The organism is Legionella qingyii (assembly GCF_003184185.1).
On sequence record NZ_QHJG01000025.1, the window covers coordinates 2,198 to 59,868 of the forward strand.

The window sequence follows — 57,671 nt, forward strand, 5'->3', positions numbered from 1 at the left end:
AAGCGTCTCATGATTAAGATGACTAAGCGTCTCATGATTAAGATGACCAAGCGTTTCATTGTTGAGATGGCTAAGACTGCGTTGTAGTTGACGAGGATCTTCTGCCGGTCGGTTAGGTTCTCTGTTAGAGCGATATTCGCGTCGGACGTTTAATAATAACCTGGTTTACAAAATACTACAGGCGCTCTTTCGACCGTCGAAACGTCAACGTCATTTAGACGAGCTTGGTTACAAGGCGAGGTTTCGTTTAGGAACCAATCTTGCAGAATAACGACGAATACAAAAACGATTTTTTCTTTCTCTTCAATGTGGCCTTTACATACGTTGTTATAGAACATTTAGTTTTATATATGATTAACGAAATGACTATTAACATCGGTTATATAAGTAAATGCTCTTCGAATTTCTCAACCTTTTTAACAAAAGACTTCAGTTGCTCGAGGTCTTCGCAATACTAGTTCGGGAAAATGTTGTACCTCCTCTACAACGTCGACAATTAGTTTATAATTGTTTTAATCTTCGGTAACGCTTTGTTTTTCTTATAATGCTCTTTCGCGACGTGCTCTAATCGTGTCACCAAGCACTTGAGCTACTTCCTCTTTTTTCAATACAAGTTTTTAATAATTGATTAATATAAGTATCATTGTAGTGATTACTTCGCGTGTCCTTAAAACTCCAATTTCTCGTAAACTTTTTATGGTCGCTGTCGTAGCTCAGCGGACCTATAGCCCTTTACCGGTTTTATCCATCGCAACTACCACGTTATAAAGTAACACTTCTGGTCCAGTTTTTTGATTCGTCACTATATTTACCCTAATTACTTTCCGAAGTCCTTCATGTTCTTTCTTGTTACTTTTTCTTCCGTGAACAGCTCCTTCAACCATGTTTGGACCTATTTTGCGTCCGGTTCAATTTTCTTTTTTGTTTTATGGACCCCCATAAAAAATTCGTCGGTAGCCTCGGTTTTCTTTGGCTTGTCATGTTATGGGTATAGGGGAGAGAACTCATTTCTTTTTGTTAGGAAAACGTTTGACGTGATTCACGTCAAACAAAGAAAAGTCCATGTGTTATTAGATATTTTCTTTAAGTAGGACATAACTTTTCCTTACGCGGATAGAGATATTTAATTGTTGACATCTTTTTAGATGAGGTATATAGAAACTTGACGGTCTTTTTACCCTTATCAGTATTTACTTACTGTTGAAAACTGTTTATAATAAAATTACATGTACAGTTCCTGACTCAGAGCGCTCTAAGTCGTAGTTAACGTCGTTATTTTAATAATGGTCATAGAAAATCAACAAATTATAAAAGACCTCAACCCAGAAAATATTGGAATAGTTCTATCAGACGTATCCATAAGTCCACAAAAAGAGGGAGCATTAAAGATGGAACTCTTACCACAAAAAAACAAAATTTTTTAACATCGTAAAGGAGAGGACAAAACTAAACGAGTTTTAAAGTAAATATAATAGTTTTTAACTTATTTTTTACTCCGTTGTAACGGCCGGATTCATGTTTAATATGATTAAAGGATAAATAAACCCATGTATTTAAGACTAATGTCGAGGGTTAGTCTATTGATTAAAATAAAACGTCACCTAGCTCTTTTATTTGCTGAATAATAGAGTTGATTACTTAACAACCTTCCTCAAGCAGAAATTAATCTCGCTTCCGTACTAAAACTAATTAGTACGGATTCTTATTATAAAGATTCTTCGCCTTATTGAGTGAATAAAATAAGAAACTCTAAAGTGTCTATTTAAATTTACAAGAATCTTCTTGTAATACGTTTAAATATTATTCGTGGTTTTTCTTGTCTTAATTGAACATGTGGAAAATTTAATCCGTGGCGCAATTACAACTATTGCAATAATCGACCTCTTAGTTGCAATTTTAGTTTAACACCTAAGCACTATGGTTTTCGTACCCATATTCGATGACTATGAGGGGTTGCGACGTATAGTATTTGGCGCGGATGGAAGTGAAGTCCATTTTATATCGAAACTAAATTTAACGGCCATTTAGGTGACAAATATTGTTGTAAACTTGGCGAATAACTATTACATGAATGAAATGATAATCGCTTAAACATGGCACGTAAAAGTTTTTTGCAAGGCGGAAACTCTTTGTGTGGTTTTACCCATCCAAATATATTTTGGGGGTTATTTTCCAGACGCGGTAGATTTCTTTCTCTGGGCCACGAACTTGGTAACAAAAATCTGAGTAAGAAGAATGGATTTATTCTGGTTGGCCAAAGACGACATTTTGATTTTAATAAGTTCATCCTTATTTAATTTGGTGGTCGGTGTGCTGGTGGGGTTCGTAGAAATAAACTTCTTTACCGTCATTGCCATCTTACATTTTTTAGGTTTAGTTTACGTCAGGTTCTTCGAAGTCGTGACTGTTTCCCATATTGGCGTACTAAATGAACGTGTCCTGGGTAACAAGGACGAACTCGTCATCGTGGATAATTTCGCCAGTAATAGGGGTTTGGTGTTGAATGAAAATTTTTAACTAAGTATATAAATAGGGATTTGAAACTCTTTTTTTTAATAAAAGGACATATCTTTTAGTGCTCCACATTAAAAATTTATAGAATATTAACTATACCAGACATTCGTTCTTGTAATCAACACATTCCGTAATTACTAGAGTATTCACGCCAATCTAACAAGAAGTACCCAGACCTGCAATAACTATGAATAACCACAGATTTTAGAACGACAAGCTGTAAAACAAGATTAAAGTAAACAAGACCCCAATTCTTGTGTGGAAATATATGTACGGTAAACAGTAGTTTAAAACTCAATTGTTGATAGACCAATAAAAGGCGTAGCTTTATTTGTAGGTATAGTGGAGCCACTAGTTGGCTGAATTTGAGTAATTAAACTTCCCAAAAAACTAGCCGAGATTCACATTTTACTAAACCCTTGTAATAGACTATAGGTTGTTACGTTTGAACTTCCAAAAGACCTAATGGTTCTACAAGGTATTAGAAACTAGATTTGAGTAAGTAACAAAAAGGTAGTGTCGACAGAGATCTCATTTGTACCCTTTGTTTGTCGTCTAGTAGCCAATATTGTTAATTTCGTTGTGTTAACCATTATGCGAGGTTCGTTATGTGGTGTACCAATCGCGAGAGATTTGCTCACTCAAGTAGAACACATCTAGGATTCCCATGTTAAAAAAAAGGAAAGTTAAGTAGTCCGTAAACAAAACATATGGTCCTAACGTTTAACCCTAATCACTCTATATTCGTTAGTCTTAATAAGTTTTCTAGTTACATAACTCATTTCAAAAAATGAAGACAACAAGAAAATTCAGACAGACTATTCCTAAGCAAATACCTGTTTTATTCCAGTATTCCGTCAACAGGTGCTCCTTAAGGTTCCTTATGAACCCGTTTGAAGTCAAACGCCTCATTTTAGTTAACAAGAAGTCTTAGAGCTAGAGAATTGTCTCTAAATAAATACTCGACAGACCACGAATAAAAGAAAAGACATGAATATCATAAGCTACTCTGAACTAGTTGGTCGAGAAGATATCTGCCTAATCCCAACGTATTTTGGTCCTTGAATCGGCTTACGCTATATTTTGATACTTTGTTCCCACTATTAAAACAACTAAATTCTATTAACAAAACGGTCACATGACTATTGTATTACTCCAAAACAAGCTCTCTTAAATTATCGAGCACTAAATCTAATAGAAGTGGTCAAAGCAAGTAGGCGAGATTTGTCAAAAAATTTCTATTCGTCTCAAGACTGTTAGAGAACAGAAATTTATAAAAAAGGACTAAACGAACTAAATAAAACCTATTTAGTCTTTCGTTAGATAAATATAAGAGAAAATTTTGGTACTATAAAAGAAAACGGGAGGTATAACCTTCATATCTACACTCATAACTTAGTTAGGTAAAAAGGTATTACGTAATACCTCACTGCGTCTAATGTTTCTTAAGTTATAAGTTTTTCCAAACTAAGTTACGCTAGGCGAACAGATTACTCACCCCAATGTGAGCTTTTTTATGAGAAGAAAGCGGGTGTTAAACCAAGATACGTTCTACTTCTTTATACCAGCACATGTTTGTGTGGGATTATTAAGCATTCTTTTTTTTGACCTCCATATTTTGTGAATTATCAATTAATTATTAGTAACACATAATACGTATACAGCAACCGCACCGTTAATAGATAACGGAATTGGAACATCAGAAGATACGAATTAGTACTTGTAAATCAACGATAATTACCTAATAAATACTTGGGGTTTTTTCCCTTTTCATTTCCTCATACAATACCAGAGAGTACATTTATAAATCTACGCAATAAAACATTGCTATCTCGATGAGAGATATCGGCCAAGCTTGATTAACTTGCTATGGTTCTTTTGGGTCTACTCAATAATGTTTTATAAGTTTACCGTATACTATTTTAATTTGTTAGTTAGTTTCTATTAGGTCAAGATTGGGTACTTCTTAAACGTACGGAACTTTAAGCAGGAAAAAAACTTTCGTAATAGAATGTCGAAGTGGGACTAAAAATAGGACTTTAAATACTAGTTGTACATTACGTTTTGATGCGACGTTTGGTATTTCAAAGCCGGGGGTTTGTTAATCTCTTACGTCGGGGGTTTGAAAACGTAGCGAGAATAGTACGATTTTTATTTCTACTTGAATGATAAATAAAACTTCTTAATTTTAGCGATGAGGTTAGTACACTTGTTCACCAACCGAAATAAGATCTTAGACTACTTGTACGCTAACGAAATTCGATGTTAGTTCTTGTACTGCATACCCTTAATAATTTACGCCTATTAAACTAATCCAGACTTTAATGACCTAAAATAGTGGTTCTTGATTTATCATAACTCAATCGACTCCGCAACATAGTTCGTAAATTGGGAGTCTAGCTTTAACTACTCCTTCTCTTTCGCCTCATGTTCGGGAGACTTAAGTGACAAAAATCATACTCGACAAAACCAAATCTCAAACTGGGTTGCGACTGTATGGCTGAATTGAGATGAACGGGAGAGGGATAACTATTTTTCTAGAATGTATCTCGTTTACTTCTAGTACATAGCTAAAAAAAAGAACGACGGGTTAGACCACTATAACTTCGTTACTTCCATGACGAAGGTTTTTATTTGCTATAACTACTCCTCGCTATACTACCACTTTGAGGTAATAGCTAGCGCCATGTCCTTCCGGTATAACTTCGCCATTTTAAAAATTAATCATTGCCGCGTCTATATTTAGTAACATTACTCTCCCCACTTAGGTATGAGGTAACACGTCGTCACTACCCGGTAAGACTCGAATATCTTATAAATTAAAGTAATCTAAATCTAGAACTTCTTCTTCTGAAATTAAAATTATGGGGTAATTATTCGCGCTAAAAGTTGTTATTTCTTTTCAGACAAAATTCAAATAATTTTTTACCTCGACTACAATTACAAGAACTATTCCTAGTTAAGAGTGGGGATAAGTAACGACGTAAATAGCCGTTGGGACTCTATCATCAACGTAATTAATTATGACCACGTTTACATTTGATAGTTTATCTGCTACCATGGTGGCGTAACCTATATCGTAATAGATCCTTATTGCATCTCCGACGTCTTCAGTATGCGAACAAATTTAGATGATTACACGTTGTGCTATGCGTCTTAAGATAAAGTGTTTTTCGCATGTTCCTATCCAACAATTTGCAACAACGACTATTAAGAATGAATCAACTACCCGTTCTATTTGGTCATCGAAAAAAACTATTTTACGGAGTCTTTGTTAATAGACTCTAGAGATTAGTCAGATTACACCCCTTCGTTTTAAAATAAGGGTTCACAATTTTTTTATGATATAAAAAGTTTAACTAAGCCCGAATTTATAGGATTCTCGCGTTAAACACCGTCAATATTTCCGTAGCGCTACACTTAGTTTTAGAGGACAACTCGGAGGAATGTGAAGATGAATACCCCGGTATAAATGCCCCAGTCCCGGACTGGGGTGACTACGAGTTTAATAAATAAACTAATTAAGAATTAATAGCATGTACCTGGAACCGGCAATCCCCTGGTAAAACGTCGCTGTCCTATATTAAATAGTGTTAATAATAAACATGTTTACTCCAAGCGTCCGGATTACTACGTTCGTGGTAAAAATGGCAATATTAATTAAGGTTACCGAACGTTTAACAAAAACCCCAATCGATAAACTTGACATATTAAGCATGACCAACCTAGCAAATGACAGAATCGACTACAGGTTAATAATGGAAATAGAACTCATAAATTACTTTATAGGACATTCCCTTCAAAATTTAGTAGATGTAATTTAACGTTACAGTAAAGGGGGCTTCCAAAACTTCCACTTCCGCCTTCGACTAATCCTAGATTAACTTTAACTAGGTAGGGACCTTTAACGCGGCCTAGTGTTCACTAAAAAAAAATGACGCTAACGTAGCCGTAGATTTGAGTTGACCCCTCAAGGTAATTTAAGGCGCTAATTTAATCTATTTGGAGGTAACCAACACCCACAAACATTACAAACTAGGCATATATTCGGTTTTAATGGGAGTAATCCAGCGACTTAATTTGCTTTTTGGTATGGCGGTGAGTGGTGGAAGCGAGGCAATAATTTGTAGGTTAGATGAACTCGTTTGTTTGCTCCGCTCAGATAAGACGGTTTAAGACAGTTTTACTGCCCATGCAATTATGGTCGTTTGGGTAACGAAACTGATAGCGGTAACGGGGGTCCATTCTGCCCAAATATAGGCTATATTCAAAAATTATTTCTCCCCATCCTTGGGCCCAGTCTCGGACGAGGGGTTGCTATCTGTAACATCGGTTATTTTAGACGACTACATAGAACACGAAGGAGACCATTTACCGTCCGCATTATCATGCGATTTCCTTACCACTGTAGACCCCATAGAGATTCGTGTTATGGATGACCTTCGAATATAAATTCTAATCTTGAGCGAAATTATATTCGGAAGTATAGAGACTAATTACGGAAGTAGCATCCACTCCCAGAATTTATTAAAAGTAGATGAAATGAGCCAACATTGGTATGAAGTAACGGTTGTCTTTTGGGATTGTGTAATCCTATAACCGATTTAAGTAGCTAAATTCGACACATCGTAAATATATTACAACTACCTATTAGTGGACATAGAGATAAGTGTCATGTGCAACAAGTGAAAAATATTAGTCGATTAGGATGATTTTGTCTTTATAATAATCGTGAATTATTTAAGTATTGAAATGCCACCCTTCGCGTTCACGGTGGACCCGTATGAACTATCTGTGCTTACGATAATTGTGGCTATCAAAAATCGCAACCTTAATTTCATAAAACATGTATTGAATTAACTAGTAGCGACTCACCTAGTTGTAAAAGAACGCCGACTTTCCGATGTGGAAACTCGTAATTCGCAAGAACCGGTCGACATGTTCTGATTTGTGGTTCAACAAATGGTGTTTAATTGTATGGACGAACTCGACTTAACCGATTGTTATACGATTCGTAATCTCTACTCGTGAAATGAAAGTAAATATTTTCAGGTCAACTAATACTTAATGAAAATAATATCATTTATTAGTGTTTTTGTAATGAATTCAATTTGATTTACACGTGATTAGAAAGTAAAAATAAAACAATGCCGAACAAAACAAACTCAATTATATAAAACACTGATCGAAAATTTTTCGTGGTGATAAGTCTACTCATTGTCTTCCGAAAGCGCTTTTCTTAATCTTAATAATTCTACGTTTCGCCAGCTTCGCCATAATTGTGAATAGTGATTTCTCCCGTACCGGACGGGGTGACGAAATGAAGAATTAAAGTTAGCTATTCAAGTACTTGTAAAAACTTAGTAAATATAATATTAAATTTATTACCCCAACGTTAAATACTCCTCTAAGATTACACATCAGAGTCTCTATATCACTAGAGAAAACGTCCTCGTCTCAAGAAAGTATGGTAATCGGTATAAAATAACGGTATGAAATATTGTAACGGATAGCTATACTTTAAGTACGTTAATTGACGTTGAAAATTAATAACCTGTTATCGTTAATTACGTCAATAATGGTATCGTAATAATACCACCCGAGTATTTGACTTCTTTTTGCGGTGTATCATTTTTATCCTTTTATTAATTAAGTTGAACTTGCCATGGATAAAATTAATCTCCAACAACTGTAATTAAATTAAGGCGGATCAAAGGCGCACCAGAAATATGTCTCGTGTGTATTTACATGGAAAAAAATTACGCGGAAATGACCTAAAGCGCGTATTCCTTACCTTGCATCCGATTTTTTCGTTAACAGTTGTCTGGGATTAAATATAGCTTAAATAAATTACTTAAAAAAATTTTAGTAAAGTTCACCCGTTTTAACTCATTTAGGTGAAACGTTGTTTAAACGTGGCTGTTTTCGCCATTTGGTATTTTTGAATCTTGACTACATCTGACCCGATCGTCCTTGAGGTTCTGAATCGCTTTAGTTTTACTTTTTTGGACGTTGTTAAGCTTATTACGCAAGTTATGAGTATAAAAAGAGGATCAGTAACAGAGCAGAATACGTAAGAAAAGGTGGTTGAATTTATTTAATTTCCTTAATTCTTATTCCATTCTTGTCAACTCCGTTTTCTTGGTTTGTAATTCCTATACCGTTCGGGTGGTTTATGACCTAGGCTATTGTACTGCCGCCTCGGATTTTATTAACGATTTCGTCAGTTTTATTATCCGTTCTCTGCGAGTTGAGGACTAAGTTAGTGACTGACAAGTTAGCTTATAGGAGCTACAACTACGAGGTTTTATTTTAGTTAGTTATTATCCCTTAATGCTTGATGTTAGGGACGATTTCGTTAATGCGGTTAGTACCTGCAACGACATTTGCCAACCACGTACTCGGTTACCGGACCCTTATGTGGTTATTAGCAGTCTCCTTACCGGGGGTATTATTATTCTCCTTATTTTTTTCTAACTATTTTTCGTCAGTCATTTTACATTTAATTATGTTATCGGTGTTATTTCCGGCTCGGCTCTAGTGCTTTATGTAGTTCCCAATTTGCGTAAAGAGGTTCGGTATTATTAACTAAGAACCAGTTCAAAACACCAACGAGAAGTACTTTCGGATTTAATGGATAGAGCTCGCTCTTACCACCCAAAAATTCGTAAACACAGCGTCTTCACTGACGTATGCGTCCTGACCTTGGATTTTGAAGTGGACAGTGTATTTGTTATCCTCAAACTAGAAATCATTCTTATCCAAAAACGAGAAATGGTTCTACATTGGACCGTTAAACACGGTCGCCTTAATCAACAACGACCACCAAAAATTCTATCTCTACTAAATTCTGTACTCGTAGAAGGGCCCGAAGTGCACCGTTAGAGTTCTATTATACAAGACCGAGAGACCGCAAACTGAGTACGGGTAATGGATGTATTTGAGGAAACTTTTTTCTACGTTGAAGAACGCGATGACAAACACCGCCATCAGGTCGCTCGTAACGACGCAACACTAACTAAAGTTATGCCATAACCAAACGTAGACTGTACTGCCTTAATAGTTATAATTAGTACGGCATCTAAGCTCCTATATGGTTAACTCACTAAAATAATCGTTAATAAGAATTCAGTAATATTAATCCTGGTATTTCTGGTCGAAGGTAAACACTCGCTTGTCCTCCCGGACCTCCTGAAAGTTTTTCAAATTATCATGAAAGTCCCATAACGAAAAATTAGCCGTATTCCGAAACTATATGGCGAAGCCGATAAAGTACTCTCGGATGCGATGCCAGTACAAATAATTCGTTTAATTATGCTTAGACTGACATGACTAAAGGAGCATTGTCTGATAGAGGTGCGTGGTACCGCCGTTTTAGGAGTCCACGACAAAGGGGATTTATGTCGAGTATCAGTGTCTGTATTCCTAAAACAAATTAATAAACCGAGTAGCGAAAATGATGTCGCCAACAAAAAAGATTTCACCGTAATCCGGGTCGTAGTTGCCTTTAATTTTTACATAACTGCAATAGTAGCCCATCGTAAAATTAAAGTTGCGGCTCTCCTGAATTACCCGGTAAGCGCGGGCGTCCTGCTTATTTAACGGTATTTCCGACGTTATTGTGCTGTGGGTTTTCTTAGTGCTATGAATCTATTTTATTTACAGCGAAAAATCTACTCTGCTCATTAGGGAACTTATTTATTTCTATTTACGCGACGTTATCGCAACATACGCGTACTACAAGAACTAATTAAACCGATACACGAAAAAAAGACTCGGTCGCTATACGGTCTATCCCGCGCTGTGACATCCGTTATTTTTCGCTCTGATAGTAGCGATTTCCGCGTAATTTGCCTTATCCCCGGTATTTTCCCGGGTAGTAAGGTGGTTGTTTTCGGTATCCATCGTTTCGGTTGTAGTGGCATTTCCACCGTTATTAACAACCAAACGGTTAAAGTAACCGCCGTATTTAATGATTTGCCCATTTTAAGGCAACATGAGGAAAGTAATACACCGCTACTTACAAAAGTTAGTGGTGTTATGACAGTAGTTGATTATTCGGGTTCCTATCTTAGTCCCGTTTGTTCCATTATGCTAATTAGCAAACAGGGCTGTTGGTCGGTTAGGGTTCTTGATTTGTATTTTACTCACCCTACCTTTTTTAATGCTACCTACGAAGAGCGGTTGGATTTTTATCGTACTCATTTTGTTGTTGTGACCGTTAGCGTTATGGATTTACGAGCTGGTCCCATAACTGACGTAGTAAACGAAGTAGTGGTATCAATGCCCACTAACTCTGGGGTTACCAGAGACCTTAGTTAAATAGTACAACGTAGTCAAGTTCAAAAAAATCCTAACGAACTCGGTGTAGATGGGGTAATGAAGGAAAAACTGCACGATTGCGTTACCAATGTCGTCCAAGATTTAGTCCCAACAAAACGAAGTGTACACTAGGTATTCTTTTTATTCTTCGTTACCTAAGAACAAGTCCTGGAAGGAGTTATCGCCGTTAAAGGAAATTGTCTTACCCAAAACGTGGTAGTCACGGTTACTACTACAACCGATTTAGGAACAACCTTTAGTTACTCGGGAGTTACGCATTTCCCCAAAGTGACTTAGCTACGAGGTCTCATGGGCGTAGTTCCGACTACAACAATTACCTATTGCGAACAACCTATAACCGTTAACTTTACGGTACGAGACGGTAAAAAACCCCTAATTCGGTATGCGCTTACCGAAACCCGCTACGCGGGTAATGGGTTGAAAAAGGATGGACTCCATGACGTGCATTAACGAGATTGTGAAATAAACGCTCACACGCTTCGAACTCACCTAAAAGTGGAAACCGTACGTTCCATTGACAATGGTTACCTTGTAGTATGTTTGATTGACTTGCCTAATTCCCGTAGTTGCACGGGCCTCCGTAAAACAGGTACAATGACAATTAGACCAATATTTGGAATTGGTCTGATGAGAGAAGTAAAAGTAAATGAAATTTCGCATGGCAATGGTTTCGCGACAGTAGATATCGGTAAGGCATCCATACAAGGTGAGGCCCCTATCTTCGGTAGTCGGGAAGATTCCCCGCTTGCTAAACTAATTCATAAAGGACCCACAGTGACGGTCCGGACGAGTGGCTTTACCAATGGTGACCCTGTTATTAAAGTCCCAATATCCAAGAACCACACGCGAGATTTCGGTCCCGTGGTTTATTGTTTTATGATTACTAATTGTCTTCTCATTCGAAACTGACTTATTTGCAAGAACGGTCAACGGGACGAAATAAATTAAATAGGAAACTTATTCCTTATATTAAGTGTTATGCAGAGGGAATCTCCATAGTCAATTAGTCCGAAAGCACCAACGGAACCCTTAATTAACTAAGCAATCGTAGTTTTATACACGAACTCACTCAGAATTAACTACATTCCGAACTTCAAGAACGCGAAACGAAACTCAGTTAAAGTAAACCGAAAGATTATTACGTGAATTACCATAATTCGGAGCCGGTTTAGCAAACGAATTAAAAAACTACCGGAGAAGAAGAAAAACTCGGTAAACTGCCGAATTAACGTTAAGTATCAATTTAACGTAGAGTAATGCACAATTAACAGATTCTTCATCAAACTCAACTAATGCAACAAGTAGGTTAAGTTTAACACGGAAAAAGCGGAACCGACATCGGCTAACTTGTCGAGGACGTGCAAGAGGACGTGATTTCTCACAGGTTAATCGTGGATTTCGCTAACATAGACTCCCATTAGGACTTGGCTCCCACATCGGTAAGGTTAGTACAGAATCAACTTCTAAATGAACACCAAATATATTTCTAACGCTTCGTTCTTATAAACGGAAAAGCCGAAAATATACTCTTGCTTCGCGAAATTCGCTCCGTAAAAGAAGGTCGCGGAAACTATAATCTCTCAAATTAGGTGACAAAGAAAAGGAGTTGCCTCATACGACTGAGCCTTATTCTCTTGATAATCCTAACGGGTATTCGCAAGACTTCAATAGGTCGAGTAAAAGACGAACATTAGCCCGCGAACTATTGGGTTCTCTCCTCGATAAATTTATTCGAAGTCGGTAGTTATGTAGCGATAGATTTCAATAACTAACGAAAGAATTGCGAAACCACCAACGATTTTTAAGAACACGCGCTCATTGAACAACAACCCGTTGTACCTAATTAACTAACCGACAATTTTTTGGAAGTATTCTGTATATTTCGACTATCCGATTAACCAAAACACGAACAACTAAGGGTACGACTCGCCTATAGTCATTACGCGCTCATAAAAGAACAACACGAAAATAAAAAGGTGGACTTATTTACCCATCTCAGTTAAATTTGCGCCATAGATTTAACGACATTATTGGTCCTACTAAATTGCGTAATCCAGAGCATTTATTCCATGAACCGGGACATATAACTAGCCGTGGTTTTAGTCGTTTACTACGTAAGGGAACTGAATTAAATATGGGTTTATGTCTGTCTCCTAATAACGAGGCGCGAGGTAACTTAAGATTGGGTTCGACTCCGGTTGCGTACGATAAACGAACAAAGTTTCGTGGTATTCGACGAAGTTAACTTCAGAATCTCGAGACATACCTACCTAATACTAAATTCCGGGCGGAATGGCGTAATCCCATCCTTTATCCAACAAGACATACACGGGTCTCACACCAGCTTTCTCTCGTACGCTATTGTTACTTATACTACGTAAAAAAATAATATACTGTTGACTCGTTGTAATTTATAGGAACCAGTAATATAATCTAAAATGATTATATAACCAATTTTAAATTAGAAACGTTATTTAATTTATGTTTCAACTATTTTAGCGAAGGTGAAGTCCGAACAACTACACCATTACTTGTATGAAGGGAACGAAACATTGCCTATTTTTCGGTAGAAAAAAGTAAAAACGGTCTACAACTCTATCACGTCTGACCCTATTAGGATAGTTAAGGACTTCAAGTGATTGTCATGCGAGTAAAAAGTTATTTACCGTATTTTATTCTTCGGAGAACCTCAAACGGTTCTCAAATTCGTAAAAACGACGGAATCTTCGTAATAAAAAGTACTGAAGTTCCGCTAATAATCAATTACAATAGTAAGGATGTAATATAATCTTATTTGATTATAAAGTTATCAGGTTTTATGAACGAATTAAATGAGTATTTTATACTACCGAAATTAAACGATTCTAGGAGATAGAGCGCAGTAATTTAAGCTTATAATTATTTGACGGTTCCCAGCGAAACCAGGCATAGAAATAATAAACTTAACGAGGCCAGGACATCCCCTAAGGTTAAACATATTATTGGGGGCTGAAATGGTTCTATTCCCTCCCGCTCTGAGTTTTATATGAGTACCAGGTATAGAAGTCCGAGATATTAAGGTGCGAGACCCAAAAATTATCGGGTTTAGTTTGGGCTATTTTGAGGTCGACGTTGAACATTCGAACATCGTAATAATACTAATTGATTAAAAGACCGAAGTACATATCTATCTATTCTCGGTATGGTTATTCGAGGTAAAAATAAAGGGTAATTATTGTGAGGCTCAAGTAGTCACGGTAGTTGTTAGAGAAAATTTTATTAAGCAAAAAGAAAAACACCAGACATAAAAGAAACGTGCTCAAGAAAATTTCTATTTTATCGTAGTCCCGTCCCTACTATTCGTATTACTTGACACCCAGACATTATATGAAATAATAGAAAAAAGTTTCAATTTATAAGACGTTATCTATTTCTGAGTCGCACTCATTAATTTTTTGGTAATTATCCCGGTCTCAAACCCCAGGTCCATGCCTGATCTCAGAGCCGAGGACCGACTGATTCTATATACGGCGTTAAACTCGGTTTCAGCACTACTAAACGTAGTACGCCGGTTACTGCAAGTACCGAAGGGGTCGGGTCAAGCCGTCCAGCTTCGCGAAGTCTTTAATTCCGTAGCTGCCTGGTACATAAATATTTAAGTAGACAAAAAAATCAAACTCTCCTTTAAACTCATAGTACAAGTCTTTATACCTAGCAAAAATATAGTTCTAGTACCCGATTAACTCGGGTAAGGTGTCCAAAAACACCATCTAATGGGACGGTGAACAATAGCAATCGCTGTAAGGTATTGCGAACAAATTCTTTCACTCTCTGGTCGGGTCCTAATCGAGGTACCCAATTTTGACGCCATCCCGGGACGAAAAATACAACATTACAGCGTAGAGCGTCTCGTATTAATCTTTCATCAACTAAGCTTAGCGATATGGAAAAGAGGGTTCTAAGTCGCCGTCGTAGGTTTATGTTATAAAATAAATTGACCGTTATAAAATAATTTAGTTATCAGCTATGGGGATGCCTATTTAAATTGTTTTTTAGTGGTCCAAATTCTTATCTCCTGTTTTCAAGAACCATTAAGACAAGAAGTTGTCGTTAAAAAACCTTACTTTGCAATATTAAAAAACGATGTAGACGCGGTTCTAATACAAAACTCTCCTACATTTAAACGCTACCTAGATTAAATTCTGTAACTTTATTCTCACCGTTATAACGAACCGGTTATGAAGGCTTAGGTTCTTAGTCTTAAAATAAAAATTTACGATAAACTCAGAGTTTAAATAGGTATTAAGGGGGTTTATCTTTGTAGATATTAATACTTTTTTCTCCAAAGGTCTCACAAATTGGTTTAGTTAAATGAATTGGTAGTATAAAATTCAAATCGAGTGTTTCTATTAGATTAAGATTTTAAAATTGATAAACTACGCCGTATCACTTTACTATACGACTAATCCAGGTGATTAACCACTTACATCCAAAAAGACTAAGCCGCCACTAAAAAGGAGTGTTCCTTTTTAATTAAAATATTAGGCTTGCCTAGATGTCTAAATGTCAAATTTAAAGCGGCTCAACTGAAAGGAACATCTGACATTTGATAAGACGCTGTCTTGGTTTGAGTTCACCATTTCCTTGAATAGCGCGAGTTATTTTTCCCTGAGTTATTTACTTTTTAATACTTTACATATAACTACCTTTTAAATGAAATCGGTATTCGCCCTTGTGAGCGCTGTAATAACTAGGGCCATTACCGGTTAACGAACGTTTTCAAGGTCTTTCACGGTTTCTTCTACAAAACGAGCGGTAGTTCCGACGTGCATTCCGAAAGCTACTTCCACCAACCTCTTTTTGTAGTCGCGAACTAGCTTCATTTGATAACAAGTTCCAACGACTAAACTAAGCACGATTACGTTTTTACAATCGCCTCGAACTTTGTGCTTTAACACCTTTTGGAAACAATCTCCGTCTTATACTACACTAGCTACGTCGGTTAACGAAACTTAAAATACGACCCGAGTGATGATTTTAAGTACCGCTTTGGTACAGCCAAGGTCGTTTGAGAAAATCAATACAATATGCCCTCGGATATCCCCATACGCCTGTTTAATAAGGGACCTTAAAGGGTGAGCAATACCGACGGACCTTCTAACGAGGTCGTGAACGTCGTCCTTTATGGTATTATAATTTTGGAAGTCTTAACTGTGGCTATTGACGTGAACTCAATAAGTTTGAATAACTAGTTACGCCTAAAGGTCGACCACATCACTTAGAACAATGACCGGGGCCGCACCTTCACCCACTTCTTAATCGTTACTTAGGTTACCACCTATTTCAACGTAAGTGTCCACCCTGTCAATGACCGTTTTTTTATTACGTCCGGCGATGTCCTTTAAACTTCTTTTATAGGAACCTCGACCCACCTTTTTTAGGTTTATAACATAAACGTCTGACACTAGAACTCTACCGTTAACTACCACGAGAAAAGCCGCGAAAACGGTTAGTTCCACTTCAAACAAGGAGACCTAGAGCAAATTAGCAACTCGCAAGATAAGTGTTCTTTTACCACCTTCCCTACAACTTTTTTTAAGGTTTATAGTTCGAACCGGTACCAAATCTAACACCACAGTTTTACCCGAGTGACCAAAGTCCACGAGTGGCACTTTTTCATCTTGTCATGTAGTTCTATCCCTAACTACTTCCACGTTTTAACTAAACACCGCCCTTCGCAGGATGTCCACTGCAAAAACTTTTTCCTTTAAAAAAACTCGGTTGATAAAAACTACTCCACTTCGGATGTTACGCATAGCGAGCTCTTCTTTAAAAACCAGGCCATGAGCGTCAGTAGGGAAAACTATGCCTTCTTCTTCGTTAAGTTTAACGTTTGCTATGGCTAATACCAAACCGTCGTCGACACACCTGATTCCTAGAATGAGCACGAGTAGCGCACTGGAGAGTTTAAGCACGGCCTTAAGAAACCCATTTGGTGATGGTAGGTTGAGTATTACTTTACGGAACCCCGCCTATGTTTGTTTCACCTAGTCCTGCACTCAATCCAAACATACCTTAGCTTTCGATAGAACTTTAGTTCGTCCACTTATAATTAGATCTACTACTTGGTTAACCCACCATAATTACTTAGTTTAATTATAATTTTGTGTTTATGGCCCTGGTTTTAGTGTTTTTAATTACCTCGTCGCAATATTTGTACAACGCGCTCCAGGTAAAGTGCGATGAGGGTAGAAACACCTTGCTCGTTTTCCAAGTAAACATCTCCTACATCTACCTTTACATAAGAACCTAAAGAGTAGACCTTAACCACACCACTTATGTCCCGTGACAGGGCTATGCGACCAGTTACGTCAGTTCCGTGTCCAACTATTTAAGTACGTGTGCTCAAAATTATAAGAAGGAATACTTCCGATATAGTTCCACACACTTTTTAATTTAATAGTGTGAGGGCCAACAAAGCTTTTTTTTAGTTAGGATAACTTAAGCCCTCGACTCCGACATCTTTTACGCTAATTTCAACGAGCACGGATATGACCTTTCGTTCGGCACTAAACAAAACTAGTACGAATGGTACCAGCATGAATGTACCGATACCGTGAATGGCGTTTCTTATTTGGGATATTCGTACCTAAACCAGGTAAAGAAAGTCTCCAAATAGCACGAGGGTAAGGTATACTCATAGCAACCGTCCCTTTTTTAACACAGCTTCTTACAAAGTTGCTAAAAAGACTTGAGCAATTAAACGCACACCCACAACTTTTATGGCGACGTCACTAAAATCTTGGGCACAATCCCCTTCCCCCTAAGTATGTTAAGGGTCAAGGTAAAAATGTTTTCGAAGCGCTCAAAACAAGACGTTTGTTTTAACAAAAGTAGCGGCTACTTTAAGTTAGTCCAAAACCAGCATGTCCTTTAGATAAACGTTACTTTTGTTACCCGCACCTCGGACTAGAATGCGACTGTCGTTTCCCCAACCCACCACCTTGTCACTAACGACCACATTGTCCTTTTCGACTTTACTACCTACGACGTTACCACCCACCCAACCCACCTTGGAAACCGCCTTTAGGTGACTCAACACGTCGTCGAGAACTTCATAAGTTTTAGAAACTTCTCCTTCCCGAAAACGCAGTACAACGCTCAGAAAGTTTTCATGAAGTAAGGTCCGAAAGACCTAAATTTCTTTTTATATTTTATCATCCACTACAAGCACCAAATCCACAATACGTCCGCGAGCTTGACCACCTTCTATTCTCATGCTTCCATGGTTTATTTCTTTACCGCCTGTCTAATTGTTCTAAAACAAATCTCGCACCTGACCATTAAGAATCGACGCCTCCTATACCTTTACATTAAGCGGAGGAATACGGAGAAAGCTGTCTCTATTTTCTAAACCTTTAACCTGAAAGATAGTAACTCCTTCCTGAGTTTTGGAATATTTTTCTTCACGTTATATTCACCGCACTCGTTCACACGGATTTACGCAATTTTCAGTTTTTAGCGATTTTACAAGATATAAATTGGTACTACCAATTTGAAGTTCCTCCTTATCTTTACGTATTTTTCTTGTAAACCAGCTATCATAATTGTGAAAATTAAAGAAGTACGAAGTAAAAATGTCTTCGAGTCCGACGTAGCCATTTACAACTGGTGGACAGTGTTACATACCGTCGAACATTTCCTTTATTTCCGACACAACTATTAACGCAAAGCTTCCTATGATGCGCTCCCAACTCATTTCTATAAGAAGTTACGGAACGACCAACACCAGATCCTCAGTGGAGCTGTCGCTCACTACGTTGGGATTTTCTCGTTTAGTTTCGGACGACAGTTCCAACAGAGTTACGCTACGTAATTGCGTCGTTACTTATTTTTTAATTTTAAATCGGATTTAAAATTTAACTGTGCTTTTTTATCACTTCCTCGTACAATACCTATTCAGTACCTTATTTTAAACATGGTAGAACGACCCTCGTCATTAATGATAACCGAAATCATTAAACCGTCAACGACTACTACGTACGTTTCGTTTTACGCTTCAGTTGAGATTTTCAACATGGTTTCCTACGCTACCCTTATGGCTAACGTATAATTTGACGAGACTATGTGCTCTATCAACACAAGTTCCGACACCACTAATCGTTCTTTGCGAGATAAATCGTACTCAAAATGTGTTATATCTTTTCCTTATCACTGGACTCTTTCGTCGAAAAAATAAGAATAACGATAAGGAAAATTGGAAAGAATCAATTATTAGGTACTGAGTTTGTAGGGGAACCGCCATCTCTCTAGAAAAAGTATAACAAAATAACCACTTCGTATCGAGGTCCATATTTTTCGATTAGGTAGTAGGGAATTCTTCTAATATATGTAAACGAATTTAAGAAATAAAAATATAAACATTCATTTTTGGTTCTTAAGAGGTACTTTAGAGAATCCTAAAACCCCGTCTAAATAGAGAGGAACAACATTATTGAATCCCAGAAACCATAAGCGTTTTTAGACTCTAAAATTTAGTAGAAAATTAAGAACTTACCAACTCATACAAGGAAATAAAAAAAACCAGTTGTCGCAGACCTACCATTAACAACACAACATTCTTAGTCACGGAAAAAATGGAAATTTCACTTGTCAAGGAAAAGGACCAAATTATATAAGGGTCAATGATCCTATAAAATCCCTCATAGATGACAAAAATAATAGCTTTAAGTGGGTACATTTAAGGAGTCTACAGCTATTCAAACCACCTCACTTAAAAAATACTAGATATAGATAAGGACGGGGTCATATTGAATGGAATTATAAATTTTAGAAGGTACGAGGTAGAAGGGTATAATTCGCTATAAGTTAACCACAGAAACGCGGTAGAAAACGGCAGTCCCAAGGAAATTGTTTAGGATATAATAAAAGTTACTAAGCAAGTAATTTTTTACGCGAGAGTAATAAGCAATTACTTCCTATGACTAAATATTTAAAAAATTTTAGTCTTTCTCTCCAGCGAAAAACCTTCAGAAAACTTCATATCCTCATACGAAAAAGTTGTAATGGTCTAAAATTACGTGATTCGACTACTAGTTACCTCATTTAGTTCGGTGAACATTCTTTGTTATGTTAGCGTTTATGGCATGGTTGTTTCTCATTTTTGGTCCGCGGTTATTAGGGTTAATAGTAGTAACGAAAAAAATTACCTCTACCTAAAAAACAATCAACTTAGTTCAACGGTAAAAATAGAAGTTTAAACAATCATTGATTTTCTTCATTTAGCTAATTTATGGTATACGGTTCAGGAGGATGACATTCCTCGTAATTATTCGGCCATCAATAAAAAGGATGTATTTAAGCTACTTAGGGATTTTGAGGATTTTTATTTGGATTTTACTCATGTTCTTACCCCCTAAAGACTCTTGAAAGAAACGGCCACATACCGAAAACACAGACTCTCTTTCTTCTTAGACGAAGATATCTACGCGGCGTAAATGATGTTTTGACCCGTAGAACACAATCCAATAAAGGTGTTACGAATGTTTTAAATCTACGTAGGTACGAATGAGAGGTTACATTATAGCTCGGTCAAGCTTATCTGAGATTTAAGATATCCGATCTAGAACTATAGAATGAAAATATATATCTAATTTAAAATTATTTGAGTTATTTAGAATAGATTTTATCCTCTAAAGGATGTTTTCCAAAGTTATATAACGAAGCTCCTCTATTGGTACGTTCTTTTATATAAGTTAACGAAGTTACTAGCCGATTCCCTTGAGTTCGACGTAGAGTGACGGATGTAGGGCGCTCTACTTAACGTTGTCGGGGATCGACTAAAATAATGTTTTTTTTAATTATTTCTAAAAAATAATTGCGAAGAAAAGATAACAGACATTTGCTTAAGGCAAGAGAAGTTATAGTTAGTTTGGCGCAAATATTTCAACAGGGTTACGTGAAAATTTTAAAAAAAATGAGAGCCGTTTACGGACGACTTAAAGACGTCCTCTCGAAAATAGTACATTTCGGTTTTTTGGTGGCCTAACAAGTTAGAACCTATATTACGCGACGCGATTAAGTAATTATCACAAAACGGGATAAACAGAGTTTCATTATAGTTAAAACGGTAGTAGTGCATGGAAAAATTACATGGGAAAGTAAAAAACCGGTATTTAATTACAAACTTTTTATAGTGGACGTACCTAATTAGGGGTCACTGACAGCAACTATTAATGAAAAGAAGGTTCGCCACATGAGAGACGTTATTCATTTGATTGAAGGAGTGGACCGAATTTCAATCGACAACAGAATAGGTTTTTTATTAGCTAAAAACTCGAACGTTATTACGCAGGGACTAATAGAACGAAATTTATTTGTTCTATTCTAAATGGTTAAAGGTACCCGGCCACAACAAGACCAAACCCGTGGTTATTTAGGAATAGATTAGGGGTTAGTTCTTTTCGAGGATGTCCTAAATGTAGTTAATGAAAATTTTTACGTGTCGACGGATCAAACCGTTCTCCTACGGACCAACAACGATATTAAAACAGCAGACTTAGTTTTATCTGTTTTTGTAGGTCATGTAGTGGTTGGTTTCGCGGAAATCCCTGGCTAAATAACCCATTATTTTAAAGGGGGGTGAGAGGAGGAACTTCTATATGAGGTTTTCCTCGAAGGGCATGGTAAAAGTTAAATAATTTAACGGGTTAAAAATAGTACTGGTTTGAGCAAAAAAGTATATATTCAGTTCGAATTGTGTCTTACACACATAATAAATAATTACAACATCGGTTTAATAATTGACTATCAACATACCCATCCTGATAGATACTACAATATCGGCGTATTGTTTCACCTCTATGTTCCAACTACGTAAAACTGGGTTGTGTTTTTAGGTGAGTTTTTATACATAAAGTTCCGTAAAATTTGTATACAACGTTTAACTAATTATTTTCTTTTATTAGCCGAGGATTAAAACAAAGTTTCTCAGCTAATAATACTTCGGTCGCTCTTAATATTATAGGGATTATGTTCACCGATAAAATTGAAAAAACTATTAATTTCCCCGGTAAAGACCACTACACGTACAATAACCGAGTTATTTTGTATGTTATGTTGGATGGCGGCTTAGAAGAAGTTTAATGTCACCTGATTTATTATGTTTCCAGTAAGTTGACGAATTTTAACTCAATAGACTGCTCCGATTTTTTGACGACCACTCTGCGTATTTTCTATAGCGGTGTCTAGTAAGAGTCTGAAGTGAAAGTAACGATCTACGGCTTTGAGGATTTTACCAAGTTAACCGATACTTAGTACAAGGACAAGACCTAGTTCCCGGTGTACCTTGTACGTAGTGTAAACGGTATTGACCGCGCGAACTGCGGCACTAACCTGTTCCCCTAATGTAATCAGTTGAAACAGTAAATGTCGATCCGTTAATGAATCTTTTTATACCTATACGAGACTCGCCAACCCTACCGTTAATAGGATAACGTCATTATTTAGTCTAACTTGTCATACCTCAACACTTGTTTCTTTTTGTTTGTTGACATCCTACACCACCAAACTGACTCATGGGGTTAGTAAGCTTATTCTTTGGACTCTGAAAATATCTAGGGTTTCTTATGTCGTGTTACTTACTCGATTAGAAGCCATTCTATCACTTAACCAGTTTATAGATAACCTCTTAGTCAAGAAGGACCTGTAATTTACTTCATTTTCTTCGCGAAGCGAGCCCGCTGGCTAGACAAAAACGCTAGTACGATGGCGCAGAACTGTATCCACAACAACCACGACAACCTTTAATATTTTGGTTCTTGCTATGAACCAATTAGTGGAGTCTACACAATTACCCAAATAGTTTATATGTTCGCCGGGTACCTTACTAGTAATGACCAATGCTACTATTACGCCAACGACAACTATTAATGCCATTCTTTGTGTGGCCTAATAATTGGGATGCATTGAGAACCCCCTCATTGTACCCCTTATTACCTCTCAAAATATACAGTATGCTAATAAAATCTAATGACTGTATACTACATTCTGCAAAAAGCGGGTTAATTCTCGTACTGGATTATAAGTTGGGTCATATAGAACCTACGTACGTTTACTGCAGCATGAATGATTTTACATCCGTCCTAGGATTTTAATCTCTTTAAGACTTTAGGTAGGTACTGTTCGTTTTGCTACACGTCTTTAATCTTGTTGACGTATCAATTTTACCTTGATGTAGTTGAACCGTCGGTAAGAGCGGTCACTATTACCGATATTTTAAGATGTTCGTGTTTTAGCTCAAAACTGTTAGATAAATATTAAGGTTATATTATGTTGGTATTATGATAAACCTGTTAAACAAATTATACTCACCATTTCCGAATCGAATAACCGCTGTTCGAACCGTCCTACGTCCCAAACCATTATTAATACTCTTACGAGACATAAACAACTTCGCAATACGTGCGGTTAGTAAATTATGAATGCCGTTCCTGCAGCGGTTAAAAATAAAACCACTTAGTTCTTCATAAAAACGAGGTTCATAATCAGTATTCTCAACAGCGAATTGAGCACTACTTTCTTCGTACCTCGCACAATATTTTCTAAACGTTCCATAAGAACTACCGGCGGGTTAAATAGTTCTACCCCTAAACGTATTATATGAATTTCAGAAACCACTTTTCTACTTCGTCCTAACGTGCTGTAGAAAATTCTAACATGTTTTCGGTAGGAAAAAACTTGTAAAATACAAGGAACTTATAAAAGAAAGTAACAACGTCTTTACAAAACCCTTGCTAGGTTGACTTTTTTGTCCTTTACCAAAGAGAGGCTTTTTAATTTTCATGAGACAAAAAGGAACTAGAATTTTATATTGGGTGACGTAGCTACGACTAAAATGGAATTTCTAACGGATGGAACACCATCCGTTAGGTTAAATTCTGTTTAACGCAAAACGTTTGTGAAGGTAGCGGCGTCAGTTTTTGAGCTGGTTTAGTCCTACTATTGCTAATTTCTTTAGTGCTTTTAGTCCTACCAACTCTATTCAAACGGGTTCGGGATTTATTCATAGAAACCAACCGCAGGTTGTTAAAAACTGGGTCAGTATCACGACAACTTATTCCAGGACATGAAGGAAACTAAGATATAATTCCGGAACAAATTGACGTAATCGTTCACGTTCTAAATTAACGAGAGGTCTTCGAAATTTACAGAGGGTTAGTCCAAAAAAGGTTACTCTTTGAAAACGGGTTGACAGTAGTTAAACAACGACACTGTAATGCGGGCGAAGTTGGTCTATAAAAAGTACAAGAACAACAAACTACCCCAGTTTAGGGAGTTTGTAAAGAAGCTATAAGTAAAATATAACAGGAGAATTTACCCTTTACCAAAATAGTTAGCAGACATACTCACAAACACAAGCGAGTTGTAATCTGACGTTACTCCTAAAAACAACGACATTGCTAAAATAAAATAGCTTTAGTAACGTCGAGTTTTAAAGGAATTACAGCAATTCTCCTTTGAGTTCAAGTGCTTTTTTGTCTTAAACAACTTCATTTTCATTGACGAGAAGGACTATTATTGCTATAACTAATAGTGGTATCTTACGTCCGAAATTATTTGGTTAAAGTAGTATTTTCGCGTTTCAGGCCCACGAATATGGTCTTTCGAAGCGATAAACAAATTAACACATGAAGTATACCATAAGGAGAATTCGGTGTTCTCTGTGTTATTCCCAATTGCAACGCCGTTCCAGTTCATAATATTAGATGAAATATTTAAGTAATTAAAAATCGTTCGTAAGGGACTAACGATAGGTTCGGATTAATACAACAGGTATTTAATAAAATAGACTATATAAACTCCGAAACCACAAGTTTACATTCAGAAAACCGTCAACTACAAGATTGGTTAAGTAAAATCGGGAGAATTCTGATCAAAATCTCCAATTGATGCTTAATTTTAGGTTTATTATTCTCCTATTATGTACTTTGACTACAACCAGTAACCATATTTGGAACTTTATTGTTTTACCTCGCATTCACTTAGGTCTAGAGGTAAGCTACTCCTACTAATAGACACACAAATACTTACGTAATGCGGTCTTCTCCGATTGGTCTACGACCTTTTATATTTCAGTCGTAAGTTCTACCTGATAGGATACCTCAACCTATATCTTCTCGTTCTTAGGAATAGTAGCCTTATAATAGATCTTTGTGTACCTTAAATACAACAACGTAGTTACTTCAAAAATCTTTCTATAAAACTGCCCTTTCAAGTCCTCCAAGTAGGCCTTCTGTTTAAGCCTTTATTTAGCAAGATATATATGTTCAGTTTCTACCCCGTTCTACTATTAAGTGCACGGGCAAATTAATATCATTTATGGTCATTTCTAAGTGATTGTTAATTCGCATATAGTGGACTTGTTTAACTCCTCAGTCTCAATTAACTAAAAAGCCTTCTTATGGACCCACGATGAAGTATATGATTTTCCTTATTCCCCTCACGAGTTTATTTTCGTCGGATATTAAAATTACCTGATAAGAATGGACCACTATTAAAATTACATGAAACCAATGGACGGTTCGGAGTAGTTCCCGTACGATACAAATGACGGATACCTACATGCTTAGTATTCTAACGATTTTACGACCTTCGTTTTTAATCTCTACTGCTTTTTTCCTTTGTTTTTCTTTGTGGCAACCATTAATTATCACTTGTGTAATGAGACCACACACTCCCCGGATAAAATAACCGAAGTCCCTTAATAAATCTTGTTTACATACCATTCGGTTAAGTACAGAGAGATCAGTTACTAAACCATTCCGCTCCAGAACGACTATTTGTCCGCGTTGTTGCTCGTTGACGACATCTATTTTAGATACGACTTACCCTACGTTTTCAAGTTAATTCCTTAGTCTGAATAGAAAATTTCGTTGTTTCGTCTTGTCGAGGTCACAAGAAGGGCGGCGTTACCTAAGGTTGACCTGGGATAGTTTTTGGAAGCACGCGTAGAAGTAAGTTATCACTTTTGTGCTAACAAGGGTTTGGACTTGGCGATGGCATAGGACGTTAAGAATACTTCCTTTTCTGGCAACAAGGTTTCGGACTCGGTGACGGTATAGGGAAATAATGGCCCTCTGTTTCAAGAGATTGTTGAGTACTCGTTTGCTTTTACCAACGAGGTGCTCGAGTTAGTTATAAGGTACTCAGACTACGTTTACTCGGCAATTTTCGGAAATGACTTCTCCTCATAAACCCGGAAAAAGTCATTATCTAATTCGTCAGGTATCGGTCCAACGTTCGTTGGTCCGAAGCGAAAAAACTATATGCTTATGAGTTTGTCTTTATTACAGTTAGATGGAAAAACGGTCAGCCAAAACGTGACTAAAAACGCCCCCATTCCAATAATCACTAGGCGCTCTGACGGAATAGATGAGCCGCGACTTCGCACTAAAGTTGGTAATGACAAAGTAAACCTACTTATTAAAACAAGTACAGCCATTCGCTCCTTACTTTTAGTTCGTTGGATATTATCCGCTCCCGAACCAATGAACTGAGTCCCATACGGAATTATGCATTAGGGTCTAATGGAAAGTAAAACCCGCATAATTAGGGACGGAGGTACTACAGCATCAATTCTTTTATTCACTCAAAAGGAGCTAATAAGTTCAAAAAAACCGCTAGATGCTTCTTGGGACATCCTTCACGGACGAGCGATATAAACCCTGGTCGTCAATTTATCTCTAGTATTAGCTGTTCTACTAACGGGGCCAGTAGTTATTCGGCCTTTTATTAGTACCTCATCGCTAACCACTATATAAGCGCGAATTTCTATTCGCACAAGTGACTAAGAAATACGAGTAACAAGACTCAAAGAAATCATTAGAATAGCTCGAGAACATGATTACATAATATTCTCCGTCCTAAAAAATGAACGTCCGTAGCGTCTTGGGTATAACGGCACCCTACTCACCGCCGTAACCGGTATCATTGTGATGCCTACTAAGGCTATAAAAATGGCCTTACGCTTTCGGGTCCTTCTTGGGGTTTACGGTAACCAAAACTGGCATAGTAAACCCTCTTACGTTCTAAAAGTGGCAATAAAGGGAGGACTACATCAAAGTTGTCTGATATTAAGTATAACCATCGGCGGTGCGCATGGTGAGGTAGTCTGGGTCGAAGGGGGCACATCCTCAATTCACGTAGTATTTCAACCGCTAGTTAAAAGACCGGCCATTCATGTTTCCTTATCTATGGTATTCGACACGTTAGCATTAGTTCGGTTGAAAGTAATTCAACGGTCGAGTATAGCGAAGGCTCGAGTTCGGTTAGTTCATGTGCAACGGGTCCAAGTTGTGGAAGTTTTTTTGAGAAATATGCCGGATCGGCTCTAAATGGTTCAACACGTTCTCGTCTCGGCACCAACCATCCCCGGTCGTACTATTCTACCGAGTTCCCTGTAAAGCGTTCTAATAAGAATTTCATATTTAGGTAGGTAAAAGCATGTTACCCCGGTGGCCATCTCACGCATTATGTTCGTTTTGCGAGGGGTAGAGCGTCGAATAGTCGTTAAAGTAGTGCATTACGGAGTAGGTTACGTGCCCGATATAGCAGTTGGCAATAGCATAGCAGTTTCGACTACATCACGGGCTCTATTTATAACGGTTGGGCCTATAGGTCGCATGGCAAAAACGAGACTGAACGTTCGGTAACCCCTTCGAGGGGTATTCATAACCATACACACTGTGAGGTTGGTACCTGCTTCTATTGTTAGTACTACGAGGAATTGACTAACTGAGATGTTGTCCTGTAACAACTCATTGAGCGACTATAATCTAATAAAATTTGAACTTGGAGTTCAAAAAATCAAACCGGAGGTACTAATCTAATTAATTCTACGAGAAGATACTTCTTCTCCGATAGTTTCACGTGTTTCCCAAAACCTTCGTAGGTAGATTTAGGCGTATTTGTATGGCGTTGTGTGTAAATGTCCTGAATGCTTTTTGGGGTTAGAGAAACAATTTTTTACAAAAATTAAGCCAGTAAATCAGATAGATTTGAGGGAGTAATTTTTGTAAAAAACGGAGCTGGAACCCTAAAAAGCATTCAGGACTAAATATTTCTTATATGAGTAAGTAGTTCAAACTCTAACATCTAAGACCAACGAACAAAGAAGTCAAAATTTGTTCCATATAACCAGTTAATAGTAATTTTATAGGGATAATTAGATTTTTTCTCTTACATAAAACTCTGCGTTATTTAAAAATTTATTCCACGAATCTACTTCTAATACCTCTAAGTATAACGCGTTAATTGATAAGGTAATTAAGCGGGTAAATATTGACGCCATTCTGCATGACTTACGCAACTCCTACACCACCATTACTAATTTTGCCTATCACCGTTAACCCCCATACCAAGTCGACGAAGTTGAGGACGGTAGTGACCTCTGTCATGCCTTAGATAATAGAAACGTTAATTTTGGTAAGAACCAGGCGTTAATTAACCTGCTTCATAAAGTCTTAACTTAAATAATGAGGTTTACTTATTGGTCCGGTATCGTTCCTTATGGAGCCGTTTTCGCCGGTAACTATAGCGTAACGTACTAAATAAACGGGTTGTAACACCGAATGGAGAAATATTTAACGACCCGCCATTATGCTTGTCGTAATCGAGCACATAATGCTATTCGCAATTTCTCTAACTACGCTACCACGTCCTACGCCAACTGGAGCAGTTAGTTCCCGTGGTTTGATATTTTTATTTTAACCCTAATTTAGGTTAACTTCTGTAGTTCGCGCAGGTACGCTAAGCAGTTCGCCATCCACTAAGATAATGCAATGAACAACTACGCTTAGTCCCTACCAGAATACTGCTACGGAACTTCCAATAACTCAGTAACTTCGTTGTCGTAAACTTATAACGAAACCAGCTTGTTGGATAAGCACGAGTTCTAGACGACGTGAATTTCCGATAATCGCTTGTCCATCTGACAGACTAATAACGGCTACTCCGCACAAAAAGGGGACTTCTATGAGACTTATAACGTTTTTAATTACGCACACTACCCCAGTTATAATTCGATTACTTTAGCCCACCGTAACTCTTACGCGTTCGCTAGATATTATAACGATTTAGTCGTGTGTACTTTTAGTACCAACCTACGTACGACCTTAGTGGGTAACCTTAACGACGATAGCGGTCAAAACGAAATTCATTCGGCCTATAGAAGATACGTCTGGAACTAGGATAAATAAACTAAGCACTGTTAATACATGAACCACCCCGCGTTGCGGAACCGCGATTTTAGTAAAATAGTCTGTTTGGACCAAACCCTTAACTTCCATAAAAGGTCCCTAATTTAGTCTAACCTCACTAGGTAATTACAGAAAAATGTAAGTCAATCGGTCAAATCCATAATAACAAGAAATACGACATTACGATAAAGCGTTACAACTACGCAATTAGCGCTGGCGTTAGACACAACCTGACCCGATAAACACCTTAGATTCGTCGGGTTAACTGTAGCCTTTGAGATACCGATTACGCAATCCGAGTAAGTACCGGAATCAACCAAAATAATAGTACGACCCAGTACCGAATCCACTCTAGAATTGCGTATGAGTCCAGTCAGTATGGAACCACGTGGTTCAACAAATACCCTAACCCTAATTATGAGTCGCTGCGCGATTTTAACCGTAACATGAAAGTAGAAAATAGTAACATCCAAACGAACCGTGAAACCGTCCTCCCAATCGATAAAATCGAGGGTCAAATGCGGGATAACGTCCAAGACAACCTGATAGTGCGGGGTCAAACCGACACAATTACGTCCGAAGTCGGCTTCTCCGAAATTAAGAACCTGGAAAACGAGGAGGTCAGCACCGCAATGACCCACAATGTCCTGATTTAATACACTGCCACGAAGAAATACGTAGAGAAGGTCACCGGAACCAATGAAATTAATGATGCACCCACTACCGATTGGCTAATGTTGCTTTCATACGCTTACTTAGAACACTTCTACTCCTATGAAGTCTCGGTAAACGCGGGTCATTTGTTGTTTTCGCCCGATGAAACGAGAAGAATTAAAGAAAATACCGCACACAGCAGATACCAAATAACCGAGTCCGTTTTTGGTGGATACAGTAAAAACAGTACAATAAAGATCGCGACTAATGCCCTAACCGCTCAGTTAATTCAAATTAGGTTCAAAAATTTAACAAACAACTCCCCTACGTTTTTTCGGATGTAGAGAAGAAAAACAAATAAAACAAACTAGGAAAATACCAAAATTAAGTAGTCCGCCCTCCTAAATAACGTAATTGTCTTAATAATTGGGGGAATTAATTAAATCCCCCGTTTGGGTATAATAGCTACAATTAACCTAAGTGTCCACGAAAACCGTACGGCCCACGACGCCTTCGTTGGTAATTTTACGACGTAGTCGAAAAAAGAGGATCACAGGAAGTCTACGTTAACGGGTACTATAGCAAGCGAAACACGTACTAGAAGCGCTGGGCACACTGATTAATACGGATAGGACCACGGTTATACAAACGACGCTACCCGAAACGACCTTCGCTTTTACAGTTTCGTTACTATGTTTTGCCTGATTGACAGTGACGCCGTGTTCAGAATAAAGATTAACATATGTCAAATAAGAATACTAACTCGCACAAGTATTTCAATCCAACCCAGCACTGAGTTGGATTGATTAAAACGCCTCTTACTCTCATCCATATAAGGACCAACGTTCACTGATCTGATGCGGAACAACGCATTTCGTTAACGATACTTATACATTCAGGTTGGTGACTATTAGTATAGTTAGCGTTATTTGTTAGGCTACTGGGTATTAGGTGAGTAACCGGTCACACTATTTTAGTACTATGGTTCATAATTTCACGTATAGGGGCGTTTATTCTAGGTTGGGGTGGGGAACCACACGGCATTCCTATACCTGTACGATTACGCTTGTTATGGCTATTGCTATTCGCAGGTACGCTCATTACGTCATTACTATCAACTGCGATTATTTCCTAGTATATTCTGCTACGGCCGCGGTTATTCCATCTCATAACGTTACTCTTAAACGGTTTGGCATGGAAAGGTAAGAAATACAAATTTGCGTAGTCGTTTCACGCTGTTAGGACTTTAGTACTCATTACGTCGCTTTTTTATGTACGACTGATACCAATTCTTCTATAGGTAAGGATTTGGTTATTGTGGGTTCTGGTTCTCGTCTTAAGGTTTTGGATTTTTGGTAGGAGATACAACGACGTACTAAAAACACAGCCCTACTTCACGTGACAATCAATGTAAAAGGTATAGTCAAGGAAAACTAGATACATTGAAATTTATATCGGATAATAATTATTGACTTACTAATAAAACAATGGAAAAGGACAAATTGATGATAGGTTGTGGTAGATTATGGAAAAGATATCAACCTTCTTATCTAGTATTTTACCTCAAATAACATTTCAATGTAATTTACGACAGCTAGCAAAACTTCCGCTTGCATAAAATGACCTATAAGAATTTTTTTTACCTTGTAGATCTGGCATTTTACATCTGTCAAGCTCTGCACCTTAACTTTTCCCCTATTTACATTCTACTCTAATCAAGATATTAACTTTCTATTGATGCTGCTTTTTTTCATCTATACTTGTGAGAAGTATTTGCTGACTAAGCTAGAAGTTGACATCCCTGCGAACAGTATGACCGTGAGGAAAAATAAGGACGCCCGTGGGACCTGATAACCGTTCCGACCTAAATATACCACCACTGACCATAACTTAGGCGACGTATGTCACATATAGATCGTTTTGTACTAGGACGAGAAGAATTCGCAGCATGGCTTCATCCGTATAGCATACTTTTCCTTGGGCGAGTCTTTTAGTAATAGAAAAGAGAAATACAATGGACAGAACATGAACAGCAAGACGGTGGTGAACTACATGCAAAACCGACCAGCAATCATGGAACCATATAAAGCTAGGACCCACTGTACAACCAACGTAAAAGTAAGATGCAAAAGATAGAACATAGCTTTCATTTATGGATACGGCGGCGGTTATAAGCGCAACTTCTCCCCGTTTTTCATTAATGCCGCCCAGACATACCTCAGCAGGCAGTGGGCTACATAAAACCACGATAAAAAGAAAAATAGCCGTGTGGCGAACGCGAACCTAGTACCACCTGTGACGACAACCAAGGGCAGAAGAATAGGTAAGATTAACGGGCATAGGACTTACTTCTTTTTTATGAGCGGGCCCTAAACGGGCCTATATCCCTCATGGTTTTTATTCAGTGTTGAGCCGAATAGGGTAAGTAAACCATTGACGATACTAAGCGTTTTGTTATTTATCAGTTAAGAGACGACAACGACACTAATACTCAACAGTAACGCTCCACGTATTCTCATTAAACGTTTGTTAGTCAACTATGCATGATATTAAATTAAAGTCCTCCATTCTAATACCTTCAACTGGAAAATCTACTAATATTTCTATAAGAAAGGGCTGTACCCATACTACTCTTACTAAAGCTAAACTGACTCTTTCTACTTTGACTAATACGAGTTCTAGGAATAGAGTAGTAACCTTTTCAATCGTAAGCTACATTTCGGTGTCTATATTGTTTTTGCATGTTATGGCCAATACGTTGATAAACCGGTTGACTAAAACTTCTACTAAATTCTTTACCCATAAAGTTGCTATGTTAAATCCGAATCTAATAACACTGCGAAGCCAACGTTGGACCGACGCTTGTTGGTCCGATGTAAAGGCAAAATCTACGTCAAAAGACTCAAAATAGGTGCGAAACCATCACGATATTTATTACTCGGACTCACTAAATCAACTAAACGAAGGTGTGGTCGAACTAGAGGGAGGGGGAATATCTGCAGGTGTACTCGAGGGTATTATCGCGGTGGCCACAGAACTCGCTGTGTGGTACTTCAGCTAAAAAACGTTAATATCTATTTTGAGTAAGGTTGTCCCTAATGGAACACTAGACAACGTGTACTTCGTACACCGCATTCTCTTTATAAAAGACTTGGTATTCCCGGTGGTAGAAGAAATCGTTTTTTATGTATCGAAACTAGCGCTAAAGCGTTCAGCCGCCGAAATAGTGCCAATTCTCCCAATAGGTTTATAACCGCTTAATCGAAAAGACTACGTCGTGAAACAGATTAACGAAATCTGTGTAACGTCGCGTTGAAACGAAGTAGTACTGTAAATCCTAGAAATCGTGTTGCAAGATAACATAGGTCCAACGGCGGCGTCCAACCCAGAACACGCGTAACCTGATACGCTGGATCGTATCATGCCCCGGACGGCAACCGCGGTAGCATTAACTATACCTTATTAAACGGTAGTTCTTAATTACTCGGTCTCGGAAGTTCGTAATTTTTACGACCCAGTAAACCTAGAAATTGCATCGGTTAATATATAAAACCTAAATTTCGAGGTACGAGTTAGAGAAGAGACAGGCCGTGATGTCTCATACACGGTAGCCGCAAAAAGTCTGTTTTAGGTGCACGGTAAAATCAGTCACCCAGCTGAGGCGTTTCTCCACGAAAGTTTAATTTAAAAAACGTAAGACTTCGATGTAAATGTTGTGGACCTAATGACATGTATCCTATATTTTTAGGCAGCGGTGCAAATCACGCGCGAAGTTGTCCCCGACCACGTATTATCCGTCATTTAACTTTAAGTGGGAAAAATTTAGGCCGTACTAAAAGTCCGGTAGGAAGCGAAAATATGGTCAGTTTAAGTCAAAACTACGAACTATTTATAAAAACTTTTAGTGGTGCCCGTCGAAATCGTTCTCGCTCGTAAAAAAACAACTATAATACCGTGGTAAGGACCGCAAACTTAAATACTGGGCGCTATCAGTACCAGACTTTAAGTGGCGCCGAAAATAACGTCAAAAGTTAGACTAATAAATTACGAAATTAGTGAAGTAGGTATAATGGGTGTCCCAATCGATTGCCATCGAGACTACGGCTTTAAAATACTTTAAATTTCGCGTTGTGTGGCCCAAGAAATCGTCGGTAAAAGACAGAACACCATTTCAGGCGCTCAGAAGATTGTAGATTCGTCGCGACTTAGCCTAGTCGTCCTTCCCAACGAACTCGCTACTACGATTTTCAGTAATCACGTTAATAATTGCGACTAACTTTGTAACCATAGGAAATGGTCGGTAATAATACATTGTTCTAATATATCCTGATAACTGAGCAGTAGTTTCTACTACTTGTATCTACTCTACGTCTTCACTTAGTTAGGTTCACATCGGACCAATCTCGTAACCATTTTTACGCTAATTTAACAATATTAACTCGGTTGAACTCAATTTAAATTTGGTTAGGGAGTAGTAAAAATAGCAGTTTCCAACTACATACGCGGTAGTTCTATAATGGCTGTACGAATTTTTATGTTGCTTTGTTTCGCCAAAGAAAAGCTCACTTGAATGATGGACCTGAACGCAGCTTTAAAAAAGTTTAGTCCTTACTTGCTATGAAACCAATTCCTAAAAAGACCTGACTTTGACCCGTAACTTTAAACAATACTATCGTACGTTTCACGAAATAGAGTAAAACAATTACTGTTGTTATACAGGAATCTACATGTCGACTAATAGCGACTACCGCGACTTTTTGGATGAAATCACTGAGCCGGTCCCTGTGAAAAATAATTCCAACTCTTTGTCCGTTTGGTTTGCCACTAACCATACTATTGATTATGAAGATTACGATGAAAACTATATGTTGGCCGGTAGAAGAATCCGACGCAACTTCTTTTGCTAGAGTACACAAAATTTAAATCCACTTCGAATCGGACGTTGGACCTCATGGTCTAATAACGGTATTTCCAACTCCGTTCTACGAACTTGCGAACTCGTAAATCAACTAATTTATTAGAGTCATATTTCTGTTATAGACTTGATATTAAACTAAATTTCAATTAATTAAACCAAAAAATACTTCAACGGTTTCCGGTAACAAGGAATAAGTTTATTCCTACGACGAGAAGAACGCTTATTTATACGTTCTCTTAAATATTATCTCCCGCCTTGAGTTGAATAGTTATTATGAATAGGATAACTATTCTTTTTTTCAGAATCACTACGTCATTTTCTACATTCTCTTGTTAGAGTTTTTTGGCATTTGAGTACCAATCTCAAACTGATAATATAAATGCTTAAAATAGTTAGCCAACTTACGTCATTCTTTATAAGTTAACCTTTAACATTACTCGAGAGCCTTAATCGAAACCTAATATAACGAGTAATACGAGGAGTACATTTGCGCCTTCAAAAAGTTAATTACCCGCCTTTAGTACACCATGAACATCAACCTTCTGTTTTTCCCTCACTAGGCGCATTTGGTCTCTGAACCCCATTTCTACGAATATAAACGCTAGGAACCAGGCTACTACATATAGGACGGAGGCTTATAGACCGAGCTTGATTTTTAATGATAGTCTGGATACTGCTCCAAAATCTATGTATATGATTAGTACATCTTCTAAAATTAGGAAGGTTTGTATGAAAACCGGACTAAGCTTTAATATTATGGCTGATGTAGTCTTTTATATTATGAGTTCTTGTGTAATACCTCCAAAAACTAGAAAAAGTTTTTTTTGTCGTTTACTAACAACTCCGTCGTCATTTAAATCTCTCCCGAGAATAATGTTATGCGTTATTTGATCTTCTTTTTATACCGCTTTCATTACTTTTTATAGTCTAATAGGTTTTGTTTTATTTGGTCTATTTCTCGCGGTGCCTTGTTGAGTGATCTCTAAAATATTGCGGTTAACTGCTTAGTTCATTAATAATACTTTGGTATAGAGTTAATCTATTCTGAGATGCTGTTAGTTAATTCTGAATATAATTTCGTCGCCTTGAGAGTTTTCTTCTTCGTTAATGAAATCGATTTGGACAACGTTTCTGGCCTGCTGTATTTAAAAAAGTAAGTTTTATGCTACACCATAGTTTTTAATTACTACGCAATCTCCTCAGATCACTATACAATTTTTTACAATGGCCTTTCTTCATTGATTATATTTTAGGTTCGACTTATACTCGCTTTGTTTAGTCGTTTTTATGGAAGACTCTCGAAACGAAAAAATTCAAACTTCTCATAAATTCATTTTCCGTTAATCAATTATACCTTTTAATACTACGAACGTACATATAAGGGGGGGTTTAGGATCAAATCCAATTCCTAAAGGAAACTAAGTTCCTATATCAAACCAACGTGATAAAAGGACCTTCTTTACTCACGTTGTAATATTTTACATCACTACAGTCAGCGGCTTAAGACACTCGTTTTTACTAAAGTTACAAACGTTAGGGGTTAACACTATGACATTTTTTTCGTGCTTGCAAGGACCTCTTTTTATTGTAACTAATACTCAAATAGCTAAAGTTTTTTTTAGGGGGCTTTCGTCGTGTTTATTTTCGTACCCGACTAATGAACCCGCTTGAAGGGTAGTTATTTTTTCCTTGCTGCATGGCTTTTATATTTCTGGTAATACTTCGTAACTCATACAGCCTTTTTTATCTAAAATAATAGCTTTTACGTAGCGAGTAATTCTCTGGACAAAATCAGCTTTTACCGTTTTGTTAACGGAACCCAAAATTACTTCTTGTTATATTACTTAATAAATGCTTAAGGACTCCATACTAAGGTTAGACAGGAATTTTTCTATTAATTACTTTCATTCCGCGTTTTATTAAGGCCTAAAACTGCCGATTTTTAGTGACCCTTTAGGACCAACGCTCGATGTGCATGACGTGGATTAATTTCAGGATTATCTCTCGGTTATCACAGGTATTAGTTAATTCTACGAGCAACTAAAGATTTTTACATGGAACAAAAAACAGTCTCTAAAGAGAAATGCTTAAATAAGTAGACTTTTTATTCATAATATATTAAAATACATACATAATAGAAAAAGATAACGAAAATTATGTAGTAATTATGCTAGCTAATTACGAACTAAGAACCCACTACGGTCTTAATGATACGGTAGAGGTTGAAGTAGATGTAGCGGATTACCGGATTTAACTAATGGGGGAAGTACTCAGGTTATTAAATGACTACTCGCTAACTCTTTCCGTCGGCTATACCAAAATAACACATATAGACGGTTCTGTAGAAGTTGTAGAAGTATCTCAAATTAAACTTTATCAAAACCTATTACAAGATCATTTATAAGTATTTTGTGGGGGGGTAACTCGCCCAAAACGTTTTATGGCTGTCAAAAAGGAACATTAGGCAATTAACTTAGTTAAACTGATAAAAAGTTTTGCTCTTTGACGGGGAATGAATTGTATATTCCGTTCGACTTTTACTTTAATCAAAAATCCAGTATTCTATAGCCTTATGGAGGGTAACGGTTCAGTTGAAATGGGAGAACATCAAAAAACATCTCGAGTAAATAAGGGTAACCTTATTTCAATGTAACAAGAAAATTCGCGACCGTATCGTTAACACGGTTTAGTTATAGTTTAGGTAAAAAACCTCTCTTTTACATTCCACCAAATTTATATTCTCAAGGTTATAATTATCACCGTATTGGGTAACTTCTCTATTCTTCTGGCTCGCGGTAATTTTTCCAAAATTAACCGTAATAAAATTGAGGAAAATTATTAAGTGTCTAGGTAGGAATATAAATTTATATTATGGATCTTATATATTATCAATTTTTTATATTTATAAACAAAGTCCTTCCTAAAAAGAAAATAGATAAGTAGCACCCAAACATGTGGAAAAATCGGGCAAGTACCCTGGTCGATAGCACTGGGGTAAACTCAACTAAAATTGTGGCTCATGCACAACAACTGACCCACTCCCGCGTTCAGCATTGGGCCCAATACGACGTAAAATGAGTGGAAATAAAAGAATTTCTCGGCGACACCGTGATATTCACACACTTACTCCGCGTTAATCTATTCTTTACCGGACGAATAGATTCGACACTAGAGATAATATTAATATTAGTTGCAGGCCAGAACGGTTACTAACTCAATCACTGTAAAAATTGAGCAACACATTTACGAGTTTATCTACGAATAGTTTACAATTATTTAAACAATGCACGTCGAGGTCATGGTTTCGTTGGGTTCCTCATCGTACACCTTATTAACGAAAATTCTAAAAAACGTCAGAAAGGAAAAGCTACCCCGATAGAAAGAATTAGACTCGCTACTAATAACGTTTTAGACGTACAGCAAGTTCACCCCGTACCGTTTATTAGCAACGTTTAACAAGACCTCTATCTTGGGCCCGCCGGTAAAGTGTTTTACCAAGAACTCATAAAGATTTTTAAAGGGTTTTAAATAAAAGAAAGTCTCGTGAAAGATTAACGCTAAATCAATATAAGAGATTTTATTAGAAATCGGATAAAAGAGATGTTAGATATAAACTAAATGACAAATTACAAAAGCGTAGCTCATTGGTTTACACCAAATCGTCTACACATATAGAACGACGTCTACGCCGAACAAGATGTTCGTAAAATTAAGCTATTAGCCCGTTCGATAGATTTAGACGTTAATAAGAAAGACGTAAATTGTATTTACAACCCCGTAAATTTAGCGCATACTTACGTAGTTTTCGGAGTAGTGAGGTTAAGAAAGAAACTTGTCGCGACGAGCGCATCTGACCGAACCATCGGCAGCCGTGACCTCGGGTAAAAGAACGTCCTACCCCACAACCATACGATACGCTACACAAACTAACGCTCCGAAGTACGACAAAAAGTACGCAAACTTTTAATTGAACTTACATTACCAGCTGGTTAAAACAGTCAAGCTCGAATTTCCTACCACCTACGCGGTATACCGAATAGACTAGCTACTCGCTGTAAGACTACGAGGGACATCGTATTCCGTATTAACTTTGTTCAAATGGATTATTCATACCCGGCCCAAACTCAAAGAACTAGTAACTCAAATCGCAAAGTACGGCACACGATAACCGACGTTTGTTGAGGTTAACGAATGCGCACTTACATAAGTGACGTGATAGTCGTTTCCGCAGGAATAAATTATGCAAATTCTTCAGCCCACTCAGTTTGCTACGAAAATTAACAAGGAGTCTTTCTCGAAGCTCGTAATAACGTTTAAACGAACGAAATAAAAGAGAAAAACTCTGAAGTTTAAGTTTAGGCAATTTAACTGCGGTATTTATTAGGTCAAGTCAACTTGGTTTGAACGGCAAAAAAAACAACCGTGACTCAAATGAATGTTTATTAAATTACAGGAACAACGAGTAGACAAGGTTCGCTAGGGTCTTTAGTAAAAAACGTCTCCGACCTAAAAACTAATTCCATTGATCACAAAGCTATATCTCAAGAAAATGAAATCTCCTTAGTAGAAGAGAAAATTAACCTCGAACACGGAGTAGAACTCGATATTTAACTAATTGAAATTGATCCTTATCGACTTAAAAGCGTCTTAGTAACCGGAGTACCCTACTTCATCGAACTCCATAGGGACGAAAATAAAAATTGAGCCAAGCCCTTTTTTTCGCTAGCCTTTGTCACGAACCAAACTCGCAACCTGAGCACAGAAACCAAAGAAGGCACCGAAAACTCTACTGTTAACCTCGCAATAGGAGCTGTACATTAAGTCACCCAAACGAAAAATGGTTGCCAAAGAAAACAAGCGGTCTGAGATCTTGTAACCCAGACTTTGCATGATTAAGATAAGGCTCTTCTTAATATAAATATCTTGGTTTCCTCCGATAAGAATAAGGAAGTTTTGGACTAAGGTCACCCAGAAAAGATAGTTATTAAGGGAAATTGTTCGGCTTTTAAGGAGGATTTTCTCTTTACCCCCTCCAATTATACTTAGGCTTCTATGGTTCGTTTTATTCGTTCTCTGGCGGCTATGCGAAATTTATTATTCTATAATGCCTAAGCAAATTTTTCAATTCCTCGTATAAAATTAAGGTTATAAACTTTCAAATCCACGGTTTGAATTTGGCAAACTCAAGTAGAGAGTGTGCTACGCAACGAAAAGCAGGAAGTATTTACCAACGAACCCCAGCTAGCTTAAAGGTAGTTTGGTTATACTACTTAGAATCCACATTAGTCCTGTATTAAAGATTCAGTAAGTTGCTACACATAGCAAACTATACTTGTATATTCCAGAAGAGTAAAGTTATCGGTCTTAGAAAACAGTAATGACTTTTACATTAATACGATCGCAGGTGAGAACCAGTTTAAAAAATTATAGGTTGCTTTTTTTAGGGCTTGTTGAACAGATTGTTCTCATAAGAATGACTAACAATGGTTATATCTTCTAAGACTCGAACGACAAAAGAGAACGGGTCCACGTCTACTCCTTAGGTATCGACCCAAAACAAAGAAAAGACGGTCGTAAAGACTACGGCTTACGCCTAAAAGACGTGCTCGTATCGCAACTATGTTTACTCTAAACGAATCATACACGACACGAAGTAGGAGTCAGTTCTGTGGGTAAGAACTAAGACCACCAGCTTAGTTTGTAACTTAATCACCCCAACCGACAGGAAGACGTAGTTCCCGTGAATTTTCGCGGAGTGGTTATGGGTCACATCAATTGTACAAGAGACATAGTATTACTCAACTACCGCCTTTCAAAACCCGTTGATTAAAGTAACGAACGGCTAGAAAACGACATTTACGAGCATCACGTACAACTTAAAAATTAGGCTCGACGGGGTTTTGTCGGAGGCCCTATAGCAAACCTCAAACTCACGTTTTTTAATTCGGCTGTGGAAATCTCGCTTAATTAAATTGTTAGCACAGATTACATAAATTATTCCGAAATGACCGTAAAAACTTTTATTCCACGCGGAGTAGTTATTTATTTTGATTAAACCCGAATAGTCCTAGTGGGTTGAGCCCATCAACTGCCATTTATAGTCATTCATTAAACTCGTATTTACAACTTTTGTCAACACCGGCTAGAACGTACAGGTAATTTGCTTGTTACCTCTATTAAGGGACCGGTAAAAGCAGCGTAACATTATTTAGTAGTTAAAATTTGCGCCCAAGTGGTTTCTTTAGACGCGGTGGAACCCTAAGATTAAGTTGTTAAAATGCGTATTACCTCGGATATCTCCGACATCGCTGTGATGGTATCGCTCTAAGATAAAGACTTAATGGAAGAAATGAAACATGTATAACGTTATTCCGAAATTTTAGAACGTCTAGTTATTCACCGTACGGTAACAGAAATCGTATAAGTTTTTCTTATCACTGTTGAGGGCGGACCCAAAGTAACTAAGGATTGTAGGAACTTTTTTCATCACGTGGTTTTAGTCTTTGTTAACGTGCATTTCCTTAAGGTCTCTGGGACGAATCCCATTTATTAAGATGCCCTATAGGCGCACCTAATTTGCTATTAACTTCGCTAAACGTAGCAAATAGTTATGGACTTAACTGGAGCGGACCGTAACGGTTTGGCCTTTATAGGGGAAATTATAGGTACTGGTCTGTTCCTTGGGGTCGGTTTCTGTTAACGAGTCTTTCGTGAACGTACCAAAACCAAAAGGGTGATGGACATCGAGGTCGTTAATTAGGTACCGCTAATTTACTAAACTCATGCTCTAATTGCCCCCATAGAAAATTATTAAATAGAACTTGTTCTTATGGAGGGTAAACATTCCTACGCTATGAAAATCCACAAACTATTCCTCACGACTCTAGCAGTATGTATTTTTGTAGGAACAACGTCAAAGTATACTTAATTAATATACGTAATTAAATCTAATAACAACCTAGGTCCTCGTTAGAAGTAAATCCCCCGTTTACTTGTGTTAATTTTACGTGCCATTTACTCAAAATCCTATTCGAAAATTATTGAAGGGGACATATAGATATAAAATACAATCTATAAAGTAAAAGATAACAATTTAATTGAAATATCTAGCGTAGTAATTAACGGAGACAGTAGTCGGGTGTACAAAAACAAAATAATAGGTTAAGACTTATCCGCCCTAGGTTCCTTTCAAGATATTAAACCACTCATGGTAAGTGGAAACGAAATCGTTCAGGTAATGACCTTCTCGGAAGTTGTTGGTTACTGAGATTAAGGAGGTTAAAACGCCGCTAAAGACGAAGGTAGACCTAAGGAAACCGGGATTAATGAAAGTTTCATGGCCGAGGTTCCGAAAAGTTGTATAGGAGTAGCTGACATTTGTATAAACGCCTAAAGTAATAAGATGGAGGATATATCCATACGAATTACACAATTTAGTTTTAAATACGCTTCAAGAAATATTGAACCCAGGAAGACGCAAACGCCCTTACAAACAAAAAGGGTCGGGCATAACAAGATTATGAACTCCATGACGTCATCAGTTGACAAGATTATGGTGACTTAATAACGATTGTGGAGCTCGTTTTAATAGCTTACGAGCATGACTTTAATCTGGTTATTAGCGGACGTACCTAAGAAAACATAGAAGACAAAAACTTGGAGCAAGTCGCTACTGAAACTACTCAAGGGGCGGCCGTATCTAGCTCCGACTTATCGTTAACCTCGCTTTTTCTAATGTGCTAACGAGTAGTGTTTAGCGAAATAAACAGGAGCGATACTGGAGAAAATAAAGGACGGGGGCTTAATGGTGTTTAAGACTTACTCGTTGTAGGAGAAATAATTAAAAAGAATTACGCTATCTACTCACTTTTTTTCCTCTAAAAACACACTATAGACGTTTTGGGACAAATGCACGTTTTGGGTGAAGTTTGTCAAGTAGTAGCAATTAGCATAGATTCAGTAGTGACTCGTAGAAAAGACCAACTTGTGCATGAAACCCGCAAACGGGAAAAAAACGTTTGTAAAGATGATGTTTTAGTGACGGTCGTTTGTTTAGTTTTACAAAGAGCAATAGATCGACCCAAGGATTACTGAATTTGGTCTATCTCGAGCTTACATAAAACACGACATCTACGAGGAACCCCCAAAAAAGTCATAGAGCTTGCATTGGCCCTGAAACGGATGGATTATACTCGGTTAAAAAAACTAGACGTAGCTGTTATAGTCTTCATAGTAACTAGTATCAAACGTTACGGCAGTACAGAAGGACATTAACAAATATGAACATACGTAGTATACGTTCTTTTTCTCATGGTCGAGGTCGACTCGGCTAATTAAACGGTCTTACAGCTGAATAATCAGGTTTGTATTAATAGAGGCGTTATTAGGTAAAAATTACTACGAAACATAATAATATCTAGTGGTACCTTAAATTAAAACGTAACGCACGACAACTGCTATTGACTAATGACACAATTTCTATGATTTATTTCATGTGAGACACAACTTAACCGTAATTTACCTCAACCTTAATACGCACGTTTCAATCGTTTCTATTATTCAGGAGTTCTTATATGCTTCTTACCTAGACGTACCTCGGCCATACGATACAAAGTCTACTCTTTATTTAGAGGTTTTAATAACTGATTTCTACTTCCCCGAGTACGTCTTTTTTGTTAAAGTAATGCGGGACTTAGGTATCTCGGGCTATTTTACGCGAGTAACCTACTAAGTAGATTTCCGCTATGGAAACTTAATTACAAACGCTGGTTTGGGCCCGATGGCGAAGGAATGTACGGCTAGTCGGTAAGACGATAACGAAATTTTTTGTCATTCCTACCAAGAAAAAGATATATACCTGCGGTTTCAGGCACCCTAAAGAGTGTCACCAACGCTTTACCTCATTGTAAAGTATGGGTTTTTCTATTACTTTTTTTTATGAATTCATTCCCTATATTGAAACAACCGATAGGTTGTCCTCAAAGAAAATCGGTCGTTCTTTAATTATTTAAAGAACTAAGACGTCTAGTTGAGTAATTAGTTGTTGTCTACACGTTGTACATAGCGAGGTTAACGATGAGAATGAGTTGATGTCGTAATTCGAAACGATAACTTCGCAATAACCTTGCAGGAGTAAAACTACGGTTTAGATAGTCAGCGTAGTAGCTACAAAATCTTCTTGTAGGGAACGTTCTAGTAAAAAGATAACCGCAAGCCTTATTAGGCCAACAACAACTATTCGAGTGTAGCCAAGAAAGACGCCAAGTTTTCTTTTGCCGAAGAAATGTTCGAGGAAGTGTTCGGCTGTTCGTTAACGTACTATTCCGACTAGAAAATATATGCTTTGAATTTTTATCGTCAGTCCTACTCTCGTTTAACTGCTACCCAATTATCCATTCAAGTAATAATAAAAACTATCTCAAAATTAGGAAATTTGGACTCGCTTACATCCTATCCTTTGCTACGGCTTGCGGCCTATCGATGTATATTTCTACTGAAAAACTAAAACCGTTTAGCAAATAACGTAGTTAGATTTATTAGAATAAGATCCAAAAGACTCGTGGCTATTATAAGGTTATGATTCCTATTTTAATTAATATCTTTGCGCAGTTGAATGCATGACAAGCTATTCGTTGAGACTTATTACATACTTGAAAAGGACAAAAATAATCAACAAAAGGGCTCTAATTGAGGAGGTTCCGGAGAAGTCCTCGTTGAGCACAAGGAAATAGGGTTGATTACATGTAACCTATTTCGTTATTTCGGGGCCGTTAATTAAGCAGATCGAAATCAAAAGCTCACGCAGCTCCGCATGAGTAGTACAGACAACAATTAGGGGTCGGACGTATTTTCCCGTTAGGTATTGTACATTGCCGAAATGGAGATTCTTCGCGAAGTTTAGGTCGGTTCCTCCAGTACTGTACATGAAGTAGCTACATAAAATTATCTACAAGATAGCTATGTAGTAGTTCTATAAGCAGTGTTATAACTACGCAAAATACGAGTAGTTAAGGAAAACGAGCGTCTGGGCGTTGTTACAGACCTACCCCAAATATATAATAGGTACGCAGTCCTAAGAAACGTGCATGCCGAGCTTCGTTAAGATATAAACAAAATTATTGAGGTCAAGGTTTACGTTAACTTCGTAGACAAAGTTGAACCGGACCTTGGTCTTACTATGCAAAAAGTAATCGTCCACCAAAGGTACGAACAGGGAAATCTAATATAAAACAATGGGGTACACGCTGATATGCAACTACTTTTCTTCGACGCGCAAGGTTATTACCGAGACACTTGCACCTCATAACATTTTATAAAAGATTTAGTCTCCAAAACCAAGGTAATATTATCTAAGGAACCCATAGTTATTGGGTGCTATTTCCCGCACAGTCTCGCCGTGGATCCGGTTGGCTCGCATCTTTCGGTAGAAGGTCAGCTCGTTGACTTTGTAGGGGAGCATCGAATCCACCTCAACCCGCGCTGGGGGTTTCGTTTTCCTGCGAGGGTCCAAATTACCTCGCACAAGAGGCTTGTTTCGCCTGCCATACTCGACGATCTTTAGCAGCTTATTAACCAGAAAAGGTTATACCGTACGCGGTTCGTATTTAGTAACTTACTCACTCTAAAACGGACGACGATACCTACAGGAACCCTGGGCATCTTTATCGTTTTCGCCTTGTTAATAATCCATATCTCCCATGCTACAAGACCAAGCGTTATCTAACATATTCTACAAGACTTTAGTTTTTTACGAAGGAGGTCGAACCACGAAATATCAGTCAATTAGCAAAAAAAACACGAACAGAATTGGACGACAGACCAACACGTATTAAGCATTACTACAAATAGGTAACGTGTCATAGATCCCCCAGTTGTATGAGCCCTTATAACAGCGGTTAGAGATGATCTCGTCCACAACACGACCGTTATTGGCCTTGTGGCCGTAAATTTCGAAGTTAGTTACCATTCGGTATAGGAAGTTGTTTACTTCCTTTATTCTCGCGAACTCGTACAACGTTCGTTCTGCTATTGAGGAGTAGCCTTGTAGCTAAGGTAAGTTTCTGTTTCGGTGCGTCAAAACTCGTTGCTAGCTCGTATGCTCATTATACGAGTGTGAGGGTAGGAGAGGCAGGTTATTATTAGTCAAACCCACGGAATGATGGGTCAACAAATTAATTCAAAACGGTATGTATTTCATTGTATTATACTAAAAATGCCCCAAGTTAGCATGGTTAGTGTTGTTTTATCCCACTTAGGTAGCAAGCTCTTATGTTTGCACTAACACCGTTTAGGTGAGGTTCACCGCGCTACGTATGCCGTCCGTTAAAAAAAAGGTCCCTCTCGCGTTTGAATTTATTTCGTAATATACATAGAAATCTCAAATGTTATTACGGAAAGGGGTTCCAGTCACGTACTTAGTAAGCAGCTCATACAAAAAGGAAAAGTGGACGCGCCGTTATGAGTCCTACCGAATAACCTTAATTTAGTACTTACTTTTTTTATCCGCAGTTAGCATAAGAAAATTAGAGAAGCCGTATTGCCCAAGCAAGATTTAGCGATACAGGATTTTCTTCATTTTACGGTAGTACAAAAAAGAGTTCTCTTACTACTTAACGTTGAGCTCATTATTTCCGTATGTCCGATTATGCTGAATTTAACGGTCGATTGTTGCTTACCTTTTCTATAAAACTAACAACAAGTCTATTTTAGGTTTCAGCGGGTTTTATTATTTATTGAGGTGCTCGTCTTAGGACTATTACAAAATTTATCCGGTCGTAGTGGGCTAGTTAAGGTCAACCAAAATCAACAACTTCGACAGAAGCTTAATTTGCTCATTGCAGTTATATTTCGCTTATTCTGTACACAAAATTGGTATGATCTATTAAGGTCGAACGTTTACCACTTACCTTTATTGTGGATTACCTAGTTAATTCCGATTTCTTTATTCTCTAACGAATTACTCCTTTAACGAACACGAAACTAACGTTACTGTAGGTTACGGTTAACTCGTTACACTAGGTAACCACGACGAGACATAGGACGTTAATTACCGTAAATATAGTACTTGCTTATAGTTCTCCTTCTAAGGCGCTACGTTATAAATACTAATCCAAAGCAATTCAAATAAGGTCTCATACTCAATCCAAGTCCAGTACAAAATCAACAATAATGAACTCAAAAAAGACATATAATGCACGAACATAATCCCTTTTGGTTTATACATATTCTTGTCAACATTGAGATAAAAAGTTCCATTCTTGTATAATAATGAAGTTCCTGGTCATCCTGGAAAAAAACGAGTAAACCGGCGTTCGAACTTTCGAGTTCCTCGGGCTCATATATTTTAATTAAAGTTACGACCACTAACGAAAAAAAAGAACAAACCTCGTCACTGGATATCCGTTTCATAGCTTCTTACCGGAAATACCGACCTTCTAAAAAATGTTGCAAAACTATAGCTATAATAAAAAGTTATACCTCTAACAGCGGGATAAGTAGCATAGCGCTGTCTTTAGCGACGTGCTGTGCCCTATCTTCATCGTCAAAAACTTCTCCCAATATAATCTGGATTAAAACAATGAAACCTCATATACCCCCACTTACGTTTGAGAGTACGCTAATGGGTAAAAGTAGGTTGACTCCTCGTTATGGTTCTCAAAGTTATAGTCCTTGTTGTTTATCCTGCGCGTATAACCGTCTACCAGACCATACCGAAGACGATAAAATGACATCCCCCCTATCCTTTCAAAGAAAAATTTTTATTACAAGTGGTATCTGGTGAATGTTAAAATCTCCGCCCCCACACCGACGCAAGACGCACCTCTTTCATAACCATATTTACCGCTCTTCGCCTATAACTTGTTGTCAATAACCCCCATAATGCATTCGCGATAAAAAATCAAGGCAACGTTCACAAAAGACTAATGGTCCATTGGCGAGTGAGCCCCAAGTTTCTTCAACTTGTTAAATATCTCGAATAGTAGCTAAGAAAACGGGTCCCTAGTTACTTGCTATGGAAAGAGCATAAATTTGTAGTAGGATACCTGTCTCCTATACATTTAATGTGGCTACATTAGTCCGCAAACCGTTAATTTCGTGTTTATTTTCTTGCTCACTACATGTAAGTACTAGTCGTGAATGGAAGTAATGAGCTCTTACGTGAACCTCAGCATCAATAATTATCAAGTCAACCGTAAAGACGCAATGTGGTATTACATGGATGGAAACACACACCACTAACAAAAATGTTATAAGGTCCCGAATGGATAGTTCCATGTGAACTACTAAAAACCTATAGTCGTAGCGTATGCCGACACCTAGCGCTAAATATGTTTTTTAAAGAATTAAAATATTAATGGTTTTGGGTTAATTTACCGTCGAAAATATTTTTCAAATTTTTCCTCTGTAGTAAACGACCTAACTAACAAGTTTTTATATTACGTAAAAAAAATTTTCAACTATTATTCGTCTCGATCAAACCGAACGTAAATTAACCGGACAGTAACAATAAAAATCGGTTCCTGTCATCTTACAGGGTTAATATTAAATTTGTCAAAAATAGACCTTAGCTCGGATTGATTTTCCTCAATCAAACTTCGTTAAATTAGCTAATAATAGACAGTTACGTAATGGGACCTTTAGTAGATAAGTTTCGCGAAGAGAAAAAAATTGGTTTTATTTATTCAATAAGCATGAGTGTCAGTAATAAGGATGCAATAACCGATAGAAAATAAAACCGAAGGAACGAAGTCTACACATACACAGACTCAGCGCAAAATAACACGCGTCTCGTCCCGTTGGAGGTCATTTAAGACCAAATAGACGAAATAACCGAAGATGAGGAGAAAGGTTCCGTCTTCTACGACTAATATCATAAGTACTAATATATAACAGAGCACTACGCAACAGACTTGACTTGTTTGCTGAATTAAACTTTTGAGAAATATCGCTGCCTTTATAACTAAACAAAGTAGCAAAACGTAATGAGCCTAACCTAAGGTCAAAACTTAGTGAAATAGCAATAATATTTTTAGCTTAGGTATAACAGTAACTAAGAAGGAGAAGGTAAAGCTGGAACGTTCACGCACGAAAATGACGGTTCCTACGTATAGTTTAGTTAGTTTTAAACGACCTTAACCGGCTTGTTAAATAATTAGCCAAATTATAAGTTAGTTCTTTTCTAATACAACTAAAACGTTTTCGTCTCCACCTAAACCGCTAAGTTTTTCGATTTCTTCGGTCAGAACGAAACAGCCTGATAGCTCCAAACTTTCCACAAAAACTAGGATTAGCACTCAGACGCTACTCCGAAGTCGTACATAGTTTCTACCTCCGGCTTAACTAACGTCGTTTTCCAGTTAATCGCGTTTAAGTCTCAAACCGTGGCGTATTGGGGGTATAAAGAAGCGACGCGTTTTTATAAGTTTGCGATGCCAAGAGTTAGTTATGACTTTTTTCGTTCCAATGACCTTTAGACTGAAGCGAATGCTTATTTAACGCTGCTATACTTGCTAACCAAAATCTATTTTTTAAACGGATATTTGTCGAACATAAACGAAATAGGTGTAATTTTTTTCGCGTTTAGCTTCGTGTTGCGTTCGTTAATATAAATCTCTACTAACGAGTAGGATTACTCGGACTATTAAGTAAACTTGGAATAGCATAGTCCTTATAAAAAAGCCATAAGTAGAACCCGGAATAATGAACCCCTCAATATAGGGAAGACTAACGTTTACAATTTCTCGTAGACCTTATTTAAATTAACAATCCTAATACTCACATACGTAACGTCATAACTATTTATATTCTAATTTGGTAGAATGAACCGCAATCAACAAGAGAGTTATTAGAGAAGCCCAACATGGTACTACAGCTCACCCGGATCACGTTCTCATCAGTTCGTTCGTCGACTTGGTCATTTATCGCTACAAGTCAACGAACTATATTGGGGCCTGTAACGCGTAGTTAATCGTTATTTGTTATTTTCAATAAATAAAAGACTACGTAAATTTGTCTTAGCGAGTTTAGCGATATCACACCCCGGACCTCTACACGACCTAAAAAGTTAGACCCTTTAGGGGGGACGTTGTAACAAATGATGAGGATGTTAACAACCAGAAAGACCCTTCTGTAGTTTAGGATACTTGAGTAACGGTAGTGTTCACTAAAGAGTCCTCCCCTGTTAGTCAAAAGGAAAACGGCCGTTCTAAGTACAACGGCCCGAATTACATGTTGTTTAAGTCCTATTTTATTCTGCTCGTAATGTTCCGTTCCGTTTATTTGGGGTTCACAATCAAGCAGAGCGATTTTTATGATGGAGCCGCCACTGATAACATCCCCTCCAACAAAGCTCAAACGCGAACGGTAATTGAGGGTCATTTCTCGCTAACGACCTACGTAATCGACGGCGTTTTCCACATTTTGGGGGTCACTTATTTTGGTACTAAGTTCATTGGGCCCCTGTCTTTCATATGAGGAATGGTGACCTATAATAGTAAGCACTAGGGTTTGTTTTATAACATAACGTCCGACCGCTACATTAATGGCGGAATAAAGTTAGATTTTCGAAATGACATAACCCACGTTGACCCTTTTCACTTCTTTAATTAAAACTTCGAGTTCCTTAATTAAATCGAGTTCGAAATCCTGCTAGCCCGCCAGAAGTCCTAGTGGCTCGCCTGTAATCACCCCACAAGCAAAAAGCAAAACTTGTCCGAAGTCGCTAAGTAACCGGTGCTTTTGGACCTAAATAGTGAGGCCTACCTTTTCATGGCCAATAAATATCCGACCTAAATTTTTTAGGTGCATCAAAAAAACACCGAGTTTCAAAGGGCTAATTCCTAGTACTATAAGAAATACATAGGTTACGAGGCCAACGCCTTGACGTTTTTAAGGAACCTCATAATCGCTGTCGATGTCGTGGTGACTTAGGTAAAAATATACGTTGGTGGTATCGCCGAAGAATTTTCTCGTCGGCAAATTTGAACTCGACTTTAAGAAACCTAAGGTCCTCTGCTCGAGCATTAGCGAGTTTACTTGGTATACTAAAAAAGTAAAAAAAGTCGAGTAAGCCAAGTCCTAGCGCTCGTTCTTACTCCAATTTACGTTCTCATTATAGGAGAAGGACCCCGCATTATCTTGCTTCGCACAGACTTTTGTGTAGCTTGAATAGCACTTTATTAACTAAAAATTTAAGGAGCCTTCTTTTATTCGTAAAAGAATTAAAAAGATGCCACAGTGTCCGGCTAACAACTTTAACCTAGCGTTTAAGTAAAAGCCCGAGCGCAGGCTCATATTTTGCTATTCGTCGTTACTGTACGAGAGACCAACCCCGTAACTAAGCACAACTAACTATTTTTAGCATACGTAGTAAATAAAATAGCTTCCTTATCTCAGCCGGAAACGACTCCTGTCGACGACTAAGTGTTACACAAAAATATATTCAACCTAGTACTCTGTGTTAATGTTCGCGTGCCAGAAAAGAAAAAAGTTTATTAAGAAGTATTGTGAAAAACACTTTAGCCAGTAGCGGATGTCGTTAGTGAAGTAGTTAATTCTTTGTTAGTTTGAGGTGCCGGTAACTTTACCGCTTTGAGTTTGCGCGAGCGTAAGGTCTACTTATCCTAAATTACCCGAGTACTTTTATCTATGGGTCGAGCCGTTTTAGTAAATGTTTAAGCTAAAACAGCTAGTACTCAACAAAGAATTATGGTATTTAAGACGTATATTTTGCTTCTGTTAGCTCAGGACAAACTAACAGAACTTTACGTAGTGGTTTTCGCTCTCCGGTACTTTGTGAGTATGGGGCCACATAAAAAGGACTTGAACCGACAAGCCGCGGTGATTACTCTGCTTAGTTCCAGCTGAAGGGTCTTGGTAACGCAGGATTTTAGGGATAAAAAACTGGAACCAGTTACCAATTTAATTAGAATAGTTCTTGCCATGCATGCGGAACCGCTTATCCTATTTGGAACGACTCTAATACCTATACTTAGTAAGACTTGGATACGCAGATGAGCGCAGAAAATGGTACCGTTCTGAGTTATCTGAATTCTGGTTCGTTTTTCTTCTGTCTATAACTTAACTTATTACTCATACTTGGCACCAAGGTTTTTTAGGAAGTGCGTGATTAAGTTGCGGTACTTAGTAGCCGTTGGTATTTTGTTAAAGGACACGAAAAACCCCGTCGGTCAGCTGGTACTTACGACGTGGTCTGTAACCTTTTTCATTCATGCGATGCCATACGGTATTAGCAAGTTGGCAAAGTTTCACAAGCGATTAGCGTGGTTAGTAGTTACGGTCCCGTTGTCGTTTGGTGTATTCATTATTGGTTGGCTTATTTTAACAATTTTATAATAGGCCCTTTAGGTAATTGGGGTACGACTATTTACGATACCTATTTTAGTTTTTCCTGTAGCAGTGCGATGATTAAAGTTCCCAATACGCACGATTTTTGTTCACGTCGTGAAATTACATTGCCACTACGTTGTTTGACGCTAAACTTGCATGGCGGTACCACGTAGCTCAATGACATAAAGCGGTGTGTTCTTGGCTACTTATAGGCCACTCGCGCTTCCGGCATTACCCATTTGACCTCGGCACTCACTCGGAGCAATTACAGGTATTTCATCAATGGGGGTTCCACTTATTGTAGCCGAGATGCTACTAGGTATCTTTCGGATATAACACAGCCGGTATCGCTTAATTCTAAAGAGCGTATTCGTCGCGCGGATAATGGGCTCGAACATAAAACTCATTCCTCAGGAAAAGGTCGCTGTATTTTTTAGGATAAATAAATTACCGCAAAAGATTTACTATTTATCTCTTTTAGCTTAACCCTATCTCAGAAATAGAAACTCGATCTTGTTAACAATAAATATTAACTTTTTCATATTAACTAAGTGTTTTTGTCCTGTTCTGAATATGGAAATTCGGGGTAACTTTGCCGAATATGCATATTCACCTTCTCCAGTTAAATTGACGAACCGTAACTTAATTCCTAAAAATACTCGAAGCACAGAAAGCGTGTTTTAAAACTTCTGCAGTACAACACCGCTCGTGATTTCGTACACGTCTTGCCTAAAATATAACTATAACCACGAGTCGTAGGTCAGTATCTAAGACAATCATTTCGCAAAATGCTATTCCCTACCGTACCATAAGTGTAACTTGGACAAGGACTTAAACAGCGCGAAAACGCTTTACGCGCTGGGCTGCTTTGTCAAAACGTCTAGCGTAATAGACTGGTATTACCTAATGAACTGAAAGTATAATAAGGGCCTTGTCCGAATTCATGTCGATAGCTGACCTATCGTCTCAGAGTGAAGTTACTTAATCCTAAAGTGAGAGTCTTTCACGTCCACGGATGTGAGTGTAACGTTAGTCGATACTCATGAAATCAACTCTTACTACAAGTAACCTACTTTTAACTACAACTCCCTAAACTTTTTGTTCAAGACTCGCCAACCCTAATATGCTCGAATGCAGGGACCTATTATCATTAACTTCGCTGTCAAGGGGTAAGTAGATTTTATTTAAAACGGGTAACCCTCGGCAACGAATAACGTCGGCTGATGGATAAACGAATAAAACTACCTGAGTTGGCAAAAATACAACGGTTTCTTGTGGGACTTGAGTACCTACGAAAATAATCAGGCGGATTATAGAAACTAGTTACCGTCGAGTGACTCTTAAGTAGCGAAACAGTACTTAACCACAGACGAATATTTCATTTTTAATTATGAAACAACCTCGTTTGTTGTTTGCTTGAATTAAAGCGTTTCCTTATAGTCCGTGTTGATGTTTTGGTATGAGTTTCAAATGTCGTCCTTTTCCTACGAAATCAGGTCCTCTATCCTTATGTTTTTCTTATGGACCGGGTGGTAGTTCATAAGCAAGTTTTAAACGTTTTGCTTAATTTATCGCAATTAGTTTTTAATCCAAGAAATTTGCTTCTCGAATAGCGTTGTTTTCTTGTAGTATCCCTTCTTGTTCATGCACGAGTCTTAAATGTTTCACTTCATTTATCCCGGTTGGTTTTTAATCCACGGGACTCACTACCCGAGTATCGGCTTTTTCTTATAGCATCTTTTCTCGTTCGTGTATGAGTTTTGAATGTTTTACTTAATTTATCGCGGTTGGTTTTTAATCGAAGAAATTCACTACTCGAATAACTCCTTTTTCTTGTCGCATCTTTTCTTGTTCGTGTATAAGTTTTTAATGTTTTACTTAATTTATCACGGTTGGTTTTTAATCTGAGGAATTTACTACTCGAATAACTCCTTTTTCTTGCAGCATCTTTTCTTGTCTTTGTATAAGTCTGAAGCGTCGTTTTAGTATACCGAGTACAAAGTTGTTTTTTAGGTTGGGTGTAGTTTAGCGAAAACATAGCAGTTCCTCTCCTAAAATAAATGGTACGAATAGAAATACCTAACTTATCTCTTGGACTAGGCCTTCCTTACGTCATAAAAGAACTTGTTGAACAACGTCCTGCGCTATTTTATAACTATAATTCTCTAAATTATTTGAGAGGACTTCCTGCTTCATTTTTTTGAGCTCAGTTCCCTAAGTTATTCCGAACCAAGAAAATATTTTCTGCTTTAACCGGACACTAACCTGGTATAAAGTCTTGTCAAATACTTTTCGTTTTATCATTTTAGTCCGTTGTCTATAACAAGGGTTTGTTATGCTCATTTCACCTCAAACTTAATCTAGTAAATAGCCTTGTACTCGCAGTACAAAAAATAGTTAAATTTTTTACGGAACTGCAACCACGAACGATTTTTATTCGCAGTTTTCTAATTGAAACGGTTTAGTAAACTTGGTCTACAATTATTTCCTAACGTGATACAATCTTTTATGGAGGACAACCTTTTGCCTCAACTGTCTTTTAGTTTAAATAAACCCCATATGTAAACTTCTAAATTTTGCTGAACTTTTTATAGTCTATGTTAGTCTTCTCCTTTTTCCTAAAATATGTCTGATAAAACCGTAATTTTGGCTAAATAGAAAAAAAAGATAATTATTATGTGTGGTACTGGTTAGATAACCATCTGAGGGAAAAGGAACGCTATGTGAAGTACGACTCCGAGAACTCATATAACCGTGGTAGTTCCGTCATCTTAGACGATCTTTAGCTAAGCATACGTAGCTTAACCCACGTCCGATACCAGGAACCAACCATAAACGGCGTTTTTAACGCGTTGTTTTACCTTATTTACTGTAATGAGAATAGCCACATCTCCGTCTATTTCTTGCGGAACGCGACTACTCTCGGGTAAAATAATTTTTACCCGAAGGATAGAGGCTTGTACTACTTTAATTTTAACTTTTGGTCTAGTGATGTGAAACGTAAATACCACCTCAATGACTTTCATTACCCGGAAATAAAATACCTCGATCACCTTAACCACTAACCCCGCCCCGACAGAGCTTACTAAGGAGACGTTACCTAATAGCACCTATACTCGAGCGGTTCTCAGCCCAAGGTAGAATATGTTATCTTCTGTATAATTTACTAAACTTGGTTCAACTAATACAGGTATACCTATAAGTTCCACCACTTAAATTTAGTGATTTTGTAAGTTAACTTAGTTATTTATTTTTTCAAGCAAAATACGAATATCGTTGGGTATCAGCTTTTTAGCTTCCCCTCGATGACCTCGAAAAGTAGGTTTTATTCACCTGAAATGAAGTACTTTTTGGCACATTTAAACTAAAGTTAGGTTTTGAAAGATTAGATTGCCCGTACTGTTGGAACCTACCCTAAGTCCAGACCAAGTTGCGTTTAAATATTCTTATATCACTGTAAAATTTAACTCGTTTGGTTAGACATGAGCTCAAAAGATTAAATAAAAATTTAATTTTTAGGTAAACCTAACGTAACTTCCTCAACAATATACGCATAACAGAACCTAGAAGTTCCGCGAGTTTGTGGGTTATGAGCAAAAGCACCATAACCGGCAATACATGAAAGGGAGCGGAACCGCTAACGGTCTTTAGCACCTCTCGTGCTTTAAAAATAACGAGAATTACCCGTCAAAGGTCTTTCATAACTTGGCTATGCTCGACGTAAACTACCTTATAACGGTGTCCTCGTATAAGCACACACCATGTCACGTTTACTTTTACTAACCAGAGTAGTTTGTCGACTCGACTATGTGCTTCGTAAAGAACGAGTAGATTTTGGGCTATAGCAGGAATAGCCGTCAAAAAAGCTTCCTAGTTTACCGCCACCACAGCGGTGCTCATAGCCGTCTGATTCGTTTTAGTATGGGCATCGACAGCACTACGTACTAAATTAAGGAGACCACATACGTCTAGTAATGGATGTGCTAAGTTTTTGTTTTTTCACCATGAAATTTTTTGAACTCAGAAACCCTGTTCGACTGAATGACGATAGATTAAGTCTCGTGAGTTCTGTCCTTCGCAATTTGATAAATTCAAAAGGACTTCTGTTTTAACAATTATAAAGAAGGCGACACCTACTAATAAAATTTGGGTATTTCCATTTATTACGTCTCTCAAATTCCTTTGCTATACCTAATTGGGCAGGTAAACAAAATATATGACCGCCTTAACTAAAGGCGTTCTTGTAACTACCTAATTAAGCGCGAATACGCTTTAATGGTGAGCTACAAGCATTAGTCGTAGTTAACCACTAACACACAAGATATTGTGCATGGCTTTTCTTTTCGGAAGAAAGCAACCGCCGGAGTGCACCAAACCGCCGAGTCCTTAATTATGAAGGGCCTAAATATGGGTTGCAGCTAGACGACCCAAACATATTAAATACGTTTCAAAAACATAAAGGAAGAAACGTACTCCCTAAACCAAACGGTCAAGAACTCCGTTACAGCACACCAGTTCGACAGTAACCTAGCTTATTCTCGTCATAGGGCCTTCACTAACCGGCCCTCCTATTAGATAAACTAGGAGCGCTACTATTCAGTTATTGTTTTTACGAGAAGTTCCATAATTACCTGCTATTAAAAGCCGAACTTGACTTCGCGAAGAGTGAACTCGTCCGATTTAATAAAAGGACCCTATAGTCACGAGCATTCCGTTATTTACGAAACCACCGAACCCTATCACTTGCTTTCTTTGTTCCTTCTTGGAGTGATTCATGCTCGTTTGCTGAGTTCGACCGAATACAAAGAGGTGACGGAGGTCTTGTATCACCCTATTCAATAATATCACGCCTTGAAAATGGAAGCGACTCAGCCAAAATACTTTAGCTCCAACAACATCGTGTTCTACTGCAAACACTAAGTACCTAATGACGGTTAGTAGGCCAAGCAAGCTAATTTACCAAAGTTTTGTTACCCCCGTTAATAATGCTAGCCCAATAAATAGTAAAACCGTTAAGACAAAAGGTAGTCGTATACAAACTCAATACGTTTGTTTATGGACCGCAATAACACAATGTACTAAAAAAGGAGAGGCCGTAATGACTGGTATACCGAAAAGTACCATTTAGTTTTTTAAATAAGTTAAATCTCAATATAATAAGCGTACCTATATTTCCTACGGACCTATTATGCTTCCGCGTACTACTTCGTAACAGATTTATAGGTACATTAAACGCTTAAGATGTGCTACGTTTTCCGCAATAACAGGTAAGTCTCATAAGCGCCATAAATCGATTAGTAAAAATACCCCGTTTACGTCGTTTTCTAACCAAACAACAGGGCGAAAATTCTTTTGTTCGACTCAGGTACTTGTTCGAACTACGATCTTTTGTCAATCCTGATTTAGGACTACGTAAATAGCACACATCGAAACCTTATAACCCAGGATTATTTCGATTGGTATCCAATAATCTCCGAACCAACCGAAGACTTGAACGTGCGCTATGTGTAACGTTTGATTAGAAGCATCCTTTTTTACTAGGATTTTCATAAATACCCCTTGTCAACAATTGGTGCTAATTACGGCCAAGCCCTTTTTTATAGTGATAATGACCTACCACACTACTCGGTTGTATAGCTACAATAAATCGCCGTCGT

1 protein-coding gene is annotated in these 57,671 nt (G+C 37.7%); it reads left to right on the top strand.

Annotation, left to right across the window (positions count from 1 at the left end):
- Nucleotides 1-2,235: 2,235 nt before the first annotated feature.
- On the top strand, nucleotides 2,236-2,517 hold the full coding sequence (locus DGG96_RS14545) for a hypothetical protein (RefSeq protein ID WP_110143377.1): 282 nt from the start codon (nucleotides 2,236-2,238) through the stop codon (nucleotides 2,515-2,517).
- Nucleotides 2,518-57,671: the final 55,154 nt, after the last annotated feature.

Coding starts and splice junctions, on each gene's coding strand:
- DGG96_RS14545 (WP_110143377.1), top strand. CDS start 2,236: ATGGATTTATTCTGGTTGGCCAAAGACGACATTTTGATTTTAATAAGT.